General features: G+C 33.7%; 46 protein-coding genes. 27 read left to right on the forward strand and 19 right to left on the reverse strand.

The genetic code is table 11. From position 1 onward, the window contains the following. Window positions 1-855: 855 nt before the first annotated feature. Window positions 856-1,659, reverse strand: coding sequence for a hypothetical protein (locus PHR76_RS04025; protein ID WP_300058811.1), 804 nt, complete (start codon window positions 1,657-1,659; stop codon window positions 856-858). Window positions 1,660-1,749: 90 nt separating this feature from the next. Here PHR76_RS04025 and PHR76_RS04030 point away from each other — a divergent pair, with 90 nt between their 5' ends. The 5 genes from PHR76_RS04030 to PHR76_RS04055 all read left to right on the forward strand — a co-directional run bounded on the left by PHR76_RS04030 (window position 1,750) and on the right by PHR76_RS04055 (window position 4,695). Next, complete coding sequence (locus PHR76_RS04030; protein ID WP_300058813.1) at window positions 1,750-2,244, forward strand: thermonuclease family protein; 495 nt, start codon at window positions 1,750-1,752, stop codon at window positions 2,242-2,244. 795 nt (window positions 2,245-3,039) lie between these two features. Beyond that, window positions 3,040-3,795: a hypothetical protein gene (locus PHR76_RS04040; protein ID WP_300058817.1), complete on the forward strand. Its 756-nt coding sequence runs from the start codon at window positions 3,040-3,042 to the stop codon at window positions 3,793-3,795. A gap of 35 nt (window positions 3,796-3,830) precedes the next feature. Continuing rightward, on the forward strand, window positions 3,831-4,238 hold the full coding sequence (locus PHR76_RS04045; protein ID WP_300058819.1) for a DUF5675 family protein: 408 nt from the start codon (window positions 3,831-3,833) through the stop codon (window positions 4,236-4,238). Between the two features lie 18 nt (window positions 4,239-4,256). Continuing rightward, a complete protein-coding gene (locus PHR76_RS04050; protein WP_300058821.1) occupies window positions 4,257-4,517 on the forward strand; it encodes a hypothetical protein in 261 nt (86 codons plus the stop codon). After that, the gene (locus tag PHR76_RS04055; protein WP_300058823.1) at window positions 4,510-4,695 is read left to right on the forward strand and encodes a hypothetical protein; all 186 of its coding nucleotides are present in this window, start codon (window positions 4,510-4,512) and stop codon (window positions 4,693-4,695) included. The genes PHR76_RS04050 and PHR76_RS04055 overlap by 8 nt, the downstream gene beginning before the upstream one ends. 151 nt (window positions 4,696-4,846) lie before the next feature. On the opposite strand, the gene pepT is transcribed toward PHR76_RS04055, so the two are convergent. From pepT to PHR76_RS04080, 5 genes are all read right to left on the reverse strand, one after another. Next, window positions 4,847-6,088, reverse strand: a complete 1,242-nt coding sequence (gene pepT / locus PHR76_RS04060) for a peptidase T (RefSeq protein WP_300058825.1) — start codon at window positions 6,086-6,088, stop codon at window positions 4,847-4,849. 11 nt (window positions 6,089-6,099) lie between these two features. Continuing rightward, a complete protein-coding gene (locus tag PHR76_RS04065; RefSeq protein ID WP_300058827.1) occupies window positions 6,100-6,483 on the reverse strand; it encodes a DUF4258 domain-containing protein in 384 nt (127 codons plus the stop codon). Between the two features lie 39 nt (window positions 6,484-6,522). After that, window positions 6,523-7,716, reverse strand: a complete 1,194-nt coding sequence (locus PHR76_RS04070; protein WP_300058829.1) for an alanine dehydrogenase — start codon at window positions 7,714-7,716, stop codon at window positions 6,523-6,525. Window positions 7,717-7,825: 109 nt separating this feature from the next. Continuing rightward, window positions 7,826-8,230, reverse strand: coding sequence for a tRNA (adenosine(37)-N6)-threonylcarbamoyltransferase complex ATPase subunit type 1 TsaE (gene tsaE, locus PHR76_RS04075; protein WP_300058831.1), 405 nt, complete (start codon window positions 8,228-8,230; stop codon window positions 7,826-7,828). Between the two features lie 33 nt (window positions 8,231-8,263). After that, on the reverse strand, window positions 8,264-9,817 hold the full coding sequence (locus tag PHR76_RS04080; protein WP_300058833.1) for a bifunctional response regulator/alkaline phosphatase family protein: 1,554 nt from the start codon (window positions 9,815-9,817) through the stop codon (window positions 8,264-8,266). 130 nt (window positions 9,818-9,947) lie between these two features. On the opposite strand from PHR76_RS04080, the gene PHR76_RS04085 reads away from it, so the two are divergent. The 17 genes from PHR76_RS04085 to PHR76_RS04165 all read left to right on the forward strand — a co-directional run bounded on the left by PHR76_RS04085 (window position 9,948) and on the right by PHR76_RS04165 (window position 32,096). Then, window positions 9,948-11,183 (forward strand): HD domain-containing protein, encoded by a 1,236-nt coding sequence (locus PHR76_RS04085; RefSeq protein ID WP_300058836.1) that lies wholly within the window; start codon window positions 9,948-9,950, stop codon window positions 11,181-11,183. Between the two features lie 34 nt (window positions 11,184-11,217). Beyond that, window positions 11,218-12,240, forward strand: a complete 1,023-nt coding sequence (gene lpxD / locus PHR76_RS04090; protein ID WP_300058838.1) for a UDP-3-O-(3-hydroxymyristoyl)glucosamine N-acyltransferase — start codon at window positions 11,218-11,220, stop codon at window positions 12,238-12,240. Window positions 12,241-12,242: 2 nt separating this feature from the next. Further along, complete coding sequence (locus PHR76_RS04095) at window positions 12,243-13,640, forward strand: bifunctional UDP-3-O-[3-hydroxymyristoyl] N-acetylglucosamine deacetylase/3-hydroxyacyl-ACP dehydratase (RefSeq protein ID WP_300058840.1); 1,398 nt, start codon at window positions 12,243-12,245, stop codon at window positions 13,638-13,640. A gap of 74 nt (window positions 13,641-13,714) precedes the next feature. After that, complete coding sequence (gene lpxA / locus PHR76_RS04100) at window positions 13,715-14,497, forward strand: acyl-ACP--UDP-N-acetylglucosamine O-acyltransferase (RefSeq protein ID WP_300058842.1); 783 nt, start codon at window positions 13,715-13,717, stop codon at window positions 14,495-14,497. A gap of 26 nt (window positions 14,498-14,523) precedes the next feature. After that, window positions 14,524-15,090, forward strand: a complete 567-nt coding sequence (gene efp / locus PHR76_RS04105) for an elongation factor P (RefSeq protein WP_300058844.1) — start codon at window positions 14,524-14,526, stop codon at window positions 15,088-15,090. Window positions 15,091-15,130: 40 nt separating this feature from the next. After that, entirely contained in the window at window positions 15,131-16,060 is a 930-nt protein-coding gene (locus tag PHR76_RS04110; protein WP_300058846.1) for a UDP-3-O-(3-hydroxymyristoyl)glucosamine N-acyltransferase, read from the forward strand. Window position 16,061: 1 nt separating this feature from the next. Beyond that, window positions 16,062-16,424 carry a nuclear transport factor 2 family protein gene (locus PHR76_RS04115; RefSeq protein WP_300058848.1) on the forward strand — a complete coding sequence of 121 codons (363 nt, stop codon included), beginning with the start codon at window positions 16,062-16,064 and terminating at the stop codon, window positions 16,422-16,424. A gap of 103 nt (window positions 16,425-16,527) precedes the next feature. Further along, on the forward strand, window positions 16,528-17,400 hold the full coding sequence (gene sucD, locus PHR76_RS04120) for a succinate--CoA ligase subunit alpha (protein WP_300058850.1): 873 nt from the start codon (window positions 16,528-16,530) through the stop codon (window positions 17,398-17,400). Between the two features lie 93 nt (window positions 17,401-17,493). Beyond that, entirely contained in the window at window positions 17,494-17,922 is a 429-nt protein-coding gene (locus tag PHR76_RS04125; protein ID WP_300058852.1) for a hypothetical protein, read from the forward strand. 95 nt (window positions 17,923-18,017) lie between these two features. Next, on the forward strand, window positions 18,018-20,483 hold the full coding sequence (locus tag PHR76_RS04130; RefSeq protein WP_300058854.1) for a T9SS type A sorting domain-containing protein: 2,466 nt from the start codon (window positions 18,018-18,020) through the stop codon (window positions 20,481-20,483). 305 nt (window positions 20,484-20,788) lie between these two features. Further along, window positions 20,789-21,535 (forward strand): 3-oxoacyl-[acyl-carrier-protein] reductase, encoded by a 747-nt coding sequence (fabG, locus tag PHR76_RS04135; protein ID WP_300058856.1) that lies wholly within the window; start codon window positions 20,789-20,791, stop codon window positions 21,533-21,535. A 254-nt stretch (window positions 21,536-21,789) separates the two neighbouring features. After that, entirely contained in the window at window positions 21,790-23,817 is a 2,028-nt protein-coding gene (locus PHR76_RS04140) for a hypothetical protein (RefSeq protein ID WP_300058858.1), read from the forward strand. A gap of 213 nt (window positions 23,818-24,030) precedes the next feature. Further along, window positions 24,031-24,693: a response regulator transcription factor gene (locus tag PHR76_RS04145; protein ID WP_300058860.1), complete on the forward strand. Its 663-nt coding sequence runs from the start codon at window positions 24,031-24,033 to the stop codon at window positions 24,691-24,693. After that, complete coding sequence (locus PHR76_RS04150) at window positions 24,686-26,086, forward strand: HAMP domain-containing sensor histidine kinase (RefSeq protein ID WP_300058862.1); 1,401 nt, start codon at window positions 24,686-24,688, stop codon at window positions 26,084-26,086. Before PHR76_RS04145 ends, PHR76_RS04150 begins: the two co-directional genes overlap by 8 nt. A 57-nt stretch (window positions 26,087-26,143) precedes the next feature. After that, on the forward strand, window positions 26,144-30,481 hold the full coding sequence (locus PHR76_RS04155; protein ID WP_300058863.1) for a CusA/CzcA family heavy metal efflux RND transporter: 4,338 nt from the start codon (window positions 26,144-26,146) through the stop codon (window positions 30,479-30,481). Window positions 30,482-30,483: 2 nt separating this feature from the next. Beyond that, window positions 30,484-31,599, forward strand: coding sequence for an efflux RND transporter periplasmic adaptor subunit (locus tag PHR76_RS04160; RefSeq protein ID WP_300058865.1), 1,116 nt, complete (start codon window positions 30,484-30,486; stop codon window positions 31,597-31,599). Window positions 31,600-31,613: 14 nt separating this feature from the next. Then, window positions 31,614-32,096, forward strand: a complete 483-nt coding sequence (locus tag PHR76_RS04165) for a hypothetical protein (RefSeq protein WP_300058867.1) — start codon at window positions 31,614-31,616, stop codon at window positions 32,094-32,096. A 148-nt stretch (window positions 32,097-32,244) separates the two neighbouring features. Here the strand turns inward: PHR76_RS04165 and PHR76_RS04170 are convergent, their stop codons facing one another. The 6 genes from PHR76_RS04170 to PHR76_RS04195 all read right to left on the reverse strand — a co-directional run bounded on the left by PHR76_RS04170 (window position 32,245) and on the right by PHR76_RS04195 (window position 39,887). After that, the gene (locus PHR76_RS04170) at window positions 32,245-33,474 is read right to left on the reverse strand and encodes a hypothetical protein (RefSeq protein WP_300058869.1); all 1,230 of its coding nucleotides are present in this window, start codon (window positions 33,472-33,474) and stop codon (window positions 32,245-32,247) included. 182 nt (window positions 33,475-33,656) lie between these two features. Further along, window positions 33,657-36,878, reverse strand: a complete 3,222-nt coding sequence (locus PHR76_RS04175; protein ID WP_300058871.1) for a CHAT domain-containing protein — start codon at window positions 36,876-36,878, stop codon at window positions 33,657-33,659. Between the two features lie 4 nt (window positions 36,879-36,882). Beyond that, window positions 36,883-37,617 carry a tetratricopeptide repeat protein gene (locus PHR76_RS04180; RefSeq protein ID WP_300058873.1) on the reverse strand — a complete coding sequence of 245 codons (735 nt, stop codon included), beginning with the start codon at window positions 37,615-37,617 and terminating at the stop codon, window positions 36,883-36,885. Window positions 37,618-37,624: 7 nt separating this feature from the next. Then, window positions 37,625-38,206, reverse strand: coding sequence for a sigma-70 family RNA polymerase sigma factor (locus PHR76_RS04185; RefSeq protein ID WP_300058876.1), 582 nt, complete (start codon window positions 38,204-38,206; stop codon window positions 37,625-37,627). A gap of 269 nt (window positions 38,207-38,475) precedes the next feature. Continuing rightward, complete coding sequence (locus PHR76_RS04190; protein WP_300058878.1) at window positions 38,476-38,976, reverse strand: CIA30 family protein; 501 nt, start codon at window positions 38,974-38,976, stop codon at window positions 38,476-38,478. Between the two features lie 44 nt (window positions 38,977-39,020). Next, complete coding sequence (locus tag PHR76_RS04195; RefSeq protein WP_300058880.1) at window positions 39,021-39,887, reverse strand: sulfurtransferase; 867 nt, start codon at window positions 39,885-39,887, stop codon at window positions 39,021-39,023. Between the two features lie 135 nt (window positions 39,888-40,022). On the opposite strand from PHR76_RS04195, the gene PHR76_RS04200 reads away from it, so the two are divergent. The 3 genes from PHR76_RS04200 (at window position 40,023) to PHR76_RS04210 (ending at window position 44,409) form a co-directional block, all read left to right on the forward strand. Continuing rightward, window positions 40,023-40,841, forward strand: a complete 819-nt coding sequence (locus tag PHR76_RS04200; protein ID WP_300058882.1) for a prohibitin family protein — start codon at window positions 40,023-40,025, stop codon at window positions 40,839-40,841. Window positions 40,842-40,898: 57 nt separating this feature from the next. Continuing rightward, window positions 40,899-42,782 (forward strand): alpha-amylase family protein, encoded by a 1,884-nt coding sequence (locus tag PHR76_RS04205; protein WP_300058884.1) that lies wholly within the window; start codon window positions 40,899-40,901, stop codon window positions 42,780-42,782. 142 nt (window positions 42,783-42,924) lie between these two features. Further along, window positions 42,925-44,409, forward strand: coding sequence for an aminotransferase class V-fold PLP-dependent enzyme (locus PHR76_RS04210; RefSeq protein ID WP_300058886.1), 1,485 nt, complete (start codon window positions 42,925-42,927; stop codon window positions 44,407-44,409). An 86-nt stretch (window positions 44,410-44,495) separates the two neighbouring features. Here the strand turns inward: PHR76_RS04210 and PHR76_RS04215 are convergent, their stop codons facing one another. Then, complete coding sequence (locus PHR76_RS04215; RefSeq protein WP_300058888.1) at window positions 44,496-45,365, reverse strand: lysophospholipid acyltransferase family protein; 870 nt, start codon at window positions 45,363-45,365, stop codon at window positions 44,496-44,498. 101 nt (window positions 45,366-45,466) lie between these two features. Between PHR76_RS04215 and PHR76_RS04220 the strand changes: the two genes are divergently transcribed. Then, window positions 45,467-46,108: a rhomboid family intramembrane serine protease gene (locus tag PHR76_RS04220; RefSeq protein ID WP_300058890.1), complete on the forward strand. Its 642-nt coding sequence runs from the start codon at window positions 45,467-45,469 to the stop codon at window positions 46,106-46,108. Between the two features lie 45 nt (window positions 46,109-46,153). Further along, entirely contained in the window at window positions 46,154-46,843 is a 690-nt protein-coding gene (locus PHR76_RS04225) for an SIMPL domain-containing protein (RefSeq protein ID WP_300058892.1), read from the forward strand. Window positions 46,844-46,858: 15 nt separating this feature from the next. On the opposite strand, the gene PHR76_RS04230 is transcribed toward PHR76_RS04225, so the two are convergent. From PHR76_RS04230 to PHR76_RS04255, 6 genes are all read right to left on the reverse strand, one after another. Then, complete coding sequence (locus PHR76_RS04230; RefSeq protein ID WP_300058894.1) at window positions 46,859-48,733, reverse strand: monovalent cation:proton antiporter-2 (CPA2) family protein; 1,875 nt, start codon at window positions 48,731-48,733, stop codon at window positions 46,859-46,861. Continuing rightward, window positions 48,726-49,340, reverse strand: coding sequence for an NAD(P)H-dependent oxidoreductase (locus PHR76_RS04235; protein ID WP_300058896.1), 615 nt, complete (start codon window positions 49,338-49,340; stop codon window positions 48,726-48,728). Before PHR76_RS04235 ends, PHR76_RS04230 begins: the two co-directional genes overlap by 8 nt. Window positions 49,341-49,398: 58 nt before the next feature. After that, complete coding sequence (purB, locus tag PHR76_RS04240) at window positions 49,399-50,745, reverse strand: adenylosuccinate lyase (RefSeq protein ID WP_300058898.1); 1,347 nt, start codon at window positions 50,743-50,745, stop codon at window positions 49,399-49,401. Between the two features lie 78 nt (window positions 50,746-50,823). Beyond that, window positions 50,824-51,513, reverse strand: a complete 690-nt coding sequence (locus tag PHR76_RS04245) for an NAD-dependent deacylase (protein ID WP_300058900.1) — start codon at window positions 51,511-51,513, stop codon at window positions 50,824-50,826. Next, complete coding sequence (locus PHR76_RS04250) at window positions 51,514-52,311, reverse strand: anti-sigma factor (protein ID WP_300058902.1); 798 nt, start codon at window positions 52,309-52,311, stop codon at window positions 51,514-51,516. Next, window positions 52,308-52,593, reverse strand: a 286-nt coding sequence (locus PHR76_RS04255; protein WP_300058904.1) for a sigma factor-like helix-turn-helix DNA-binding protein, incomplete at its 5' end; no start/stop codon positions are given. The genes PHR76_RS04255 and PHR76_RS04250, both read right to left, overlap by 4 nt.

The raw sequence follows: 52,593 nt of genomic DNA on the forward strand, positions 1-52,593 counted from the left end.
GCTAAAAACCACTCCCAAGCTATTTTACATAATGAAGGCAACATTATAGTTCAAAAAAAAGCGTTAATATTTTCGATGGTTTTTTTTTAGAACTATAATTTCATTATGTAAAATATCCGCTCAGCCAACGCTCCCACCCAAAAGCGGTAAAGTATTTGCATTGTTTTTTGAAGATGCCATTACGTTTTTAAACAACATTTCTATTAGGTAAAAAATATCCATTCCAAAAGAAAAATCAGGCATCCTCAAAAATCAAATTTGCCCACAAGAGTATCGTTTTTTATTTGCCAGAAGAGTAGTAGTAAATTGCTTTTAAGCTGTCTTGATGCTAACCAATACTAAACAACAATTCCATAAAGAGAGAAAACAAATTTTCAACAGAACCTATGAAGCATCAAGCCAACAATAAAAGCAATCAGAAAAACTCGTTAAGCAAATAAAAAACGATATCCTTGTTTCGCTTCTGCCCACGCACTAGGTAAGTTCAGTTGGGGAAATCTTCCATTTCCCCAAACCCCTATGGATGCAATTTTTTTTAAAATAATGCTAGAAATTTTTCACTCCGATTGACGAATAGCGGTAGGCATTATTTCAAAAAAAACAGCTCAAATTGAAGCTTATCCGAATGTTGGTTTTTGAATGGAAAGTTTAGGGCTTCCTTGCGATTATGGAATGGATAAAAAAACGATTATTCTTTTTTAGTTTGATTGGTGGTTATTCCGTACTTATTTGCACCATAACTCCCATATAAGTCCGCATTATAGACAAATTAGTGCAAAATAAAAAACCCACTCTTTCGAATGGGTTTACTTTGCAACATTGCAGACTTTGCAAACTTGCAAACTGATGGTCTTTTTAGAATACTTCTTGAACTTTCATTGCGTTACCTGCATTGAATAAGTAGTAATTTCCGCTAACTTCTTGATAAAATTCGATACCAACACAACCCAATACAGCAATATTTGAAGTTAAGGTTGGAGAACCTGGCAAAGAAGCAGTAATATCAATTAAAGAAGTTACAGCATTAACAGGAGTATAAGCAGAATAAGCAATATCTGATAACTCATTTAAGATTGGTTCAGCTGGTTCATAAGCACTAGTAGCAGGATTATAAACAAAATCTGAAACAGCAGCTAAAGCGTTGATAATTCTAAAATGCGTTGCACCTGATGGAACATTTAAAAAACTTAAAGGATTAAAAGCAGGTAATGATAATGTACTTTCATTTCTATCAACTGTTGCAGTCAATGTAAATGGAGCACTAAGAATACCATTAAAAGAAATGTTTTTATTAAAATCCAATCCTTTCAAATATTGAGGTTGCTGCGAAATCAGAATAGCTCTTTGTCCTCTGGCTTCTGAACCATCTTCAATATTTATTTTTTTCATAATAGCAGTTAATCTACCTGTAAATTGACTATCAGTCATTTGTTTCATTAAAGCTGATAAAGCAATTCTAACAGATTTTCCTGCCATTGCACATGCTGCAAATTCAGACATGTTTTCACGAGTACGAACAAAACCAGGTGCAGTTTTAACTTGTTCTGCTGTTGGTCCTCCTTTTAATCCAGCAAAGTAACCTGTGTTACCTTTAATTTTAAAATGTCGAACTTCTCCAAGAGTTCCAACATACTTTACATGACCTTTTTGTCTTGCCATTTTTTTAAATTTTAAATTAATATTATTTCAAAAATTTTACTTAAATTTAACACGTAAAACATTGACAAACAACATATTAAATAAAGCAATGTGAAGCATTTTAACGCTAACGAAATAACAATCAAAAAAAACCTTCTTAAAATTATAAAGTTTGTTGATGGTGATGGTATTATTTTAGAAGATATTATTTCAAAAAAAGAATTTGAAGTTAGATTTTTAGGTATAGATGCACCCGAAATTAATTATTGTAAAAAGATAAAACAAGATGAAAAAGAGTTACAACTTCCAGCTGCACTATTAATAAAATTGGGTTATTTATCATTTAACTTTTTAAAAGATCAAGTTAATTTGGGCGAATATTGCACATTAGTACAGGAGCAAAATAATTTAGTTGATAAATATGGTAGACATTTAGGCTATCTTATTTTAAATGATGGTAGAGTTTTAAACGAAATTATGATAAAAGAGGGCTATGCAAAGCCATATAACGAGGTTTTCTGTGAAATGCTTCCAATGTATCAAGAGTGGAATTTACAAGCTAAAAACAGCTTAAAAGGATTATATTCTTTAGTGAATAAATTTTAAAATGATTGTAGACTAAATGTGGACTAAAACTACAAATAAAAAACCCTAACTTACTGACTAACAGTGGTTAGGGTTTTAATTAAGCGGAGAAAGAGGGATTTGTAACACCTCTTTCAAGCCTTTAATTATAAGGCTTTATAACTTATTCAAAATGAGTGCACCGAATTGTGCACCTTTAAATTTAAATCAATTTATTACTTGTATTGATAGTATCAAAATTAATGAATTGTAATTAAAATACCAATTAAATAGTTCAATATTTAGTACTGTTTGCTTGAAATTTATCCAATAATTAAAGGCTCTACTTGTTCATATTTTAAGCTAGTGTACTGGCAGAACTCTTCTATGCTCACAAACTCATTTTCAAGCTTTGAGAGGTCTTTTCTAATCTTTTGCAACAATCTTATGCTTTGACGGTAGGACTTGCCTGTAATGCGTTGTATGTCCTTTGGGTAGATGCATATGCGTTTGGGTTCTGTTCTCATACTTTATCCTTGGTTATGACTTGGCTTTGAGTAGTCTTTGGGTTGGACTTGGGTTTACTTTTCAAAATTTAAAGTTACTGAAAAATATGTTTCCATTTATGGGTGCAATTTACTTCAATTTTGATGGTGTTTTAAGTGTCATTTGTGTTGATATGTGACATTTATACCATTGATTGTCATATGGTATAGCTTCGTAGTGTGAATTTTTAGTTTAAGTGTAATATTTGCCTTGAAATCAATCGAAAGGGTGGCAACCGAATGTGGATTGAGGGAGTGTGAAATTGATTTTTGAACTTAAATTTTTGACATTATGGCTAGACAGAAAGGCATAATTAAATTAAAAGGTACTATCGGGGATATTACCTTTTACAAAACCCAAGACGGACACTTAGCGAGAGAAAAAGGCGGTATTGACGCTAGTAGAATCAAGAGTGATCCTGCGTTTCAGAGAACGCGTGAGAATGGGGCTGAATTTGGCCGTGCAGGTGCTGCCGGAAAGATTCTTAGAACTTCTTTGAGAGCATTGCTTTTAAATTCTGCTGATAGTAGAATGGTGAGCAGACTTACTCAAAGAATGGTGAAAGTTATCCAAGCGGATTTGGTTAGCGAAAGAGGTTTGCGGAATGTAATTGATGGTGAGGCGGAATTACTTGCTGGATTCGAGTTTAACATTCGTGGAAAGCTTGGAACAAGCTTGTATGCACCTTTTGCGGGAGCAATTGACCGAGTAACGGGAGAAATCTCTGTTTCATTGGCTCCGTTTGTTCCAGCAAACATGATTGCAGCACCAACTGGAACGACTCACTTTAAAATCATTTCTGCGGGAGCAGAAGTAGATTTTGAAGCTGAAACGTTTGTGGTGGAAAACTCTGAAACTGCTATTTTACCATGGGATGCAGCTCCAACAGTTGCCATCAACCAGGTGAATACTGTTACACCTAACAGTACCAAACCTTTGTTTTTGGCTCTTGGATTAGAGTTCTATCAAGAGGTGAATGGGCAAATGTATCCGTTGAAAAATGGAGCGTTTAATCCACTTTCTTTGGTGCAGGTAAGCGGTCTGTAATCAGTAGTTAGAATTTAAAATCATCGAATTTAAGTATGGTTTTGCTTTTAACTAGAACTTATTTCCCTGAAGGAACAAATGGCAAACTCGAATGTGAGGGTCAATTGATTAGTTATACAATCGAATTACCTTGGAAGAATAATGAAAGGCGAGTTTCCTGTATTCCTGAAGGGGAATATTTTATAGAGAAGCGGTACAGTCAGAAGTTCAAATGGCATTTGCATGTGCTTGGAGTAGACAACAGAAGTTTGATTTTGTTTCATCCTGCTAATAATGCGTTAAAAGAATTAAATGGTTGTATTGCACCGGTAACGAAGTTATCGGGTCCAGGTTTAGGATTGTTATCGCGAAAAGCTTTTGAGAAACTAAAAGATCAAGTTTATAAAGCTTTAGATAGAAAAGAGTCTGTTTTATTGATTGTTCAATCGACCTACCAGAAGTAGGTTTTAATACTTAGCCTTATGAATATAGCTAAACGAGCGAAAGCTCCCACCCCTAAGTTTTTCAAGATTTTGCGTACCATTGGATTGGCTTTATTGGGCATTAGTGGTTCAGTTATGGCTGCACCAGTAGCTTTGCCTTCCGCTGTGGTAACCGCTGCAGGATATATAGCTGTTGCCGGAGGTGTGATGTCGGCAGTAAGTCAAGTTACTGTTGATGATTCTGCTAAAAAAGAAGCGGAAGAAGAAAACACCACCCAAGAGGATAAACCAGATGGCTAATTTTGACAATACGTTATCGTTGAAGATTGGCACTGCAGGCGGGACTTTGTTAAGCATGGCTCCGAATATTGCCTCTGTTGATATCTTGCGAACGATTATTCTGGCCATTATTGGTGCAATTGTTAGTTTTTTTGTAACCTTGCTACTGAAATGGATGACAAAATCTAAAGAAAAATAAATTTGGTTTTGATTGGTAACCTTTACCGAATTATGAGAAAGCCTAGTCGTATAGCATCGGTTTTTTTGTTTTATAAAGTGTGATTTTGTAAAAATTTTCGTCTCAGTTTACTTTAAAAAAAAATAGTTTTATGAACTAAAATAGCAATTCGTTATTTCTTTTCGGCTGTTAAGCGTACAATTTCTACAATTACTTCTACTGCTTTTTGCATACTTTCTACGGGAACATATTCATATTTTCCGTGAAAATTATGACCACCAGCAAAAATATTCGGACAAGGCAAACCTTTGTAAGACAATTGACAACCATCGGTTCCTCCACGAATGGGTTTAATAATTGGTTTGATGTCTAAGTTTTTCATGGCTTGTTCTGCAATTTCAACAATATGAAAAACGGGCTTTACCTTTTCTTTCATATTATAATATTGATCTTTCATTTCAATAAGGGCAATATCTTCACCAAATTGTTTTTGATATTTTTTATTGAATTTTGCCGTTAAATCATGTAAAAAATCTTTTCTTTTTGCAAATAATTTTTTGTTGTGATCACGAACAATTAAGGAAACTGTACTTTCTTCTATACTTCCCGTTATTCCCGTTACATGAAAAAAGCCTTCATAGCCTTTGGTAAGTTCGGGCACTTCTTTTTTAGGTAACTTCGAAATAAATTTAGCTGCTAAAAGCATAGAATTTATCATTTTTCCTTTAGCATAGCCAGGATGAACGCTTTTTCCTTTAAACGTTATTTTGGCACCAGCCGCATTGAAATTTTCATATTCTAATTCGCCAATTTGACTGCCATCCATTGTATATGCCCAATCTGCACCAAATTTTTCAACATCAAAATGATGAGCTCCACGACCAATTTCTTCATCAGGAGTAAAACCTACTCGAATTTTTCCGTGTTTAATTTCAGGATGTTGAATTAAATATTCCATTGCAGTGACAATCTCCGTAATTCCTGCTTTGTCATCGGCACCCAATAAAGTGGTTCCGTCTGTAGTTATCAGTGTTTGTCCTTTATATTGAAGTAAATCTTTAAAATAATGAGGAGATAAAATAATATTTTCTGCTGCGTTCAACACAATATCATTTCCGTCATAATTTTCAATAATTTGCGGTTTCACATTTGCACCAGTAAAATCGGGCGTTGTATCATAATGCGATACAAATCCAACCACAGGAACCTCATGTTCCACATTACTTGCTAAGGTCGCCATAACGTAACCATTTTTGTCAATGGTAACGTCTTCCATACCAATTGATTTGAGTTCTTTCACTAAGTTTTTGGCTAAAACCAGTTGTTTTTTTGAACTTGGCGTCGTATCAGAATTTGGATCTGATTCGGTATCAATGGTCACATAACTAATAAATCGGTCAATAATATGTTGCATAATGTTGTGTTTTATTTGATAATATTTTTCAAGACTACTTTTGATTGGTAATTTAAAACTTCTAGCGTTATTGGGATTTGTTTTTCAGTTTTTCCTTCGATAATATATAATTTTGCACCACCTTCTTTGATATTACTTTTACCAAAATCAACATCGCCATAAAGCAAAGTATTTTTAATATCAATAGTATCTATCCATGTTTCTGCCAAAACTTCGGATGATTTTTCAGAATAATGAAAAGGCTTACTACGGATGTCTTTAAGCACACGACAATTTGGAAAATAGCAAAACGTAACGTCTCTCGCTTTTGCTTTTGCACCTAAAAAATAGATTAGAAAAATAACGCCAAGAAGCAATCCGAAAAGAAAAAAAGCAAAACGCTGATAGAACTTCATTTGAAAATGGTTTAACAACGCAAAAGTACGAACTTATCCCTAAAACACAATCAAATTAATGTCACTATTTGGCATATCAAACCAATCACCAATCGATTTATTGGTTAAAATTCCATGATAAAAATAGATTCCATTTTTTAAACCACGATTACACCGAATAGCACTTTCAATTCCGCCATCTTCTGCGATTTGAATTAAATAGGGAGTCAAAATATTACTGATAGATAACGAAGCTGTTTTGGAATATCGCGATGGAATATTAGGGACGCAATAGTGAATTACATTATTTTTAATGAAAGTTGGTTTTTCATGCGTGGTAATTTCTGAAGACTCAAAACAACCACCTGTATCGATGCTCACATCTACTATTACTGCCCCTTTTTTCATGTGTTCTACCATTGTTTCGGTCACGATGATTGGGGTGCGATTTTGTCCACGAATCGCTCCAATGGCCACATCGCAACGTCGCAACGCTTTTAAAAGTGATTTTGGCTGAATGGTTGATGTAAATATGGGTTGATTTAAGGTGTTTTGTAAACGACGTAATTTGGTAATGGAGTTATCAAAAACTTTGACACTCGCTCCTAAACCAATAGCAGTTTTTGCTGCAAATTCGCCCACGGTTCCAGCTCCAATAATCACTACTTCTGTTGGAGCTACACCGGTTATATTTCCAAAAAGCAGTCCTTTTCCATGCTCATTATTAATCATTAATTCTGCTGCAATTAAGATGGAAGCTGTTCCTGCAATTTCGCTTAACGATTTGACAGCGGGGTAGGAGCCATCATCATCTTTTATAAATTCAAAAGCAAGAGCGGTAATTTTCTTTTTGGCTAATTTTTCAAAGTACTCTTTTTTTCGAGTTTTTAGTTGAATGGCAGAAATAATAACCGTATTGATATTAACCATTTCAATTTCTGCAGTAGTTAGCGGTTCAACTTTTAGAATCATCGGACAACCGAAAACTTTTTTAGGGTCTTGTGTAATTTCTGCCCCTGCATCACTGTACTCTTTATCGCTGTAACTGGCAGATTCACCAGCACCGGCTTCAATCAAAACACGATGACCGTGTGAAACCAATGAACTCACCGCATCTGGCGTCAAGCAAATTCGACGTTCTTGAAAAGAAGTTTCTTTTGGAATGCCGATAAATAATTCACTTTTGTGACGGGCAATTTCAAGTTTTTCTTCTTGTGGAATCAATTGCTGTTTTGAAAAAGGAGATAAAGCCATAACTAATACTGTACTAATAAGTGTCTAAATTAGCATAAATTTTGCAATTAAAATATTTTTTTTTCAGGAACAGCTTCTAATTGAAAAGAAATTTTTAAAAAAGAGTGATTTAGCTGATTCGTATTTTTCGATTTCCGTTTTCAAGTACTTCTAAGGTAATAACGCTGTGGTTTTCAGGGATTAAGTTTGGAATTTTTTCTGCCCATTCTATAAAGCACCAATTGCCAGAATATAAATAGTCTTCTATTCCAAAATCAAATGCTTCTGATTCATTTTTTAGGCGATAGACGTCAAAATGATATACCAAACCGTCCTTTGCTTGGTATTCATTAACCAATGAAAAAGTCGGACTCGAAGTTGCTTTTTTCACTCCTAGAGCTTTTGCTAATGCTTTGATTAAAGTGGTTTTTCCCGCTCCCATTTCACCGTGAAACAAAATGACTTTTGCTAAATTTTGATTGAGGATTTGTTGAGCAATGCTATCTATTTCATTTAAATTATAAATATATTCCATGAAAATGAATCAGTTAAAAACGATTTTAAAAATTTATTTAGGATTAAAAACTAAAAAGGGAATAATCATCTCTTCTAAAGAAATTCCGCCATGTTGATACGTATTTCGGTAGTAACTGACGTAGTGATTAAAATTATTTACATAAGCCAAAAACAAATCGCTTTTCGCAAAAATAAACGAACTACTCATGTTAATAGCAGGAAGTCCAATTTTTTTGGGGTCTTTAACGGCGTACACTTCTTTGTCTTCATAAGTCAGACTTCTCCCTGTTTTATACCGAAGGTTTAAACTCGTGTTTTTATCGCCAATTACTTTAGATGGATGTTTCACATTAATCGTTCCGTGGTCGGTTGTTAAAATTAATTTGAAACCCATTTGTTGTGCCAGTTGAATCATCTCTAAGAGAGGCGAATTTTTAAACCAGCTCAAGGTCAAGGAGCGATAGGCTTTATCGTTTGAAGCCAATTCTTTCACCACTTCCATTTCTGTTTTAGCATGTGAAAGCATATCTACAAAATTGTAAACAATCGTTGTTAAGTCGTTGTTTTTTAATCCTTTAAAATTGTCAACTAGTTTTTTTCCGTCTTTAAAATTGGTGATTTTATAATATTCACTTCTAATATTTAATCCCAAGCGTTTTAATTGAGCAGCTAAAAATTCTCCTTCATATAAGTTTTTTCCGCCTTCTTCGACATCATTTAACCAATATTGCGGAAATTGTTTTTCCATTTCTAACGGAGTTAAACCCGAAAAAATAGCGTTTCGAGCATATTGCGTTGCAGTGGGCAGCATCGCATAATACGCCATTTCTTTTTCAAGTTTATAGTGGTTATTCACTACACTTTCAAAGGCTTTCCATTGATCATATCGCAAGTTATCAATCACTACAAATAGTATAGGTTTGTCTTTTTTGACTAATTCTGGAACGACATATTCTCGAAATAATTTGTGTGATAAAATGGGTTTTTCTGCTTTATCTTCAAACCATTTTTCGTAATTTTTTTCGATGAATTTTCCAAATTGCGAATTAGCTTCTGCTTTTTGAGATTCTAGAATAGAAATCAAACCTTGGTCTTCAATATTTTCTAGTTCAATTTCCCAAAAAATTAATTTTTTATAAAGTTCGGTCCAATCTTCAAAACTATTCACCATGGCCAAATCCATTGCGATTTTTCGAAATTCCTTTTGATAATCTAAGGTTGTTTTTTCTGAAATCAATCGCGAGTGATCGAGGTTTTTCTTTAAAGCCAACAAAATCTGATTGGGATTGACCGGTTTAATCAAATAATCGGCAATTTTAGAGCCAATGGCCTCTTCCATGATTTGTTCTTCTTCACTTTTGGTAATCATGATAATTGGTACCGCTGACTTTTTTTCTTTCATTTCAGAAAGGGTTTCTAATCCGCTCATACCGGGCATATTTTCATCTAAAAAAACAATATCAAATTGATTTTCATCAAAAATATCAATAGCATCTCGGCCATTATTACACGTGGTCACGGCATAGTTTTTATTTTCTAAAAAGATAATATGTGGTTTGAGCAAATCAATTTCATCATCTACCCAAAGAATTTTTATTTTGTCCATAAAATGGTTTGTTTATTTAAGGTGCAATTTAACACTTATCGAACGCTAGAAGTATTAAAGTTATTGTAAAATTTAAAGCTATTGCCAAAGATTAAAATTCAGTATATTTGTTTTCTCAATTTTAATTTACGTGAGTCAAACGAATAAACTTAAAATTTTTAACGATCCAATTTATGGATTCATTACTATTCCCAACGAATTAGTTTTTGATTTAATTCAGCATCCTTATTTTCAACGTTTACGGCGTATATCCCAAATGGGAATGGCTTATTTGGTTTATCCTGGTGCACATCATACTCGTTTTCATCATGCGTTAGGAGCCATGCATTTAATGCAAAAAGCGGTTGAAGTGCTTCGGTTTAAAGAAATTTCTATTTCTAAAGAAGAAGAAATGGCACTTTATATTGCCATTTTATTGCATGATATTGGACACGGACCTTTTTCGCACGCAATGGAAGAAAGTATCGTAGAAAAAGTGCATCATGAAGCTATTTCTTTATTGTTTATGAATCAATTAAACGATCAATTTGAAGGTCAATTGAGTTTAGCTATTCAGATTTTTAAAGGAGCGTATTCCCGTAAATTCATGTTGCAACTCATTTCTAGTCAATTGGATATGGATAGAATGGATTATCTAAAACGCGATAGTTTTTATTCTGGGGTAGCCGAAGGAAATATCAATTCCGAACGATTAATTCAGATGCTCAACGTGGTGGATGATACCTTAGTGATGGAAGAAAAAGCCATTTATTCTATTGAAAAATTTTTGATGGCCAGACGGCTAATGTATTGGCAAGCTTATTTGCATAAAACAAGTTTGGCAGCAGAACATATTTTAACGCGTACTTTGAAAAGAGCGAAAGAACTGACTCAAAAAGGAATGGTTTTACCCTGTAGTGAGTCGTTACAGTTTTTTTTACAACATAAAATAGAAGAAGAAGATTTTACGAACGAAAGTTTAGAAAAATTTGCTCAACTTGATGATTTTGATATTATTTGTGCCTTAAAAGCATGGCAAAGTCAACCCGATTTTATTTTAAGTTCGCTTAGTAAAATGATTATCAATCGGGATTTGTTAAAGATAAAATTAAGCAATGAAAAGTTTGATAAAGAGTTGTTAAAGACCTATAAACAAGCGTTAACGGATATTTATCCGATTACTTTTGCTGAAGCCAGCTATTTTGTTTTTAAAGGAAAAATTAAAACCATCGGTTATAACAAAGAAATTGAACCCATCCGTATTTTAAAGAAAGATAAAACGGTAGAAGATGTGGTCGATTCATCAGATCAATTAAATTCAAGAGCCTTTTCTAAACCAGTAACGAAATACTACTGTTGTTTTCCGAAAGTACTCTTAGAAAAATAAGTTTAAATAGTAGTTTTTTTATATTTTTGTCGGAATGAAGTTTACTGCAACACAAATAGCAACCATATTAGAAGGCGAAGTCATTGGAAATCCCAATGTAGAAGTCTATAAACTATCTAAAATTGAAGAAGGGTCAATGGGCTCACTTACTTTTTTGGCCAATCCTAAGTATGTTAATTTTATTTATTCTACCAAGGCATCGCTCGTAATAGTTAATAAATCATTTGAACCAGAATTTGAAGTGTCTGCTACGCTGATAAAAGTAGACGATGCTTATAAGTCTTTTTCAAAGTTATTAGAATACTACAACCAAGTGAAATTGATGAAATCTGGAATTGAGCAACCATCTGTTATTTCAGAAGGCGTAACTTATGGTGAAGGCTTGTATTTAGGAAGTTTTTCTTATGTTGGAAAAAATGTAAAAATTGGTTCTAATGTAAAAATTTATCCCAATAGTTATATAGGCGATAATGTGATTATTGGCGACAATTGTGTCTTTTTTGCTGGAGTTAGAATCTATTCTGAAACAGAAATCGGAAATAATTGCACAATTCATTCCGGAACAATCATCGGTTCAGATGGATTCGGATTTGCACCAAAAGAGGATGGAACATATGATAAAGTTCCGCAAATTGGAAATGTCATCATAGAAGAAAATGTCGAAATTGGTTCTTGTTCTACGATAGATCGAGCTACATTAGGCTCGACTATCATCCGAAAAGGAGTGAAGTTAGATAATCAAATTCAAATTGCTCATAATGTTGAGATTGGTGAAAACACTGTGATTGCAGCACAAACGGGCATAGCAGGCTCTACTAAAATTGGAAAAAATTGTATGATTGGCGGACAAGTTGGCATTGTCGGACATTTAACCATAGGCGATGGTGTTCGCATTCAAGCCCAATCTGGAATTGGAAAAAGTTTAAAAGATGGCGAAACCGTTCAAGGGTCTCCCGCTTATAATTATGGTGATTATAGTAAGTCCTATATTCACTTTAAGAATTTGCCGAAAATTGTGAATGAATTAGAAGATCTTAAAAAAACGATAATAAAATAAACATGGAAAAGTCGGTAAAACAAAAAACCATAAAAAATGAAATCACGTTAAAAGGGGTAGGTTTACATACGGGTCTTGAAGTGACCATGACGTTTAAACCAGCACCAATTAACAATGGCTTTAGTTTTGTTCGCGTAGATTTAGAAGGGCATCCTATTATTGAAGCCGATGCTACGTATGTTGTCAATACGCAAAGAGGAACGAATTTGGAAAAAAACGCCGTAAAAATTCAGACCTCAGAACACGTTTTAGCGGCTTGTGTAGGCTGTGATTTAGACAATGTTATTATTGAATTAAATGCTTCAGAACCACCAATTATGGATGGTTCCTCCAAATATTTTGTCGAAGCTTTAGAGCAAGCAGGAATTGTAGAACAAGATGCCGATAGAAAGGTTTATGTGGTAAAAGAAGTTATTTCCTATACCGATGAGGCGTCGGGAAGTGAAATTCTTATCATGCCATGTGATTCTTATCAAGTAACTGCAATGGTTGATTTTGGTACGAAAGTACTAGGTACGCAAAATGCTACTTTAAAATCGATGTCCGAATTTAAAACAGAAATTGCCGATGCAAGAACATTCAGTTTTTTACATGAATTAGAATCTTTATTAAACAATGGTTTAATTAAAGGAGGCGATTTAAATAATGCAATTGTTTATGTGGACAAAGATATTTCTCCAGAAACAATGAATAATTTACGCGTTGCTTTTGGAAAAGACAAGATTTCTGTCAAACCAAATGGGATTTTAGACAATTTAACCTTGCATTATCCAAATGAAGCAGCACGACACAAATTACTTGATGTGGTGGGCGATTTAGCTTTAGTCGGCACTAGAATTCAAGGAAAAGTTATTGCTAACAAACCAGGGCATTTTGTGAATACACAATTTGCTAAAAAACTTTCAAAAATAATCAAGATAGAGCAACGGAATCAAGTCCCAACCTATGATTTACATCAAGAACCATTGATGGATATTCATAAGATTATGGCTATGTTACCACATCGTCCACCTTTTTTATTAGTGGATAAAATTTTTGAGTTATCTGATAAACATGTAGTGGGATTAAAAAATGTAACAATGAATGAACCCTTTTTTATCGGACATTTTCCTGATGCTCCAGTAATGCCAGGTGTTTTAATCATTGAAGCCATGGCTCAAACGGGTGGGATTTTGGTGTTGAGCACCGTTCCCGACCCAGAGAATTACTTGACTTATTTTATGAAAATTGATAATGTTAAATTCAAACAAAAAGTATTGCCAGGTGATACCTTACTATTTAAATGTGATTTAATTTCGCCAATTCGACGCGGAATTTGTCACATGCAAGCCAATGCCTATGCCAATGGTAAATTAGTTGCGGAGGCAGAATTAATGGCACAAATTGCAAAAAAACAATAAAAAGTATAAAAGAATAGGTGGTTGGTCGCAGGTAATTGAAATGCCTACAATCCACAACCTAAAACCTAAACTATATGAATCAACCCTTAGCCTATGTTCACCCGGGAGCAAAAATCGCTCGAAATGTAGTTATCGATCCGTTTACAACCATTCACAATAACGTAATTATTGGCGAAGGTACTTGGATTGGCTCTAATGTTACCATCATGGAAGGTGCCCGAATTGGAAAAAATTGTAATATTTTTCCAGGTGCGGTGATTTCAGCAGTACCACAAGATTTGAAATTTGGCGGTGAAGATTCGCTAGCGATTATCGGTGACAATACTACCATAAGAGAATGTGTAACTATTAATAGAGGAACCGTTGCCTCTGGTCAAACCGTTATTGGCAATAATTGTCTAATCATGGCCACGGCACACGTCGCACACGATTGTCATATTGGTGACAATGTAATTATTGTAAATGGCGTTCTTTTAGGAGGCCATGTTACTGTTGGTGATTTTGCGATTATTGGCGGACTGTCTGCGGTACATCAATTTATTAGCATTGGAGACCACGCCATGATTTCTGGTGGTTCGCTATTGCGTAAAGATGTTCCTCCCTTTACAAAAGCGGCAAAAGAACCTTTGTCTTATGTCGGAATTAATTCGGTAGGCTTAAGAAGAAGAGGATTTTCTACCGATAAAATAAGAGAGATTCAAGAGATATATAGAATTTTATATCAAAAAAATTACAATACAACCCAAGCATTAGCTAAGATTGAAGGAGAAATGGAAGCCACGCCAGAACGAGATGAAATTTTAGATTTCATAAGAAATTCTTCCAGAGGAATCATGAAAGGGTATACAGGAGTTTAAAAAATTAAAATAATAAAAATAAAATAATGGCAAGTACATCAGATATTAGAAATGGATTATGTATCAAACACAATCACGATATTTACAAAATTATTGAGTTTCTTCACGTAAAACCAGGTAAAGGGCCTGCTTTTGTTCGAACTAAATTAAAAAGTTTAACCAACGGAAAAGTGTTAGACAATACGTTTTCTGCTGGACACAAAATTGATGTGGTTCGAGTAGAAACACATACCTTTCAATTTTTATATGCAGAAGGAACAGATTTTCATTTTATGAATACCGAATCATTTGAACAAATTACCTTAAACAAAGATATTTTGGATGCTCCAGATTTATTAAAAGAAGGAACAATGGTGATGGTTCAAATTAATACAGAAACAGATTTACCTTTGTCTGTAGATATGCCCGCTTCTATTGTTTTAGAAGTCACCTATACCGAACCAGGAATGAAAGGAAATACGGCTACAAACGCAACTAAACCTGCACAAGTAGAAACTGGAGCTTCTGTCAATGTTCCTTTATTCATTAATGAAGGAGATAAAATCAAAATAGATACAGCTTCTGGAAATTATATGGAAAGAGTAAAAGAATAGGTGAATGCCAATTCAAAATCAATATTAAAACAAAGAATTTATGAAGTTTTCAAAAACGTATTCGCTTAAAGCTATAGCTCAAATTATTGGCAGTGAATTTGTTGGAGACGAAAACTTTCCTGTTCATGGCATGAATGAAATTCATGTTGTAGAAACCGGAGATATTGTATTTGTAGATCATCCCAAATATTATGACAAAGCGTTGCAATCTGCTGCAACTGTTGTTTTAATAAACAAGAATGTAACTTGTCCAGAAGGCAAAGCGTTGTTGATTTCTGATGATCCTTTTCGAGATTTTAATAAATTAACTACTTATTTTAGACCGTTTGTGCCTTCTAAGGAAACTATTTCAAGTTCGGCACAAATTGGAGAAGGAACTAAAATCCAGCCCAATTGTTTTATCGGAAACGAAGTGAAAATTGGAAAAAATTGTTTAATTCATGCCAATGTAGTTATTTATGACCATTGTATCATTGGCGATGACGTGGTTATTCAAGCGGGAACAATTTTAGGGGCAGATGCTTTTTATTATAAAAAGAGGCCTGAAGGTTTTGACCAATTGCAATCCGGCGGTCGCGTAATTATAGAAGATAAGGTCGGAATTGGTGCTTTATGTACTATCGATAGAGGCGTAACGGGTGATACAACTATTGGTGAAGGAACAAAATTAGATAACCAAGTACATGTTGGTCACGACACCGTTATCGGAAAAAAATGTTTAATTGCGGCTCAAACCGGTATTGCGGGTTGCGTAATTATTAAAGATGAAGTAACTATCTGGGGCCAAGTAGGTACCACCAGTGGCATAACTATAGGTTCAAAAGCTGTCATAATGGGACAAACTGGCGTGACAAAATCGATTGAAGGAGGAAAAAGTTATTTCGGTACTCCAATTGAAGAATCTAGAGAAAAACTAAAACAACTAGCCAATATCAAACGAATTCCTGAAATGTTGGAAAAATTAAAATAAAATGAGTCCAAAAGAAATAGTTCTTGATTTTTATAATTCTGATGCCTTGTACAATAGTACAACGTTAGAAAGTTTTTTGCATGAAGAGGTAATTTTAGAATGGAACAGTAGTAAAGGTTTTGTCAAAAAAGATCGTGCGGGCTTACTTCAAATGGCGAACGATTTAAAAGTTGGCTATGAAACGTTTGTGGTGCAAATTCACCATATTGTAGCAGAAGATAATTTAGTATCAGTTCATTATACCCATTTTGGCACTACGATAGAAAACCCACATCACATCAATCGGTTGGCCTATTTCTTTGCTATTTGGGAAGTTCGCGACGGTAAATTATTCCACGGCTATCAAATGAGTCAGTTGCCATAAACCAAAACGATAAAATAATATTAAAAACGATAAAAAAGTAATTGCTATCTTTGCGTAAAATATTACTTTTGCAAAAGAAATTTATAATCAAACAAACATAATTATGAGCGTTTTAGTCAATAAGGATTCAAAAATAATTGTTCAAGGTTTTACAGGAAGTGAAGGAACTTTCCACGCTTCTCAAATGATTGAATACGGGACCAATGTGGTTGGTGGTGTAACACCAGGAAAAGGTGGAACAACCCATTTAGATCGTCCGGTTTTTAATACAGTTCAAGATGCTGTTGAACAAGTTGGAGCAGATACCACTATTATTTTTGTACCGCCAGCCTTTGCAGCCGATGCAATTATGGAAGCAGCAGAAGCTGGAATTAAAGTGATTATTACGATTACTGAAGGAATTCCAGTAGCCGATATGATTAAAGCGTATGCTTATATTAAAGACAAAGATTGTCGCTTAATTGGACCAAACTGCCCAGGTGTTATAACGCCAGGAGAAGCAAAAGTTGGTATTATGCCAGGTTTTGTTTTCCAAAAAGGAAATGTGGGTATCGTTTCTAAATCAGGAACGTTAACTTATGAAGCAGCTGATCAAGTGGTAAAACAAGGATTAGGAATCACTACTGCCATCGGAATTGGTGGCGACCCAATTATTGGAACAACAACCAAAGAAGCGGTAGAATTATTGATGAACGATCCAGAAACAAAATGTATTGTGATGATTGGTGAAATTGGAGGTCAATTAGAAGCCGATGCCGCACAATGGATTAAAGCAGACGGAAATCGTAAACCAGTTGTTGGTTTTATTGCAGGGGTAACAGCTCCAGTAGGTAGAACAATGGGTCATGCTGGTGCAATTGTTGGTGGAGCAGATGATACAGCAGAAGCAAAGAAACGCATTATGAGAGAATGTGGAATTCATGTAGTCGATTCGCCAGCAGAAATTGGTAAAAAAGTAAAAGAAGTATTAGGATAAAACCTTCAAATAAAAATGATGATAAGCCTTGAAAATTCAGGGCTTATTTTTTTTGAATAAAGTATTGACAGTAATAACAACAACAAGTAAACAATGTATAAAGAAGTAAATAAATTTAAAAATAGTGGAAGTTTTCAGTTTTCCCCTTCAGATGAATTAGAAGTAGTTTGTAATGCTCCAATGAATGCCAGTGGTGTCTTTTTGGTCTATGCCATTGAAGAAGAAGAAAAGGTTTTAATTATGGTTGGTTCTACCGGAACAGTTCAAAACGACGGTACGTTAAAAGCCAAAAACGGCGGTCTTTTTGATAAAATTGTAAACGGTCATCAATTTGCAAAAACAGCTCGCAAATATTCATGGAAAACACAATTAAAGCTAGAAAAAATAGAAGCGGTAGAGGTTTTTTGGTATGAAACCTATACTGATAAAACAAAAGTGATTCCAACATTTGTCGAAGCACAAATTTTGCAATTGTACTTAAAAGAAAACGGGAAATTACCAAAATGGAATGTGGCTTTTTAATATTTTAGTATATAGAGTGCAAGCCTTACTTTTAGTAAGGCTTTTTTTGGTTTTAAAGGGTTGATATTAATATATTTGCAATCTAAATATTTGTTATGAAAACTAACTACTTATTGATTATTGGCTTATTCTTTACTAGTCTCTTAAGTGCTCAAATTCTCACTATTCCAGATGTGAATTTTAAAAATAAACTGCTATTATCTAATGTAGGTTCTAACCAAATTGCAAAAAATGCGGCCGGTGTTTTCATAAAAATTGATGATAATAGCGATGGCGAAATCCAACAGACTGAAGCAGACGAAGTGGTTTATTTATCCGTCTCTTATTCTAATATTGCTTCTTTAGAAGGAATTACTAGTTTTACTAACCTTGAAACTTTGTTTTGCGAAGGAAATTCACTTACTACTTTAAATGTTTCTGCCCTTACAACTTTGAAAGATATAAATTGCAATTTTAATATGATTGCTAATCTAAACATTAGTGGGATGCAAAGCATTGAAAAGCTTCGATACATTAGTAATCAGGCTAGTTCTTTAAATGTAAGTGGTTGTACAAATTTAAAATGGCTTGAATGTTGGAACAATGCTCCTATGACTTCCTTGGATGTGAGCGGATTAATAAGCCTAGAATTATTGTACACCCAATCTAATTCGTTAACTAGTATCAATTTGGCTAATTGCACTTCGTTAGTAAATTTTAAATGCGAAGGAAATGAATTGCCAACACTAGATTTATCAGCCTTAAACAGTTTGCTGTTGGTTTATTGTGATGGAAATAATCTTACTAATTTGACTATTGATAATCTTCCAAATCTTGAAACTTTGCGTTGCGAGGAAAATGGAATGACTTCATTGACTTTATCTAATTTGCCAGCTCTTAAAGGTTTGTATTGTTATGATAATTTGTTGATGTCTCTTGATTTAGCTAGTTTAACTAATCTTGAATCGCTTGATTTTTCTAGAAATTCGCTAACTACTTTTGATGGGAGCAACCTTTCTAAGCTAAATTATATTGTCGCTACCTATAATACGCCATTACAAAACCTTTTTTTAAAGAATGGAAAGCAGGAACAATATATCTTTATCAATAACAACCCTAATTTGCGATATATTTGTGCCGACGAATCGGATTTAACCAATGTACAAGGTCAAATTAATTCGTATAATCTGAATTGTCATGTCAATTCTTATTGTTCTTTTGTGCCAGGCGGTGCTTATTATACCATGGAAGGTCAAGCAACTTGGGATTTAGATGCTAATGGTTGCACTTCCACCGATACGGGTTTTCCTAATTTGAAATATGCCATCTCAAACGGTACGACTACCGGCTATTTAATCGGAAATTTATCTGGCAATTATACTATTCCTGTCACTTTAGGTAATTATACTGTTACCCCAGTTTTCGAAAATCCTACCTATTATAATGCCAACCCAACCAATATAACTGTAAATTTTAATAACGAAGAGTCACCAGCCATCAATGACTTTTGCATTACGCCAAACGGGGTTCATTCTAATTTGGAAGTTGTGATAAGTCCCATTTTGGTGGCTATTCCGGGTTTTGATGCCAAGTATATGGTGATTTATAGAAACATTGGAAACCAAATAGAAAATGGTATGATTACCGTAAACTTTGCCGACGCGAGTTTAGACTTTGTTACTTCAAACCCAAGTGTTTCTTCGCAATCGCAAAACGTGCTGACTTGGAATTTCTCTAACTTATTGCCTTTGCAAACCCGTGTGATTTATTTCACATTGAATGTAAACTCGCCCATGGAAATGCCATCCGTCAATGCCGGTGATATTTTGACGTATACTGCCACGATTTCCTCTGCTAATACCGATGAAAATTTAGTTGATAATACTGCTGTTCTTCATCAAACCGTTGTCAATTCATACGACCCCAACGACAAAACCTGTTTAGAAGGAAATACTATCACCCCAAGCATGGTGGGTCAATACGTTCATTATATGATTCGTTTTGAAAACACCGGAACTTTCCCAGCTCAAAATATTGTCGTAAAAGATATGATTGATGCCACTAAATTTGATGTTTCATCACTCATTCCGTTGCATTCAAGTCATGATTATAGTACTAGAATTTCGAGCAATAAAGTAGAGTTTATCTTTGAAGGAATTAATCTTCCTTTTGACGATGCTAACAATGATGGCTACTTGGTTTTCAAAATAAAAACAAAATCAACTTTAGTTTTAGGCAATACGTTTACCAATAACGCCAGCATTTATTTTGACTACAATTTCCCAATAATTACTAACACTACGGCCACAACCGTAACGGCATTGAGCACACAAGATTTTGAATTCAACACTTATTTTACCATTTATCCAAATCCTGCCAAGCAAACGTTGAATATTACTACTAAAAACGAAATAGGAGTGAAGTCTGTTGCGATTTATAACACCTTGGGTCAAGTTGTGTTGGCGTTTACTAATGCAGAAACACTTTCTAGTCTTGATGTTAGCCAATTAAGAACGGGAGCTTACTTTATTAAGGTAATAACCGACAAAGGAACGGCTTCAAAGCAATTTTTAAAGGAGTAAGAAATAGATAACATCATAGAAAGGTTTCCTGATAAGGAAACCTTTTTTTTTACAAATTTAAACAAGAGTGTTCTTCATTAAAACTTAAAAGAATTAAAAAACTAAAAACTGAACTTACAAAATTAAATAATCAAATAATTTAAAATTATTATTCTCGTGAAAACGGGAAATTACCAAAATGGAATGTGGCTTTTTAATTCATTGCAAGGATTTTGACTTTTTTTACTATTATCTTTTAAAAAGCATTCTTTTTTAAACATTAAAATAATAGTATATTTGAACTTTATATTTTAAATCCAAGTTATATGAAATTATTAGAAGGAAAAGTGGCCATTATTACGGGAGCAAGTCGCGGAATTGGAAGCGGAATTGCAAAAGTTTTTGCTCAACAAGGAGCAAATGTAGCTTTTACATACAGTTCTTCTACCGAATCAGCCTTAGCTTTAGAAAATGAATTAATTGCTTCAGGAACAAAAGCAAAAGGATACAAATCCAATGCAGCCGATTTTAATGAAGCTCAAAAATTGATTGAAGATGTTTTAGCAGAATTCGGAACAATTGATATTCTTATTAATAATGCCGGAATCACAAAAGACAACCTTTTAATGCGAATGTCCGAAGAAGATTTTGACAAAGTAATTGAAATCAACTTGAAATCGGTTTTCAATATGACTAAAGCAGTCCAAAAAACAATGCTTAAAAACCGTAAAGGTTCCATTATTAATATGAGTAGCGTCGTTGGCGTAAAAGGTAATGCGGGTCAAGCCAATTATGCCGCTTCTAAAGCAGGAATGATTGGGTTTACCAAATCAGTAGCGTTAGAATTGGGCTCGCGAAACATTCGCTGCAATGCCATCGCTCCCGGTTTTATCGAAACTGAAATGACAGCCAAATTAAACGAAGATACCGTGAAAGGTTGGAGAGAATCTATTCCGTTAAAACGCGGTGGAACACCCGAAGATATTGCTAATGTTTGTGTGTTTTTAGCTTCCGATATGAGTGCCTACGTAACCGGACAAGTGATTAATGTTGATGGCGGAATGCTTACCTAAGTTGCTATTTTGCTCCAATAAACGACATAAAATAATAAACTTGAGCCACTCACTATTTTTTAGAAGCTAATCCTGCTATTCGTTCCAAGTTTTTAAAGAAAAATTAAGTTTTGAAAGCCACCTCAAGAGCTTCCGTTGGTCGCTTTTAGTTGGCAACAAAACTAAAAATTTTTCTTCAAAAAGCTTTCCTCTGCTATCAGGGCTAACAAGTGCAAATACATAAATCAGTTTTAAAATAATACAATTACTACTAAATGACCACAAACACCGTGCTTTTACTTTTACTTTCAGTTCTACTAGCCGGAGTAGTGTCATATTATCACTATTTTTATAAAGCTAAAAACAAGTCAAAAGTAAATTGGGTTTTAGCTTTGTTGCGGTTTTGTTCCATTTTCGGATTATTGTTGCTTTTAATAAATCCAATTCTTTCTCGAAAAACAATCGAAATACAAAAAATTCCTTTGCCAATCGTGGTCGATAATTCGACATCTATAACGGTTCTTCAAGCAAATGAAATGACCGAAAAAAGCTATCAGCAACTTATCAGCAACTCAAAATTAAAAGAAAAATTTGATTTGCAAACCTTTCGATTTTCCTCAGAACTCGAAATGGTGGATACCTTTGACTTTAAAGGAACGCAAAGCCGATTAGACCTCGTTGGAAAAAACTTGAAAAGTCGCTTTAAAAGCAGTAATCATCCCACCGTTTTAATTTCAGATGGAAATCAAACGCAAGGAAGCGATTTTGTTTATGCTTTTGACGAATATAAAGCAGTTTACCCAATTGTTGTAGGCGATACCACCACGGTACTCGATTTAAAAATCAGTCAACTCAATGTTAATAAATATGCGTTTGTTCGCAATCAGTTTCCGGTAGAAGTTTTTCTATCGTATGCTGGTAACAAACCCTTGACAACTGATTTTACAATTTCTAATGGAAAATCGGTCGTTTATAAACAAAAAGTTTCTTTTTCTACCAATCAAAATTCGCAACTCCTTTCGGTATTATTGCCCGCAGAAAAAGTGGGCGTAGTAGTTTATAAAGCAACGCTTTCTTCTGTGGAAACAGAAAAAAATACCTATAATAACACAAAGAATTTTGCAGTCGAAATTCTAGATCAAAAATCAGAAATTGCATTGGTTTCAGAAATTAATCATCCCGATTTAGGAGCTTTAAAAAGAGCTATTGAAACGAATAAACAACGTCATGTTACAATTCTAAAACCGAACCAAATTAATTCGTTGCAACCCTATAACATTTTAATTTTCTATCAACCAACCACTGCATTTAAAGCAGTTTTCGAGAAAAATCAATTGGCCAAATTAAACACTTGGATTATCACCGGAAAATCTACTGATTTTTCATTTTTAAATCAGCAACAAGCTCTTTTTGATTTTAAAATGAGTAACCAAAAGGAAGATTATTTGGCTAGTTTTTCCAATCAGTTTAATTTGTTTTCTATAGAAGATATTGGTTTTACTAATTTTCCGCCGCTAGAAAATGCTTTTGGTACAATTACCACCAAAACAAAAGTAGAAAACTTGCTCACAGCACGAATTTCTTCGGTTGAGTTGAATGCTCCGCTACTGAGTTTTGTAGAGTACCAAGGCAATCGTTTTTGTTTTCTATTTGGTGAAAATAGCTGGAAATGGCGACTTCAAAGTCATGTAGACAATCAAAATTTTGATAAATACGATCAATTTATAGATAAAACCATACAGTTTTTAGCAACCAATGACGCTAGAAAATCATTAGTGGTAACACATGAAAATTTTTATAATTCGGGTGATGCAATCGAAATTAAAGCTCAATTCTTTAATAAGAATTATGAGTTTGATGACAATGCTCGCTTGTCTATTACCATAAAAAACAAAAGTACAAATCAAACCAAAACGTATGATTTGTTAAAAACCGCCAATGCGTTTAAGGTTAATTTAGACGGTTTGCTCGCGGATAATTATTCGTTTACAGTAAACGAAAATAATTCAAATACTTCTTATTCTAGCTCGTTTGAAGTCTTAGATTTTGAAATTGAAAAACAATTTGTCAATCCAGATTATGCCAAACTAAATCAATTGGCCCAACATACTAAAGGGAAAACCTATTTAGCTAATCAAGTGGAATCGCTCGTGGAATCATTACTTCAAAATGAAGATTATAAACCCATCCAAAAAGAAATTATCAAGAAAACACCTTTGATAGATTGGTTTTGGTTGTTAATTTTCATCTGTTTCACTTTAGCAGCGGAATGGTTTATTCGAAAATACAACGGCTTGTTGTAACTTAATATTTGCTTAATACATCATTTTGGTATTTCATATTTTGGTATTTTGAGTTATTTTTACACTAAATAAATTCAAATAAAAAAGTATCTCATCGTTGGTATTGCTTCAAACCGCAAAGAAAATGCATTGATTTGCGGCATAATCATTATTTCAAAAGTGGTAGTTAGTAGCGGATATTATTTCTTTTGGAATTAAATTTGTACAAGATAAATGAAAATTTTAGTGGTTGAAGACGAAGTAGGAATTGCCTCTTTTTTAAAACAAGGTTTAGAAGAAGAAGGTTACGAGGTGTTAATTGCCACCGAAGGAGAAGCAGGGCTTGAAATGGCCCTTATTCAAAAACCAAAATTGATTCTTTTAGATTGGATGCTTCCCAATAAAAGTGGGTTAGAAGTATGTTTAGCATTTAGGAAAGAAAATACGCAAACGCCTATTATTTTTTTAACAGCAAAAGATACTGTTCAAGAAACCATCGAAGGTTTAAAAGCGGGAGCAAATGATTATATCAAAAAACCATTTAGTTTTGACGAACTAGTTCAACGTATAAAAATTCATTTTCGAACGCAAAATGATTCTAAAACACTTACCTTGGGTAATATCACGATAGATAAAAATACCTATCAAGTATTTGTTGATAATAAGGAAGTTTTATTGACACATAGAGAATTTGAATTGTTAGCCTATTTAATCGATAATAAGGGAAAAGTGTGTACCCGAAATAATATCATTGAAGAGGTATGGAATATCCATTTTGAATATGATACTGGGGTTATAGATGTCTTTATGAATGCTTTACGAAGAAAACTAAGCTTGTCTAAAGAACATGATTTAATTAAAACAATACGCGGAGTAGGATATATTGCCAATGAATAATTTTTTTAATTTTTCGTTTAAAAACAGAATTGCTTTTAATTATTTAGTAAGTGGTGCTTTTTTAATTGCTTTTGTTTTTATATTCATTTATCAAACCGTTAACTATTCTGTTAATCAGCATGTTAACGAAGAAATTCAGGAAGAGTTAGCTAAGCATCTCGCGGATGTTGTTAGTAATGAAAAAGAAGCTTACTTTATTCAAGCCGATCATTGGTTGGCTAGAGAGCACAATTCAATTAATGTAAATCCTGTTTTTGTAGAACTTTATGATGAAAATAAAAAACTCATCGATAAATCGCCCAATTTAAAATCGTCTGATTTAGGTCTTCAATCTCCTGATCAAAACAATGTTTTTATCAATACTACGTTAAATTCAATCCCGATTAGGCAAATTCAAACAACAATCAAGAGTAATCATAAAACGGTTGGTTATTTGATTGTGGCCATGTCTTTAAAAGATTTTGAAATTGTTGAAATTCTAAAAAATATATTGCTCATTTCATATCCAATTATTTTAGTTGTTTTGTTTTTAATTGCTCGATTTTTTGCTGGGAGAAGTATTCAACCCGTGAGTTCAATCATGGGAATTTCGAGTAAAATAACCAAAGATAATTTGTCAGAAAGAATTCCACTACCTTCCAATAAAGACGAATTGTATTATTTATCTGAAACCATAAATAGTTTATTAAATCGGATTGAAAAAGCAATTGAACGAGAAAAGCAATTTACCTCAGACGCTTCACACGAGTTAAGAACGCCATTAGCAGTAGTAAAAGGAACAATGGAAGTGTTGATTCGGAAGCCTAGAAATGAAGCAGAATATAAAGAAAAAATTAATTTTTGTATTGCTGAAGTCGATCGGTTAAATTACCTGATAGACCAACTCTTATTATTAGCCCGTTTTGAAAATCAAAAACAAAATAACAAACAAGAAACTGTTTTTTTAAACGGTTTGTTTTTTGATTCTTTAATTCGGTATTCCGATAGTATTCAAGCAAAACAGATAAAGGTTATTACTCATTTTGATCAAGATTATAATGTGACTTCAGACCATTATCTTTTATCCATTATTATTGAAAACCTGCTTTCCAATGCAATTAAATATAATCGGGTAGAAGGGCAATTAATCCTTTCAATAACCAAAACAGACAAGGGAATTAGTTGTACTATTGCCGATACGGGTTTGGGTATTAACGCAGAGAATATTGAAAAAATTTTTAATCCGTTTTTTAGGTCTCATGGAACAAATCATCCGCAAATAAAAGGGTCTGGACTTGGTCTTTCTATTGTGAAACGACTTTGTACTATTTTGCAACTAGAGATTTCTGTAAAAAGCGAATTACAAGTAGGAACCGAATTTGTTTTAAACTTTCCTTTAGCAAAACTTAAGTAGTTCTTAAGTTTATTCGTAAATTTATACTATATTTTTGTAGTATAAATAGAAATTAAAATGCTCGAAAAAATCATCGCCTTTAGTCTTAAAAACAAACTGATTGTACTTCTTTTTACAGCTGGTATTTTTGGCTTCGGAATATATTCTGTTTTTCAAATTTCGATAGGAGCCGTTCCCGATGTAACCAACAATCAAGTTCAAGTTATTACTACTTCTCAAAATCTTTCTACACAAGATATTGAGCAATATATTACCTATCCAGTCGAATTGGAAATGGCTAATTTACCTGGAGTAGTAGAAATTCGTTCTATTTCAAAGTTCGGTTTGTCAGTAGTGACCATCGTTTTTAATGAAGAAATTGGAACTTACTTACCAAGACAATTAATTGCAGAAAAAATTAAATCGGCATCCGAGAAAATTCCAGCTGGTTTTGGGACACCCGAAATGGGACCAATTACAACGGGTTTAGGCGAAATTTACCAATATACGTTAGAAGTAAAACCGGAATATAAAGACGAATATTCAGTTACTGATTTAAGAACCATACAAGATTGGGTTGTGAAACGCCAATTGTCTGGTATAAAAGGAGTTGTGGAAGTGAATACGTGGGGTGGATTTTTGAAACAATATGAAATTGCACTCACACCTTCTTCGTTAAAAGCAATGAATATTTCAATTAGCGAGGTACTTACAGCTTTAGAGAAAAATAATAGTATTGCAGGCGGTGCATATATCGAAAAAACCAATCAGAGTTATTTTATTCGGGGAGAAGGAAAAGTAAAATCGATTGACGATATCAATACTATTGTTGTTAAAAACATAAATGGCAATCCAATTTATATTAAAAATATTGCCAAGGTACGTTATGGGGTTGCTAACCGTTTTGGAGCAATCACCGGAAATGGAGAAGGTGAAAAAGTTTTAGGCCAAGTCATGATGCTTAAAGGAGGAAACTCCAAACAGGTTATTGATGATGTGAAAACGCGAGTAGCAGAAATAGAAAAAACCTTGCCAAAAGGGGTTTATATCAATGGCTTTTTAGAGCGAAGTGAATTAGTTGGAAAAACGACATTTACCGTCGCTGAAAATCTGATTTTAGGCTGTTTGATTGTCATTTTTGTGGTAGTTTTATTATTAGGAAATTGGCGTTCTGGATTAGTCGTTGCTTCCGTCATTCCGTTGTGTTTATTATTTGCTATTTCTTTTATGAACATTTTCGGAATTGATGCGAATTTAATGAGTTTAGGAGCTATTGATTTCGGAATTATTATTGATGGAGCCGTTATTATAGTAGAATTCATCGCTTTTCAAATCGCCCAAAAATCGAAACACTTATTTGGCTTATCTAAAGAAGAACGACGAGTACAAATGGATGAAATCACTTATAAAAGTGCTTCACGCATGATGAACTCAGCCATTTTTGGGCAATTAATTATTTTAATTGTATTTATTCCCATTTTATCACTTACAGGGGTAGAGGGAAAGATGTTTAAACCGATGGCGTTAACGTTTAGTTTTGCATTAATAGGAGCAATGTTGTTATGTTTTACCTATGTTCCAGTGGTTTCTTCTTTGTTTTTAAAACCAACAATCGAAAACCCTAACTCGATTTCCAATAAATTAATCCGTAAATTAAATTCATGGTATTTACCATCTATCACTTGGGCAATTTCGAATACTAAAAAGGTTTTGTTCGGTGCTTTAGGCTTGTTACTACTAGCTATTGGCTTGTTTGCCACAATGGGAGGCGAATTTATTCCGACCTTGGATGAGGGTGATTTTGTAATTCAACCGGTTTTAAAAACAGGAACTTCCTTAACCAAAACAATAGCAATAACCACTGAAATTGAGCAAGTTATTTTGAAAAATTTCCCTGAAGTTTCTCAAGTCGTAAGCAGGATTGGAGCAGCAGAAGTGCCAACTGACCCGATGAGTATGGAAGAAAGCGATGTTATTGTTAAACTAAAACCAAAATCGCAATGGGTTTCAGCCAAATCCAAAGATGAATTGGCCGATAAAATAAAAGAAGCGATTGAGCAGAAAATTCCAAATATGGAACTCGAATTTACACAACCTATCGAAATGCGTTTCAACGAATTAATTTCTGGAACTCGTTCTGACGTAGCCGTAAAAGTTTTTGGTGATGATTTAGATATCTTAGCTCGAAAAGCGGATGAAATTGCCAAAGCGATTAAAAATGTAGAGGGAGCATCAGATATTATTATTGAAAAAACAGAAGGTTTACCACAAATGGCGGTCACCTATGATCGAATGAAAATTGCACAATTTGGTATGAATATAGCCGATTTAAATGATGTTTTATCGTTAGCTTTTGCAGGAAAAATTGTGGGAACCGTTTTTGAAGGTGAAAAACGATTTGACATGGTTGTTCGGTTAGATAAAGAAAACCGAACCGATATTCAGGATATTGAAAATTTATATGTGTCAACTCCAACTGGAGAGCAAATTCCGTTACAAGAATTAGCTAAAATTGAATACACTACGGGTCCAGCTAAAATTTCAAGAGACGATACGAACCGAAGAATTGTGGTGGGTATTAATGTTAGAAACCGCGATTTACAAAGTGTGGTTGATGATATTCAGAAGATTGTGGATACACAAATAAAAATGCCAACGGGTTATCGCGTTACATATGGCGGACAATTTGAAAACCTTGAAAGTGCTAAAGCTCGTTTACTTATTGCCGTTCCGATTGCTTTAGTGTTGATCTTCTTCTTATTATATTTTGCTTTTGGCTCGATAAGAGAAGCGTTAATGGTTTATTCTGCTATTCCTTTATCTGCGGTTGGAGGCGTTTTATTTTTATGGCTTCGCGATTTGCCTTTTAGTATTTCAGCCGGTGTCGGATTCATTGCTCTTTTTGGAATTGCTGTTTTAAACGGAATCGTTTTAATCGAACATTTTAAAGAATTAAAACACCAAGGAATGAAAGACATCAACGAATTAATTTTAAAAGGCACCACCGATCGATTACGCCCTGTTTTATTAACGGCCGCCGCCGCCGCATTAGGGTTTTTACCCATGGCTATTTCGACTTCGGCTGGTGCAGAAGTGCAAAGACCTTTGGCTACAGTTGTTATTGGGGGTTTATTTACTGCCACAATTTTAACCATGCTGGTTTTACCCGTTTTATATAAACTGTTAGATACGAAAGAATTCAAAAAAGCGAAATTCAAAAAACATCAAGCTGGAACGTATATCATTTTATTGTTTTTATCAACGAGCATTGGATTTTCTCAAAATGGAAATGGAGAACTCGATAGTTTAATCGCAAAAGGAATAGAAAATAACAAAAATGTTAAAGCGTTACAATTGCAAGTCGACCAAGCTAAAGCAACCATCAATACGGCCTATTCTTTTGATAAAACATCGATTTACTACAACTATGATCAAAATAATTTAGCGTCAAATAATGAGCCCTTAAAAGTGTTTGGAGTACAACAAAATTTTGCATTTCCAACCGTTTATGGAGCACATAAAAATGTACTTCAATCAGAATATGATAAAGAAGTTTCAAACTTAGCTCTACAAAAAAATCAAGTAGCACATTCGATAGCATCGGTGTATAATCAAATTGTGTTTTTGCAACATCAGCAAAAATTATATATCTATTTGGATAGTTTGTATCAAAATTTTTCAAAAGCAAGTGATAGACGATTTGAATTAGGAGAAACTAATTATCTTGAAAAAATAACGGCACAAGCAAAATTCCGTCAGATTAACACAAAATTAATTCAACTAGAAAAAGATAAAAAAGGGTTTTATGAAAAACTTCAATCGATAGTTCAAAGTGAGGAGAAAATAGTAGTTAAAAACACCGAACTTAAAGAAGCAATCAATTTGAGTGCTACTAACAATAAAGAACTTTATTCTTCTTATTATGAGAATATTACCGAAATTTATAAAAAACAAATTGCCTTTCAGAAACAGCAAGCGTTACCTGATTTGAATGTAGAATATTTTCAAGGAAATAATTCGGGTTTATCTTCCTCTTTATATGGTTTTCAAGTAGGGGTTTCAATACCTTTATTTTATAATGGAAATGTGGCCAAAAATAGAGTAGCTAAATTAGCTTTACAAAGCTGGGAAAGCCAAAAAGAAAATGAAATGCTAAAATTGGATGCCTACCTAGCACAACAGCATCAAACCTTAGAAAAGTACCAAGATGGCATTACGTACTATAATCTATACGGTAAAAAATTAGCTGAAGAAATTTTTAAAGTTGCGGATAGGAGTTATAAACAGGGAGAAATTGACTTTTTCCAATACATTATGAGCTTAGAAAATGCAACTTCAATTCAGATGGATTATTTAGAAACACTTTTACAATACAACTTAACGCAATTAAATTTGCAGTATATAAACTTAGAATAAAAATGAAAAAAATAGTATACTTATTACTTCTTGGAACCGGATTAATTGCTTGTAAAAAAGAAGCTACAGCGGAAGCTATTTCTAAAAATGAAGACGAAATTACGGTTTCTAAAGAACAATTTCAAACCATGGAAATGGAAATTGGTTCTCCTCTAGAAAAGGAGTTTAATTTTACTGTAAAAGCAACAGGTAAAATTGACGTTCCACCAGCAAACAAAGTTAAAATAACTACTTTCTTAGGCGGATATATTAAATCAACCCATTTATTAATTGGTGATAAAGTTAAAAAAGGCCAAGCTTTGGTTACTCTTGAAAACACGGAGTTTATTGATATGCAAAAAGAGTATCTTGAAGTAGCCGAACAAATCAGTTATTTAAAATCAGAATTTGAAAGACAAAAAACCCTGTATGATGAAAAAATAGCTTCCCAAAAAAACTATTTAAAAGCGGAGAGTGATTATAAACGAGCGAATGGAATGTACCAAAGTTTGAAAAAGAAATTGGAATTAGTAAATATTTCTCCTACTCAAGTTCAAAAAGGAAATTTATCTTCAACCATCACGATTTATGCTCCCATCGCTGGCGATGTAACAGTGATGAATGCTTCTATTGGCATGTTTATGGCTCCATCCGATATTATTTTGGAATTGGTAGACACGAATCATTTACTAATTGAATTAGCCGTTTTTGAAAAAGATATTTTACATATAAAAGAAGGTCAAACTATTTTATTTACCGTTCCGCAAGCATCAAAAGATGAATTTAAAGCCAAAGTAGTATTGGTTGGCAAATCGATAGAAGGAAACAATAGAACGATTATGGTTCATGGACAATTAGATGAAGCAATCAAACAACGTTTATTAACCGGAATGTTTGTAGAAGCAAAAATTTTAACAGAAACCAAAAAAGGGTTGGGTATCCCAACTGATGCCTTGATAACGGAGAATGATAAAAATTATGTACTTTTAGTAAAATCAAAAACAAACACGGGGTATGTTTTTGAAAAAGTAGCGGTTCAAGTTGGCGAATCGTCAGCACAATTTATAGAAATAATAGAAAATAGTAAAGTGAATAAAAACTCAAAAATTCTTACAAAAGGAGTTTTTGATATTAATTAAAAACGATAGAAATCATGAACGACGCACATTTACACATGGTAGTAAATCATTTTCCAATTATTGGGTCAATTTTTGGATTAGGGGTTTTAATTGCAGGCTTATTTTATAAAAATAATGTCATAAAAAATGTTGCTTATGTACTCTTTGTAGTGGCCGCTATTTTTGCGGGATTAAGCATGGCAACGGGAGAAGGAGCAGAGCATATGGTGGAAGATTTTCCCGAGATTGGACATGCTATTATTCATGAGCATGAAGAAATGGCAGAAAAACTAGCAATCGTTTTGTATGCCTTAGGTTTAGTGTCTTTGATTGGTTTGTTTTTGAATTTTAAAAACCATGCTAAAGCAAAATTCATCTCCTATCTAGCGTTTATTATTGCAATTTTAGCAGTGATTTTAGGAATAGAAACCGGAACTACAGGTGGTGAAATTCGACACACTGAAATTCGAGATAATTACATTAAAACAGAATCATTAAAGGTAGATGACGAACATTAACTATTAAATCACTACGAAAAGCACTAGTAGATTTGTTATTGCTTACTTTTAAATTAAAGATATTTAATAAGTTACCCTTCATTTGAAATGTCAAAAACAAATCCAATGAAGGGTTTAAAATAAAAAATTTTGGCTTATAAACGAAAAGTTAATCCACTTTTCTCATTTCCTTCCATTGCTGGTCTTGAAAGACAGAGGAAGGGTCGAAATTAGGATTGTCACTCATAATAAAACTACTGCCATCACTGCGACTCCAAGCATGATTATAGCCAGATACTAATTCAACTTTTCCAGTGGCATCACTATAATTTTCAACCTCACGAATGGTTTTAATAAAATTGGTATGCATTCGGTCTTGCGATTGTTGTTTGGCTTCCCAACTGCGCATATTGGCATCCATGGCATTTAAATTTTGTTGTCCTTTATTAATTATATCTCTACCCATTTGTGCCGTTTGGTCATCTATCATTTTGATTTTTCCTAAGTGAATGATGTGATTTTGCATACGAACTTTTTCCCAGAAATCATCTACACTTTCTTTCCAAGCGGTATTGGTTCTAATACTTCCCATCATTACAGCCAGCATATTTGTCGCTTTTTCTTTTTCTCCCACAGGATATTTAAAAACGATTCTTTCTGTAATAAAAGTAATATAGTTTTTGGCAGAAGTGCCATCATATTGATTAAAAACAGTTGTTTCACCAATCATAACTCCGCATATAATAAGTGCTTCTTCTTTGTCAGACCATCTTACGGTACCAGTAATGCAAGAAGTATAATTTTGTATTTGTCCTAGATTATACTGCATCATTTTTAACCGATTTTTTTCTGCTTTTTCTGCTAATATTTGTTGGGCTTTCTGGTTTTCTTTTACTTCAATTATTTGTGGATTTCCTAATTCATTTGGTACAAAAACTTTTTTAAAATAATTCATGGCATTCATGGGCTGGGCATAGTTACAGCTTTGCGTATGCTGTTGTTGTCTGGCAAATTGATCTAACTGTGGATCTTCAAAATAAGACCAAAGAACGTCAGGCATCATTTCAAAGCTATACTTTCCGTCTGGAGAAACAGATTTTATACTTACATAATTGCCTGCACAAGATGTACCAGGAGCATTCCAAAGTATATCACCGCTAAACTTCCAGTTGCTCGGAGTCAAAATACTATAGGCTTCAACAGGTTTAGAGAAACCAATTTTATCCAAAACTCGTGCTCTTTTGAATTCTACATAATCTTTTCCTGATACAAAATTTGAAGCGATGTTCTTTGATTTTGGCTGACTCGTGTTTTTTGTAGCGTTACTGTTTTGTCCATTACAACTTGTTAATGTCAACGTTGATAGGCCCAGAATAAGGTAAAAGAATTTAATTTTCATAAGTTATCGATTTTACTATTTTGTGTTTTAAAGAACTTTACTTTCTAAAGCATTTATTATTTGTGCAAAAGTGTTTAAACTAAAAAAGCACAAAATAATATATGATCATAGTGGTTTCATAATTCTTTGATTAAAGGTTATACCCTTACATCGAAATAGAATTAAGATGTCATCACATTATTTTAACTTTTTTTACGAAAAATAAAAATTACAATAAGAATAGCAATTGCCGTTAAAAACCAATATAAGAAATTGGTGGAAGAAGAGAGTTCAATGGGTGCAACATCGCCAATTAACACTAAGCCTGCCCAATATTGTGGATGAATGGTTCGGCCTTCCGCAGTAGCGATATAATCTAGTTTGGCTTGTTGCAAGGCTTTGTCTTTTGCCCAACCTTTTTTCAAGTAGTTATAAAAAGATTCAATAATTGTGGCACTTGATTGTTCGTCAATTTTCCAAAGACTGGTCAAAATACTCTCGCTACCCGCATAATTGAAAGCATGGGCTAACGAAATCATTCCTTCGCCAGCTTGATAGGTAGGTTTGCCTGTTTCACAAGCGGTTAATATAGCAAGATTAGAAGATAAATTGGTGTTGTATATTTCGTAGGTGTATAAATAATTATCTTCGGTAGTAGTTGAATCTATAGATTTTGCAAAAACCAAACGCGATAATTCTGGCGAAACATTATTGGATTCAGCATGCGTTCCGATATGAATGATTTTATGTTCTTTGGCCTTATTCTTAAAGAGTTTCTCGGTTGAATTTTCATTTAAAAAAGAATTTCCGCCAAATAACCGAGCCGATTCTTTTGCTAAATCTTTTGTGAAAGGTTGCGATAAAAGTGTTAAGTAAGTTTTGTCTAATTGCAACGAGTCTTTAATAGAAATTTGATAATCGGATTTCATTTTGTCATTGAATTCAGGAACAAAAGCGACAAAATTTTCTTGATAACCAACCGTTTGACTTTCTTTATGAATTAAAAATAAACTGTAATTATAGGAAATAATATATTTTGAGAGCAAACTCGTTGTTGCCATTTCTTTATAGTTTGACACTACTTTTGGGGTGAGCATTTCAAAATTTAAATTGAATAAATCGCGGTCCGGAATAATGACTACATGTTTGGTTTTGATGTGTTGTTCAAAAGGCTTCCACAAACTAGTATATAAGGTGTTCAACGTTTTAAAGTTGTTTTTGAATAACGATTTTTCATCTTGTAATTGATTGATATTTGCAACAACAGTAGATGGATTGAGTTTGAAAAGTTGGGTATTATTTTTCGAAATTAAAACAGCATACAATTCTTTTTCGGCATAAATATAACGAACTACTGTAGTGTTTTTAGGAAGTTTTTGTTCAACATCTTTTACCGATTGCGTGATAGTTGCAAAACGGAGTTGGTAGTATTTTGGATAATTTTTTTTGAGATTTTCTAAATAGGTTGTCCACTGCGAATTGGCTTTTATAAAACCTTCCATGTTGCCCGATTTCGTAAGCGATGCTTTAATTGATTGCTTTATGTGTTGTTCTTCTTGGATGATTTTTTTTGGAACATTGGCATAAACCATCGATGACCGGGAGTTTAATCGGGAACGAATGCGGTTATATAAAATCGATTCGTGTAAACTTATCACTTCGTTGAGGTAGCTCTTGTTTTTCGTTTTAGTATAGAGTTCTAGGGCTAATTGCTTTGCAAAAATAAATAAATTCGAGTTGTTCTCAATTAGAATAGAAACATTGTTTTCTTCACCCACCATTTTTTTTTGCTTTTCTAAAATCACAATGGCTTCTTTCACTTCGGCGAAAGTTTTTTTCAAAAAAGTAAGTTCATTTTTATTTTTCGGAAGTTGGTAGGCCGCTTGTGTTTTTAATAAAATCGTTTCGGGTTGGTAAAGGATAAATGAAGAAGAATTTGTGTTTCCTATTTGATTTACTGCAGTTGATTCAACTAACGCAGTGGTTGCCATGGCTTTGTTTAAGGCCGTTTCATAATCACCTAAATCATAGTAGATTTTACCTAAATTCAAAGCTTGTTGAATTTCAAATGAAGTGGTTGATTCTTGGTTTTCTTTGAGATAGGCATACGCTTTTTGAGCCATTTGAAGAGCTTTGTCTTTTTCTTGATTTTGGGCATAAAAACGAGAAGCTTTTATACTGAAATCTAAATATAATTCGTCATACGAACCTTCATAAGCGGCAATATATAATTGCTCTGCTTGGTCATAATAGATTTTGGCTTGTGTTTTTTTACCCTGCTCGTCATATAATAATGCTTTAGAATAATGAGCATCTGCATTCCAATAATTCGGACCCGATTCTACGCTTTTAAGGTGAGCAATGGCGTTGTTTAAAAATATTTCTGCCCGAGCATATTCTTTTAGAGCTAGATAAATTTGTCCTAATAAAACCTTCGATTTATACAGTTCCGGATTAGTGGCATTAAAATGTTTTTGTTTTTCTTTATAAGCATATTCTAGTAATTCTTTTGCTTTTCCAAAATCGCCCATTTCTTTATAAATACCAGCATAATTATCAATGGCTGTGTATAAAAACTCTTGTGCTCCTTCTCTTTTTTGATCCGAAGCATCCGATTTTAAAAATAAGTTGAGGTAATTAATGGTTTTTTTCATGGCTTCCAAAGCCTTTTCCAAATCACCTTGTACTTCATAAATGGCTGCTAAATTATTATGCAATATTGCTTGTCTATAATAGGAATTCAACGGATTAACCTCCATTAACTGCAGTGTTTTGCCAGCTTTTTGATAGTACAAAACTGCACTGTCGATTTTTGATTCAAACCACATGGTTCCTCCTAAAATGTTATAAATCACATAAAGGTTTTTCTTTTCAGTTTTCGGATACGACTCGAAGAGTTTTAAAGCGTTCTTGGCATGTTTAATACTAATTGAAATAGCTCCTTTTCTATTGGCTAAAACCGATAAATTACTTTCTATTAAACCAAAATGCTCTGGCGTTGCTTCTTTCCATTTTTTGGTATATTCTAATGCTTTGATATCTGAATCATAGGCGTTTTGAGAATCACCAATAAATTCATAATACATGGCTAGATTTAAATGAGCTTGCCGTAAAATCTTTACTGAATCCGTTCCCGTGGTGATGGTTTGTACCAATTGTTTGGCAAGTTGCGTAGCAATAGTTTGATTTTGTAATTGCTGCTCAATTTTGCCAGTATAATAGATATAATCGGTAAGTAAAAAATAGCTTTTTTGATTTTTTAAAAGAGAAATGTTCTTTTTGGTAAACGCTTGTGCTTCAGTATATTTTTGATGTTGTAAAAGACCGTCTAACTGTTTTAAATTCGCTGTATGCGAGTTCTGGGACCGAGAAATCAAGCTGAGACCCAAGAATAAATAAAGCATGTAAAGTTTAGCGTTTAACATGACTTTAGTTTAATTTTTTTAGCAGTTTTTTACTGTTTTCAAACGAACTTTTCTTCAAAAAGCGAATGGCTTCTTCTTGATTGTTCTTTTTTAAATAGGCTAAACCTAAATAGTAATTAGCATCTTCTTGAAAAACACTAGTGGTATTTTCGGAAGATTTTAATAAATAGGGGATAGCTTGATCAATTTGTTTATCTGCCAAGTAGGCGACACCTAAAAAGTAGGCAAGTGTATCATTATTAGGTGTTTTTGCTTCTAATTTTTTCCATTTTAGAATCGCCGTTTTATAATCTCCGCGTTTGTAAATTACCATGGCATCATAAAAAGAATAATCGGCTGTAGTGCTCATAGTTGTTGGCAAACCTGGATCAGGTTTAAAATAGTCGTTAAACATTTTTTCGTTGGATGAACCATTATAAATCCAAAAACTTCCTGAAGCGGCAATGATAATAATCGCAGCTGCAATAGTTCTAAAATTTAAAAACCGAACTTTAGAAGACGGTATTTCGGCCACCATCTGAATTGGTAAATCTTCATGAAACTCTTCCATTTTTTCTTGTAGAGCTTGCGTTTCAATACCTACTAATAATGTTTTGACATCTTCTACTTCTTGTTTGAAACCAGCATCTTGACTTAGTTTTGTTTCAAAGTTCTCTTGTTCGTTTTTTGACATCGAACCGTTATAATAACGTTCAATAGTTTCCAAAAATTCTGGTGTCATGTTGTCTTTCTCTTTCAATTTATTTTTATGATTTAGGGGATAAAACCATTTTTCTTAGCTTTTCCATGCAACGGTATTTATTGTTCCGTGCTGTGGTTTCTTCAATTTGTAATTCTTTTGCAATAACCCGCAATGACTTTTTATCAAAATAAAAGGCAGTCAACAATTGTTTGCATGGTTGCCCCATCATTTTAAAAAGAGTCATTGTTTTCTCTAATTTCTGACTGAAAAAATCTTGTTCTTCAGCTTCATTTTGGTCTGCATTTTTTTGATAAAGTGTATGCTCATTTTCAATCAACGTAGTTTTTTTAAAACGGGAAGAATTGATTAAATCTAACCATTTGTTTTTAGCAATTTGATATAAATAACCTTGTAAAGCGGTTTCGTTTTGAGGAACAAAAGAATCATTCTTAACGTTTTTCCAAACCGCTATAAACGCTTCTTGATAAATATCTTTGGCATGATCTTTTGAACCACTATTCTTCATAACCATCTGTTCTACTTTATAATAGTTAGCTGTATAAAGTGATTTTAAAGCTCTTGAATCGTTAGACTTAATCGCCTTAACTAAGGCCAATTGCGAATCTATTTCTTGCGTTTCTTTCATGAATTTGTTAAAATACATGAGAAATATACAATTAATTCAAATCACTTCAAATAATAGCACTATGAAATGCTCAATTTAAACGACAAACTACGATGCTTTAAACTTCATTCAATTATAACTACATCGAAAGAACAACAAAAATGTCATCAATATTTAAATTTTATTTCTTCAAATTTTAGAGAAGAGGAGTTATTTCTGATTTAATACGAGGTACAATCCAAGCCACAATTTGAAATTTTTATTAAAAAGGAAATTATATGAAATGATTTTTAATACAATTCAATTTTATCAAGGACTAACTTAAAGCTTTCCTTTTTTTTATTGGCAATTAAAAATGTAATTTCCTCAAGTGTATCTTTATGAAAATTTGGCATTTGCAATTTCTGACCCCGAAAAGAAGGATACAGATCACTAAGTAAAATTTCGATTTTTTGCCATTCTCCAGAGGTAGAAAAAGTGGTGATATAGGAGTAATAGGAATTAGCTTTGTCTTTGATTCGAAATTGATAGTCTTTACCATCACCTTTTAAAGTGAGCACAATTTTACTTTCAGCATTAACTTGAAGTGGCTCAAATCCATGGCGAACAGACGAAAAACCGCCATTGTTTTCAAGTGAAATATTTCCTTCAAAAACGCCATTTTTTTCTTTATTTAGCGAAAATTTTCCAGCAGAAACGCCGCCCATCACACCATCATCAACAATAATCCAATTTTCGATTCCAGTTGATTCTGAAAAATTAAAAATAACTTTCGGATAAGCAATATGCATAAGCAGTTGATTAAGTGGTAATTTATAAAGACTTTAATGTAAAATTACTTAAAATTATAATCATTTCCATTTATAATTGTTTTTTGATTTCTACTCCATTCACTCCATGAACCTACATAGAGTTTAGGAATATCCAATCCTGCATAAGCGATAGCTAATATCGTATGACAAGCGGTAACACCAGAGCCACAATGGATGATAATATTTTCAGGTTTAATTGTTCCCATTACTTTTTCATATTTCTTTTTTAGTATGGCTGGAGCTAAAAACAAGCCATTTTCATCTAAATTTTCGGCAAAAGGAATATTTATCGAACCCGGAATATGGCCCGCAATTAAATCAATGGGTTCATTTTTACCTCGATACCGACTGTTTTCTCGTACATCAATAACACGATAAAAATTATTTTGTGAATTTTTTTCAACCTCTTCCATTTTAGCAATAGGCCACTTCCAATTTTTAACTTTTTGCAATTCGGTTTGTTTTGTAATTTCTGTTTTTGAACTTACTGGAAAATTATATTTTTCTGCTTCTTGAATACCACCATTAAGTACTTGAACTTTCTCATGTCCAACAGCTTTAAGCATCCACCAAAATCTTGCAGCCGCGTTTGAACCATTTTTATCATCGTAAATAACAACGTGACTAGCGGGAGAAATCCCAAGTTTGGCAATGGTTTGAGTAAAAATCTCAACTTTTGGTAAAGGATGCCTTCCGCCATTTTTGAAATCTGAATCAATTGTGGCTAATTGAGAGTTTAAATCAACAAAAATTGCTGTGTCCAAATGCTTTTTTTGATAATCTTGTTTAGAATTTTGCCCATTACGGGCATCAACAAGGAGTAACTCTTTAGTTTGGTATAATTTTAATAACTCCTTGGCGTGGATTATTGGTGCTATTTTTTGATTCATCAATTCTTGTTTTCTTTTATTAAAATGGCGTATACAAAGATACGTTTTGTTCCTTATTGCTTCTTAAAACAGTTTAAAAAAGTACAATAAAACAAGGTTGAATTTTGTATCTTTAAGCCAAACAAAAAATATACTATGAACAAAGAATTTAATCCTCGCTTTATTCCAATTTTTATTGGGATAATTTTTTTACTAATCTTTATGTACAAATCGACTACAACCATTGGCTCCGGAGAAGCAGGAGTGCTTTATAAAACATTTGATGGTGGTGTTGTAACAGACGAACCGCCTTTGGGAGAGGGTTTTCATATCGTTGCTCCTTGGAATAAAGTGTTTATTTATGAAGTGCGGCAACAAGAATTAGCAGAACAAATGCAAGTGTTATCTTCAAACGGATTGGAAATCAAATTAGATGCGACGGCTTGGTTTCATCCACAATATGAAAATACAGGAAAATTGCATCAGGAAAAAGGCGAAAATTACATCGACCGTGTGATTCGTCCCGCCATTCGTTCTGCCGCCAGAAGTGTGGTGGGAAGATATACGCCAGAACAATTATATTCTACTAAACGCGATGCAATTCAAGATGAAATTTTTGATGAAACTAAAAAAATTCTTGAAAAACAATTTATTCAATTAAACGAAATTTTAGTCCGTGATGTAACCTTGCCAAGCACAATTAAAACGGCTATTGAAACTAAATTAAAACAGGAACAAGAAAGTTTAGAATATGAATTTCGTTTGATAAAAGCTCAAAAAGAAGCGGAACGTCAGCGAATTGACGCGGAAGGTAAAGCAAGAGCCAATCAGATTTTAAGTGCTTCTTTGACCGATAAAATTTTGCAAGAAAAAGGGATACAAGCAACTATCGAATTATCAAAATCGGCCAATTCTAAAGTAATTGTTATCGGCTCCGGAAAAGATGGGATGCCTATTATTTTAGGAAATCAATAAAATAATTTTAACGGTGTTTTAATTCTTTTTTCTAAATTAGCCTTTCAATAATTCATTATGAAAATTCAAAAATCCATTGCAGTTGTAAGTAGTATTTTACTATTTTCAACGCTATCTTGTGAACAAAAAAATATGCAAGCACAAACTGAAACTGCCGATTCATTAACAGAAAAAAAAGTAGTTGTTTATCAGGTTTTTACGCGTCTATTTGGCAATCAAAACACCACTAACAAGCCGTGGGGAACCATCGAAGAGAATGGTGTTGGAAAATTTAATGATTTTACGGATAAAGCCTTGCAAGAAATTAAAGATTTGGGCGTCACACACATTTGGTATACGGGTGTTCCGCATCATGCCTTAGTGAATGATTACACGCAATACGGCATTTCAAATGATGATCCAGATGTAGTGAAAGGAAGAGCCGGTTCGCCTTATGCCGTGAAAGATTACTATAATGTCAACCCCGATTTAGCCGTAGACCCAGCCAAACGTTTGGAAGAGTTTGAAGCCTTAATCCAAAGAACACATAAAAACGGTTTAAAAGTGGTTATCGATATTGTTCCAAATCATATTGCTCGTCATTATGAAGGAAAAACGAATCCGAAAGGCGTAACCGATTTTGGTGCAGAAGATGATAAAACGGTTGAATATAAACGAAATAACAATTTTTATTATATTCCGAATTCCAAATTTGAAGTCCCAACCGATGCAAATTATAAACCGCTTGGTGGCGAAAAACATCCGTTAAGCGATGGAAAGTTTGAAGAAATTCCAGCCAAATGGACCGGAAATGGTTCGCGTTTAGCAAAACCCGATAGCAATGATTGGTATGAAACCGTAAAAATTAATTACGGAATTAAACCTGATGGTTCGAAGGATTTTCCAACTTTGCCAGAAGGTTTTGACCAAAAAGATTATCAAGCCCATGCCGAATTTTGGAAAGACAAAGACGTTCCTTCCTCATGGAAAAAATTTAGAGACATCACGTTGTATTGGATTGAAAAAGGCGTTGATGGTTTTCGTTATGATATGGCCGAAATGGTTCCTGTTGAATTTTGGAGTTATATGAATTCAGCAATCAAAATGAAAAATCCGAAAGCTTTTTTATTAGCAGAAGTTTATAATCCAGCCGAGTACCGCAATTACATTCGATTGGGAAAAATGGACTATTTGTACGATAAAGTACAATTATATGATACCTTGAAAAATATCGTTCAAGGTCGCGGTTTACCAAAACATTTAACTGGAATTCAATCTGATTTAAAAGACATTGAGCACCATATGCTTCACTTTTTAGATAATCATGATGAACAACGTTTGGCAAGTCCTGAATTTGCTGGCGATGCCCGAAAAGGTAAACCCTTAATGGTCGTTTCTGCTACGATGAGTTCGTCGCCAACGATGATTTATTTCGGACAAGAAGTGGGCGAGCCTGGTGCGATTGATGGTGGATTTGGAAAACCATCACGGACTTCTATTTTTGATTATGTTGGAGTTCCGAACCATCAACGTTGGATGAATGGCGGCAAATTTGATGGCGGTCAACTGACCGCTTCTGAAAAAGAATTGCGTGATTTCTATAAACGATTACTCAATTTTACCATTCAAAGCAAAGCCTTAATGGGCGATTTTGCTTCGTTACAGGAAGCAAATTTAGAAGCAAATGCGGGGTATGATTTTGGGTTGTATTCTTTTGCACGATGGAATGAAAATGACAAACTGATTATTGTTTCTAATTTTAATCAAAATACGGCGGTGAACTGCCCAGTAATGATTCCAGCAGAAATTGTAAAACGCATGAATCTAAAGGATGGGAAGTATAATTTAAAAGATGCTCTGTACGGAAAAAATAAGTCCGTTTTAACCATTGTAAATGGCGTTGGAAAGTTTGAATTAGTCATTCAACCCGGAGAAAGTTTTATTTTTCAGGTTCCCAACTAATTGAAGTAATGAATTAAAAGAAATAGGCGTTTGTAATTCATTCGCCTATTTTTTTAAAATTAAGATAGGTTTAAGGCAAACCGCTGTAAAACAACGACAGAAGCAATTAAAAAAGATTTATCTTTGTAAAAAAAATAGTTTGATGAATACGACCGAAAAAGAAACCCAACTCGAACATTATTTTAAATCATTTCGTGAAAATATTATCGGAATTAATCAAAACTTCGATTCACCTTTCGGACAACAACCTATTATTTACACCGATTGGACTGCCAGTGGCCGTTTATATCGACCCATCGAAGAAAAATTAATCAATCAGTTTGGTCCTTTTGTAGCCAATACACATACCGAAACAACGATATCTGGAACGGCAATGACAATGGCTTATCATCATGCTCGATCGATTATCAAAAAACATGTCAATGCCAATAGTAATGATGTTTTAATTACAGACGGAACCGGAATGACGGGTGTTGTCAATAAATTTCAACGTATTTTGGGACTTCGAATTCCTGAAAACTTAAAAGAATTCACCTCTATTCCCGAAGCGTTAAAACCCATTGTATTTATTTCGCACATGGAGCATCATTCTAATCAAACCTCTTGGCTAGAAACTATTGCTGATGTGGTAGTTATTCCTGCCAATGACCAAGGATTATTTTGTTTAGATAATTTTCAAGAATTGTTAGCCGAATACGAAGACCGCGTTTTTAAAATTGCTTCTATCACTTCTTGTTCTAATGTTACAGGAATCCGAACTCCTTATCACGAAGTAGCAAAAATTATGCACCAAAATAAAGGGGTTTGTTTTGTGGATTTTGCGTGTTCTGGCCCGTATGTTCATATTGATATGCATCCTGAAGATTCTGAAAGTTATTTAGATGCTATTTTCTTTTCGCCACATAAATTTTTGGGCGGACCTGGAACTACAGGTGTTTTAGTATTTAATCAGAATCTATATAAAAATAATGTACCTGATTGTCCGGGTGGCGGAACAGTTTCTTGGACAAATCCGTGGGGCGAACATAAATATATCGACAACATTGAAGACCGTGAAGATGGCGGAACACCAGGCTTTTTACAAGTAATTAAAACCGCTTTGGCCATTCAATTGAAGGAACAAATGGGCGTTGATAATATTTTAAAACGGGAACACGAATTGGTTGCCTATGTTTTTGAAGAATTGGGTTCTATTGAAAACATACATATTTTAGCCGCAGAACACCAAGACCGTTTAGGCGTAATTTCGTTTTATATTGATGAATTACATTTTAATTTAGGAGTAAAAATGCTAAATGACCGTTTTGGTATACAAACGCGTGGTGGTTGTAGTTGTGCTGGAACATACGGTCATTTTCTGTTGCATGTAGACCAGCAAACGTCACAGGATTTAGTATCGCAAATTTCGTTAGGCGATTTACTTCTAAAACCGGGATGGATTCGAATGTCTATTCACCCTACAACGACTTCGGAAGAAATTCAATATGTTTGTGAAAGCATTAAACAATTGGCCGCAAATCATCAAACATGGAGTAAAGACTATGATTACGATGGAAAAACAAATAATTTCCGTCATCACGCTGATTTAGTTCCTGAAAAAGAAATGGTTATGAATTGGTTTTTATAGTGAAATTTTAGTATTTCAAGAATAAATTTTACTATTAAAAAATAAATTAATCTTATAAACAACTCAAAATAAGAGAATTAAAAGGGTTATCGTCTGTGTTTCCAACGTTTATGCGTCCACAAATAATATTCTGGTGCTTCTTTGATTTGTTCTTCCACTTTTTGAATAAACGAATGCGTTAATTCAAAGTCTGGCACACTTTTCGGGTTGTACGAAAGAACTTCAAACCGACATTCATAATAACCTCTTTTTACTTTTTGAATCCGCATGTACATCACATTCATGTCAAATTTCTTAGCAAGCATTTCAGCTCCGGTTTGCAATGGCGTTTCAATCCCAAAAAAAGTACCCCAATTAATGGCTCTTGATGCTTTTGGTGATTGGTCACTTGCAAATCCATAGATGCTTTGAATTCCTCTCAAATAGTTAGATTCAATTGTTGGAATAGTTTCTTTAGTGTTTATCAAATTTGCTCCAAATTTCTGACGAATATCACGGACTAATTTATCAAAATAAACATTTGCAATTTTTTTATAGATAGCATACCCTTTAACACTCAACTTGTTGTTGATAGAAACTGACCATTCATAACTAGCATAATGACTAGTTAATAACGCGATACTTTTTCCGTCTCGCTCCATTTCTTTTAACACATCAAGATTAGGAAGCACAAAATGTTCATCCATTTCTTCTTTAGAAATTGTTAGCGTTTTAATCATCTCCAGAAATAAATCACATAAATGATGGTAAAATTTCTTTTCAATTGCTGTTCGTTCCAAAGCAGATTTTTCAGGAAAGGCAATCAGTAAATTTTCACGAACTGTTTTCTTCCGGTAACCAATAACATGATAGATTAGAAGATAAATAAAGTCTGAAAAAAGATATAATACGCGAAATGGAAGAATTGAAATCAACCAAAGAAAGGGATAAGCTATTATGAAAACGAGAAACTGCATTTCTAAAATTTTCACAAATATACGGCAATTTCCATTTATGCCATTTGGTTTAACAAAAGCTACTGAAACTTTACTATTTTTACCAAAATTAAATAACAGCCATGAATTTTGCCTTAATTATTTTGATTGCAGCCAATGTTTTAATTAGTTTTAAAGCTTTGGAAGACCAACTTTTTTTTAGAAAATATGAATTTCATATTGGTAGTATTCGAGCAGGGGAGCACTTACGCATGTTAACTTCTGCTTTTTTACATGTGGATATTGCCCATTTAGCGTTTAATATGTTGACCTTGTACTTTTTTGCACCAGTGGTTTCTAATTATTTGGGCGATGGTTCTTTTTTGCTAATTTATTTTGGAAGTTTACTTTGTGGTAGTTTATTAACGCTTCAATTTCACAAAGAAGAATATAGTTATCGAGCTGTTGGGGCTTCGGGAGCGGTGACAGGTATTTTATATGCGGCTATTTTGTTGCAACCTGGCATGGATTTATACCTCTTTTTTATACCGATTCCAATTCCAGCTTATTTATTTGGAATTGGTTATTTGTTGTATTCTATTTATGGAATGAAATCACGCAAAGATAATATTGGTCATACAGCACATTTTGGGGGAGCAATAGGCGGCTATTTAATTACCATATTTAAAGAACCACAATTGTTAACAGAAAATACCTTGATGGTCATTTTATTGGCGATTCCTATCATTATACTTTTTATAATGGCAAAAATGGGAAAGATTTAGATGTTCTGGCATGATAATTGAAAAATTCAGTTTAAAATAATTTACATGAAAAATTCTATTCTTATTCTTTTTGCTTTGGCCATGACAGTTACTCAAGCTCAAGAATCCAAAATTATTCCACAAATAACCGTTTCTGGCGAGGGAAAAATTAGTGTTATGCCCGATAGAGCCGTACTTAAATTTGGAATTCAGAATTCAGGAAAAGAAGCTTCGGAAGTTAAAAATCTTAACGATGAAACAGTAGATAAAGTACTGAAATACATTAAAAAATTTGGTATTGCGACCACTGATTATAAAACAACGCAAGTGAGTTTGCGTAAAGAATATGATTATGAAAAGAAGAAACATTTCTACAAAGCGGTTCAGTCTATTCAAATCACTTTAAAAGACTTAACTAAATATGACGAATTGATGGCGGGCTTAGTGGAAACCGGAATTAATAATATTGATAATGTTGAATTTAAATCTTCTAAGATAGAAGAACATCAATCAAATGCTCGCAAATTAGCTATTCAAGATGCCAAGAAAAAAGCAGAAGATTATGTATCCGTTTTAAATCAAAAAGTAGGCAAAGCAATTATGATTACAGATAATTCGCAACCTATTTATCCACCGATGTATAAAAATGTAGTTTATGCGGCAATGGCTTCTGATGCTGGTTCTGCACGAGAAACTGTTGCAATAGGCGAAATTGAAATTATAACGAATGTAAACGTAAGTTTTTTGTTGGAATAGGAAATGCTTAAAAAATTACTCTTCTTTAAGTAATTTTTTCAAATGCTCACTATCCCAGGCATGGTCGCTGGCCGAGAAATTTAAATACAAATCATTTTTCAAGAGTTGTTCTTGCATTTCCAATTCGTCTTTAATGGTCGCTAAATAAGCCATTTTATCATGTCTTTTAGCCGCTAACTTGCGTATGGCCGCTTCATCATATTTGATAAATCGCTGCCCTTGTCTTGTGGCAGAATATTTTCGATGTCCCAATTGAGTTAATGCATCTACTCCTAAATGTACCGCTGTATAAAGAGTTTCTCGATAAATTTTATCAACGCCATGGTCAATTAATTCATAGGCATCAACGCGATTTCGAGCTCGAGTAAGTATTTTTAGGTCCGGAAAATGTTTGCGAAGTAACTCAACTACGCTTAAATTAATTTCTGGATTATCGATAGCTGCAATAAAAATCTTAGCATTTTCTGCTCCAGCGGCTTTTAATAATTCTAACCGAGTTGCATCACCATAATATACTTTGAACCCCATTTTACGCAATAAATCAACCCGTTCAGAATCATGATCTAAAATGGTTGCACTTACGCCATTTGCTTTGAGCAGGCGTCCAATGGTACTTCCAAAATGACCAAAACCGGCAATGATTACTTCGTTGTTTTCATCAATCACGTCATGTGGTTTTTTTACTTTTTCTTTTACACCAAAATACGGAGCAATCCACCGTTCATTCATCAATAATAAAAATGGGGTTGCCAACATACTTAACGCAATAATAGCCATGACTTGATTTCCTAATTTACTTGGAAGGATATTTAATTGGGTCGAGAAACTTAAAATTACAAAACCAAACTCACCTGCTTGACTTAATCCAAAAGAAAACAGAAAGTTATGATCCATTCTTTTTTTATAAATCTTTCCAATTAAGAAAAGAACTGAGAATTTGATTAGTGTTAAACAAGCTACGAAAATTAAAATAAAAGCTGGGTCTTCTAAAATTAATTTAAAATTAATGGAAGCTCCAACCCCTATAAAAAATAAACCTAATAATAATCCTTTAAACGGAGCAATATCACCTTCTAATTCATGTCTAAATTCAGAGTTTGCCAAAACGACTCCTGCCATAAAAGCACCTAAGGCTGGACTTAAACCAACTAATTGCATCAAATAGGAAACAGCCATTACTAGTAAAAGTGCAGAAGCAGTAAACAGTTCTTGTAAGCGTGTTTTTGCGACAATATGCAACAAAGGCACCACTATATAGCGGCCTGCAAAATAAACTGCAACAATGGCAGATATAACAATAAGTGCTTGTGTCCAACCTGCAAAATCATGAATTAAGGAGGTTCTAAATTCGTCAGTCACCACGGCTCGCTCGGTTATTAACAAAGGAATCATGGCTAAAATTGGAATGACGGCTATATCTTGGAATAAAAGTATCGAAAAAGAAGAACGTCCCATGGAAGTTTGTGATAATCCTTTTTCTTTTAAACTTTGTAATACAATGGCAGTTGACGAAAGGGAAAGTGCTAAAGCAATAACCAAATTAGTTTGCCAATTCAAATCCATAAAAACAGATGAAAATAGAAAAAGTAAGAAAGTTGTTCCAATTAATTGAATAGAACCCATTCCTAAAATGAACTTTCGCATTTTCCAGAATTTATAAGGGTCTAATTCGAGTCCGATTAAAAACAACATCATCACTACACCAAATTCGGCAAAATGCATGATGTCTTCTCCTTCTGAACCAATCATTCCTAACACAAATGGTCCAATGACAATTCCCGCAAACAAATATCCTAAAATGGAGCTTAAGCCTAATTTTTTGGCAATAGGTACGCAAATTACCGCAGAAGCTAAATAAAGAATGGCTTGTACAAAAAATCCGTTATCCATTGATTAAAGTTTTAGTGTTAAACCAATCATTAAGATAATGATGCGTATTTATTTCTTTCACATCAATTTCAGCAACTATTAAATATTGTAATAACTGTTTATATTGTTTGCTGTAAAAGTCAATTTCTTCTGAAGAAATACTATGTGTTCCATGAATAACAAATGGTGGCAAATAATGCATTTTGCAAACCTTTGCTGTTTGATTAAACGGTTCTAATAAATCTGGAATGGTATATCGATCGCGTCCTGTTGCACAATAATTTTCTTTTTTTCCACCAGTAGTAATAAATTGAATCAGTTTTTTATCTTTTAAAAAATTGCCTTTTTTGCCATAAGCCCAATTGTATTCTAAGACTAAATCAATCCACTGTTTAAGAATAGGCGGGCAACTGTACCAATACAGCGGATGTTGCCAAATGATAATGTCGTGAGCTTCAAGCAATTTTTGTTCTCTTTTGACATCTATATCAAACTCAGGATATTCTTCATATAAATCATGAAATGTGATAAAGGTTGATTTTGGGATATGTTGAACTAATGCTTGATTGATTAATGATCTTTCAAACATAGGGTGGGCAAATAGAATTAAGATTTTAGTTGGCGTCATGGTTTAAAACTACATCTTTTTTTTTAAAAAATAAGTTTTTTTTTCATTAAATCATGAATTAAATTCCAACATAATTGGAGGGAGTGATTTGAAGTAATTCTGTTTTTATAGTTTCTGATATAGCTAAAGAATGAATAAATTCATGTATTGTCTTCTTATTCATTTGTTCATTTGTACGTGTTAATCCTTTTAATGCTTCATACGGATTGGGATAAGCTTCACGGCGTAAAATAGTCTGAATAGCTTCAGCAACTACAGCCCAATTACGTTCTAAATCTTCTTCTAATTTTGAAACATTTAAAAGTAATTTATTTAATCCTTTTAAAGTCGCTTCAAAACCAATTAAGGTATGACCAATGGGCACACCAATGTTTCTAAGCACGGTGCTATCGGTTAAATCTCGTTGTAATCGAGATAAGGGTAATTTGGCAGAAAGATGTTCAAAAATAGCATTTGCCATCCCTAGATTTCCTTCAGAATTTTCAAAATCTATTGGATTAACTTTGTGTGGCATGGCAGAAGAGCCAATTTCACCCGCTTTAATTTTTTGCTTAAAATAATCCATCGAAACATAGGTCCAAACATCTCTATCTAAGTCGATTAAAATAGTATTTATGCGTTTTAAGCAATCAAAAAATGCGGCCATGTGGTCATAATGTTCCACTTGGGTGGTGGGATAGGAATGGTGTAAGCCCAACGTTTCTTCTACAAAAGCAGTTCCAAATTTTTTCCAATCTATTTGTGGATAAGCTACTTGATGGGCATTATAATTTCCGGTTGCTCCACCAAATTTTGCAGCAAAAGGAATATTGAATAATTGTCGTAATTGCTCTTCTAATCGTTCTACAAAGACACCAAATTCTTTGCCTAATCGAGTAGGGGAAGCGGGTTGTCCGTGCGTTCGAGCCAGCATCGGAATAGCTGCCCATTCTACACTTAACTCTTTTAGTTTAGAAACAACACTAATTAATAATGGCAAATATACTTTTTCAAAGCTTTCTTTCATCGAGAGCGGAATCGCCGTATTATTTACGTCTTGTGAAGTCAATCCGAAATGAATAAATTCTTTATATTTTTCTAACCCAACTTTGTCAAAGGCATCTTTAATGAAATATTCAACTGCTTTAACATCGTGATTTGTTGTTTTTTCAATTTCTTTGATAGCCAAAGCATCGGATGTGGTGAATTGGGTGTAAATTGATCTTAAATCCTGAAAAATTGCAACATCAACGTCTTTTAGTTGCGGCAGCGGAAGTTCACAAAGAGCAATAAAATATTCAATTTCTACGCGAACACGGTAGCGAATTAAAGCTTCTTCTGAAAAAAAGGAAGCTAGTGAAACTGTTTTATTTCGATACCTGCCGTCAATTGGCGAAATGGCGTTTAATTCGTTTAAAGTAGTCATGAGTAGTGTTGTTTTATGCGGCAAAGATAGTTTTTAAAAGCTAAAAGGTGAAATCAAAATAGAAGTTATTCGCTTATTTTAAAGGAATTCCTTTAAACGATTTTGTACAATTTTTAAACCTTCTGAACCGATATGGGGTATTATTTCTAAGGTATTGGCTAAGTCTAAAACGGGAGCAGGTTTTGGGTCTATATAAAAAATAGGAATTTCAGGTTGGGTATAATGCATCAAACTTGCCGCAGGATAAACTTGTAAAGACGTTCCCACCACAATGAAAATAGCGGCTTGTTCGGCTAAATTGATGGCTTCTTCCATGGCAGGAACAGCTTCTCCAAACCAAACAATATGCGGACGCATGGGAAAACCATTCAAATCAAAATGATGTGCATGTAAATCCTTTTCCCAATCTAATAGGTAAGAATCATCGTTCGTGCTTCTCGCTTTTAAGAGTTCGCCATGTAAGTGTAAAACCTTTGTACTTCCTGCTTTTTCATGGAGATTATCAACATTTTGCGTGATAATGTGTACGTCAAAATCGCGTTCTAATTCGGCTAAAATTAAATGACTACGATTGGGTTGGACGCTAATTAGTTGTTGCCGACGTTTATTGTAAAAATCAAGTACCAAACTCGGATTTTTTTTCCATCCTAAAGGTGAAGCTACTTCCATAATATCATGTCCTTCCCAAAGTCCGTCAGCATCTCTAAACGTATTGATGCCACTTTCTGCACTAATCCCAGCTCCTGTTAAAACAACTACTTTTTTCATTTAAACTTTACCAAGCGTGTATAGTTGTTCTAAAGTTGGACTTGCACTTCCGCCAGCGGGTTCGAGTGTGATGCCAAAAGCTTCTGCTTCGATTACATTTTGTAATGGGAAAATCAAGCTTTTATTATTCGAATAATTATCTAATAAACCTATACTTAAAGGTGTTAACGGATTTAATTTGAGAGCCCAAACTTGATACACCATTCCTTCTGGAGGTTCAGGTAAACCGGCTCCATCAACATAAACAATATGCGTTTCTTGGTTCCAATAAACTTTTGCTATAGCTGTTGGTGAAACTTCTTGTCCCACTAAAGGAACAACTGTATTTTTAGTATCTCGAACTAACGCTAATAAATCTTCATTAATCTGGTTTTTTGACTGTAAAGCAGTATATTCTTTATTGAGTTTTATGTTTTCGGTATTGATTTTAGCAATGGTAGAAGTTTTTGTAACATCCTCTTGATAATAATAAATTGTACCGGCTAAAAATAGAACGGCAGCTGCCCAACCAAGGTAATTACTCAGCTTATTTTGTGATTTTACTTCAGCTTGAATCGGAATTACTTTTGGCTGTGTTTCAAAAATCTGTTGTTTAATAATTTCATAGTTTTTTCCCGAAAGGCGAGGGGAAACACTTCCAGACAATGAAATGAGTGATTTTTCAATAGCAATAATTTCTTCGCGAATGACAGCAAACTGTTGAGCCATTTTATTTACTTCTTCTATTTCAGAAGCATTTAAACAGCCATAAACATAGAGTTCTAGAATGCCGGAATCAATATATTCTTGTGTGCTCATGATACTACTTGTAATAACGTTCTTAATTCTTGAATGCAATTTCGATTTTGCGTTTTAACAGTTCCTAACGGAATATCGAGTTCGTCAGATGCTTCTTGTTGTGTAAAACCTTTGAAGAATAATAAATCAATAATTTTAATGCATTTTGGCTTGAGTTTTTTGACGAATTCCTGAATACCAATCATATCAATTTTATTATTCATTCCTGCTGAATGATCTAATAGATGTACGAAATTATCTGTAGTGAGGTTTTTTAGATTATTATTATAACCCTTAGAACGC

Origin of the sequence: Flavobacterium sp. (genome assembly GCF_028689845.1) — a bacterium.
In the GTDB taxonomy this organism is placed as follows: Bacteria; Bacteroidota; Bacteroidia; order Flavobacteriales; family Flavobacteriaceae; genus Flavobacterium.

What these genes read in the sequence shown, in the direction of transcription:
- PHR76_RS04025 (WP_300058811.1), bottom strand. Translation starts at nt 1,659, where the DNA reads ATGGCAAGACAAAAAGGTCATGTAAAGTATGTTGGAACTCTTGGAGAA.
- PHR76_RS04040 (WP_300058817.1), top strand. Translation starts at nt 3,040, where the DNA reads ATGGCTAGACAGAAAGGCATAATTAAATTAAAAGGTACTATCGGGGAT.
- PHR76_RS04045 (WP_300058819.1), top strand. Translation starts at nt 3,831, where the DNA reads ATGGTTTTGCTTTTAACTAGAACTTATTTCCCTGAAGGAACAAATGGC.
- PHR76_RS04050 (WP_300058821.1), top strand. Translation starts at nt 4,257, where the DNA reads ATGAATATAGCTAAACGAGCGAAAGCTCCCACCCCTAAGTTTTTCAAG.
- PHR76_RS04055 (WP_300058823.1), top strand. Translation starts at nt 4,510, where the DNA reads ATGGCTAATTTTGACAATACGTTATCGTTGAAGATTGGCACTGCAGGC.
- pepT (WP_300058825.1), bottom strand. Translation starts at nt 6,088, where the DNA reads ATGCAACATATTATTGACCGATTTATTAGTTATGTGACCATTGATACC.
- PHR76_RS04065 (WP_300058827.1), bottom strand. Translation starts at nt 6,483, where the DNA reads ATGAAGTTCTATCAGCGTTTTGCTTTTTTTCTTTTCGGATTGCTTCTT.
- PHR76_RS04070 (WP_300058829.1), bottom strand. Translation starts at nt 7,716, where the DNA reads ATGGCTTTATCTCCTTTTTCAAAACAGCAATTGATTCCACAAGAAGAA.
- tsaE (WP_300058831.1), bottom strand. Translation starts at nt 8,230, where the DNA reads ATGGAATATATTTATAATTTAAATGAAATAGATAGCATTGCTCAACAA.
- PHR76_RS04080 (WP_300058833.1), bottom strand. Translation starts at nt 9,817, where the DNA reads ATGGACAAAATAAAAATTCTTTGGGTAGATGATGAAATTGATTTGCTC.
- lpxD (WP_300058838.1), top strand. Translation starts at nt 11,218, where the DNA reads ATGAAGTTTACTGCAACACAAATAGCAACCATATTAGAAGGCGAAGTC.
- PHR76_RS04095 (WP_300058840.1), top strand. Translation starts at nt 12,243, where the DNA reads ATGGAAAAGTCGGTAAAACAAAAAACCATAAAAAATGAAATCACGTTA.
- lpxA (WP_300058842.1), top strand. Translation starts at nt 13,715, where the DNA reads ATGAATCAACCCTTAGCCTATGTTCACCCGGGAGCAAAAATCGCTCGA.
- efp (WP_300058844.1), top strand. Translation starts at nt 14,524, where the DNA reads ATGGCAAGTACATCAGATATTAGAAATGGATTATGTATCAAACACAAT.
- PHR76_RS04110 (WP_300058846.1), top strand. Translation starts at nt 15,131, where the DNA reads ATGAAGTTTTCAAAAACGTATTCGCTTAAAGCTATAGCTCAAATTATT.
- PHR76_RS04115 (WP_300058848.1), top strand. Translation starts at nt 16,062, where the DNA reads ATGAGTCCAAAAGAAATAGTTCTTGATTTTTATAATTCTGATGCCTTG.
- sucD (WP_300058850.1), top strand. Translation starts at nt 16,528, where the DNA reads ATGAGCGTTTTAGTCAATAAGGATTCAAAAATAATTGTTCAAGGTTTT.
- PHR76_RS04125 (WP_300058852.1), top strand. Translation starts at nt 17,494, where the DNA reads ATGTATAAAGAAGTAAATAAATTTAAAAATAGTGGAAGTTTTCAGTTT.
- PHR76_RS04130 (WP_300058854.1), top strand. Translation starts at nt 18,018, where the DNA reads ATGAAAACTAACTACTTATTGATTATTGGCTTATTCTTTACTAGTCTC.
- fabG (WP_300058856.1), top strand. Translation starts at nt 20,789, where the DNA reads ATGAAATTATTAGAAGGAAAAGTGGCCATTATTACGGGAGCAAGTCGC.
- PHR76_RS04140 (WP_300058858.1), top strand. Translation starts at nt 21,790, where the DNA reads ATGACCACAAACACCGTGCTTTTACTTTTACTTTCAGTTCTACTAGCC.
- PHR76_RS04145 (WP_300058860.1), top strand. Translation starts at nt 24,031, where the DNA reads ATGAAAATTTTAGTGGTTGAAGACGAAGTAGGAATTGCCTCTTTTTTA.
- PHR76_RS04150 (WP_300058862.1), top strand. Translation starts at nt 24,686, where the DNA reads ATGAATAATTTTTTTAATTTTTCGTTTAAAAACAGAATTGCTTTTAAT.
- PHR76_RS04155 (WP_300058863.1), top strand. Translation starts at nt 26,144, where the DNA reads ATGCTCGAAAAAATCATCGCCTTTAGTCTTAAAAACAAACTGATTGTA.
- PHR76_RS04160 (WP_300058865.1), top strand. Translation starts at nt 30,484, where the DNA reads ATGAAAAAAATAGTATACTTATTACTTCTTGGAACCGGATTAATTGCT.
- PHR76_RS04165 (WP_300058867.1), top strand. Translation starts at nt 31,614, where the DNA reads ATGAACGACGCACATTTACACATGGTAGTAAATCATTTTCCAATTATT.
- PHR76_RS04170 (WP_300058869.1), bottom strand. Translation starts at nt 33,474, where the DNA reads ATGAAAATTAAATTCTTTTACCTTATTCTGGGCCTATCAACGTTGACA.
- PHR76_RS04175 (WP_300058871.1), bottom strand. Translation starts at nt 36,878, where the DNA reads ATGTTAAACGCTAAACTTTACATGCTTTATTTATTCTTGGGTCTCAGC.
- PHR76_RS04185 (WP_300058876.1), bottom strand. Translation starts at nt 38,206, where the DNA reads ATGAAAGAAACGCAAGAAATAGATTCGCAATTGGCCTTAGTTAAGGCG.
- PHR76_RS04190 (WP_300058878.1), bottom strand. Translation starts at nt 38,976, where the DNA reads ATGCATATTGCTTATCCGAAAGTTATTTTTAATTTTTCAGAATCAACT.
- PHR76_RS04195 (WP_300058880.1), bottom strand. Translation starts at nt 39,887, where the DNA reads ATGAATCAAAAAATAGCACCAATAATCCACGCCAAGGAGTTATTAAAA.
- PHR76_RS04200 (WP_300058882.1), top strand. Translation starts at nt 40,023, where the DNA reads ATGAACAAAGAATTTAATCCTCGCTTTATTCCAATTTTTATTGGGATA.
- PHR76_RS04205 (WP_300058884.1), top strand. Translation starts at nt 40,899, where the DNA reads ATGAAAATTCAAAAATCCATTGCAGTTGTAAGTAGTATTTTACTATTT.
- PHR76_RS04210 (WP_300058886.1), top strand. Translation starts at nt 42,925, where the DNA reads ATGAATACGACCGAAAAAGAAACCCAACTCGAACATTATTTTAAATCA.
- PHR76_RS04215 (WP_300058888.1), bottom strand. Translation starts at nt 45,365, where the DNA reads ATGCAGTTTCTCGTTTTCATAATAGCTTATCCCTTTCTTTGGTTGATT.
- PHR76_RS04220 (WP_300058890.1), top strand. Translation starts at nt 45,467, where the DNA reads ATGAATTTTGCCTTAATTATTTTGATTGCAGCCAATGTTTTAATTAGT.
- PHR76_RS04225 (WP_300058892.1), top strand. Translation starts at nt 46,154, where the DNA reads ATGAAAAATTCTATTCTTATTCTTTTTGCTTTGGCCATGACAGTTACT.
- PHR76_RS04230 (WP_300058894.1), bottom strand. Translation starts at nt 48,733, where the DNA reads ATGGATAACGGATTTTTTGTACAAGCCATTCTTTATTTAGCTTCTGCG.
- PHR76_RS04235 (WP_300058896.1), bottom strand. Translation starts at nt 49,340, where the DNA reads ATGACGCCAACTAAAATCTTAATTCTATTTGCCCACCCTATGTTTGAA.
- purB (WP_300058898.1), bottom strand. Translation starts at nt 50,745, where the DNA reads ATGACTACTTTAAACGAATTAAACGCCATTTCGCCAATTGACGGCAGG.
- PHR76_RS04245 (WP_300058900.1), bottom strand. Translation starts at nt 51,513, where the DNA reads ATGAAAAAAGTAGTTGTTTTAACAGGAGCTGGGATTAGTGCAGAAAGT.
- PHR76_RS04250 (WP_300058902.1), bottom strand. Translation starts at nt 52,311, where the DNA reads ATGAGCACACAAGAATATATTGATTCCGGCATTCTAGAACTCTATGTT.